This is a genomic window from Burkholderia sp. RF2-non_BP3 (assembly GCF_001522185.1).
GTDB lineage: Bacteria > Pseudomonadota > Gammaproteobacteria > Burkholderiales > Burkholderiaceae > Burkholderia > Burkholderia diffusa.
In genome coordinates, this window is the sequence record NZ_LOSU01000067.1 from 168651 (window position 1) to 209846 (window position 41196).

Here is a 41196-nt window from a genome sequence, read left to right on the forward strand (position 1 = left end):
CAGGTTGTTCATGCCCGGCACGACGTCGATCACGTCGGGCCACGCGCGCGCGACCTCGGCGACGGCCCAGACGCGGCGCTGGCAATCGAGCGTGGCGGGCGGCGGCACCTCGCAGACGAGGGCGGCGTCGCCGAGCGGATAAATGCGGGGTTGCGTCATCGGACTGGCACGGTTTGGACGACAATGTTAGCGCACATTGTCAATAAAATATCGACAACTTCCCAATAAGCGTTTTCGCCTAGCCCGTATGTCCGGGCTTCTGGCGTACACTCGGCACACCCTGTCATCCGGCTTGCGCCGCCTTTCCATGAAGCGTCCTGCGACCAAGATCGTGTCATCCGAACACCTCGTTTCCGATTCGAGCGCGGAGCTGTCGGAACTCGAATACGGGCTCATCATGGCCGGCAATGCGTTCAATCGCTGGATGGTGCGCTGCATGTCGGCCGCGGGCGCGAAGGACATGACGGCGGTCGAGGTGTCGCTGCTGCATCACGTCAGCCATCGCGAACGCAAGAAGAAGCTCGCCGACATCTGCTTCGTGCTCAATATCGAGGATACGCACGTCGCGACCTATGCGCTGAAAAAACTGATCGCGCGCGGCTATGTGAAGAGCGAGAAGAGCGGCAAGGAAGTGTTCTTCTTCGCGACCGACGCGGGCCGCGAGCTGTGCATGAAGTATCGGGAGGTGCGCGAGCATTGCCTGATCGAGACACTGAAGGACAGCGGCCTCACCAACGAGCAGATCGGCGACGCGGCGCAGCTGCTGCGCCACGCATCGGGCCTCTACGACACGGCCGCGCGCGCGGCGGCGTCGCTGTAAACGATTGCGGACGGGACGGTCGACGCGGTGACGCGCGGCATGCCGCAGACTTCGCGTCGCGCGCCCCGTCATCCGGCGGCCGGGTAAAGCGCGCCGTCGGTCACGATCCAGCGCATCGCGAGATCGTGCGCTTCGGCCGGCAGCGCGTCCACGCGGCACGCTTCATACGCGATGCCGACCGTCACCGGCAGCGTGTCGCCCGGCCACACCGCGAGCGTGCGGTCGTAATAGCCGCCGCCATAGCCGAGCCGGTAGCGCTGCAGATCGAATCCCACACACGGAATCAGCAACAGATCGGGCACGACGACGACCCCCGACGCCGGCTCCGGAATCCGGTGATGCCCTTCGCGCATCGGCGTGTGCGCATCCCACGCATGGAATGCGAGCGGCGTGTGCTTCTCGCCGATCACCGGCAGCGCGGCGCGGCGACCCGGGCCTGCCGCGGACCACGCGAGCACCGCGTCGCGTGCGTCGAATTCGCCCGGCAGCGGCCAGTAGAAGCCGACCGTGCGCGGCGCGAGCCGCTCGAGCAACAGGCGCAGCCGCGCGTCGAGCGCGGCGTTCGCGGCGGGCTGCGACGCGGCGTCGCGACGCGCGCCGGACAGCGTTTTGCGCAGTGCAACCTTCGGGTTCGGCACAGGGTTGCATGCTATGCTTTCGCTCACTTCGTGCTCCATTCAAAACGATGTCGAACAGCCTTTTCCGAGTATATCGCGCGGTCGCGCTCGCGCTTTCTGCCGCCGCGCTCGTCGCGGGCACGGCCGCGTGCGCCGCACCGAACGACGACACGCTCGCCGGGGACGACCAGATCTTCGTGCAGCTGCGCGAAGCCGCACGCCGCAACGACGCCGCGAAGGCCGCGCAGCTCGCGGCGATGATTCCGAACTATCCGGTCCCGTCCTACGTCGAGTATTTCCAGATCAAGCCGCAACTGTTCGATTCGACGGGCCGCGCACGTGTCGACGCACCCGACGCCCCCGTGCAGTCGTTCCTGCAGCGCTACGACGGTCAGGCGATCGCCGACCGCCTGCGCAACGACTACCTGCTCGTGCTCGGCGCGCGCCACGACTGGCGCAGCTTCGACGAGCAGTACAAGCGCTTCGTGCTCGACGACGACACGCAGGTCAAGTGCTACGCGCTCGAATCGCGCGCGGCGCGCGGCGAGAACGTCGCCGAGGCGGCGCGCGCGCTGCTCGTCGAGCCGAAATACTACGGCGACGCCTGTGTCGACCTGATTACGGCGCTCACCGTCAACCAGCAGTTCACGAGCGACGACGTGTGGCAGCAGGCACGCCTCGCTTACGAGCAGAACTACACGACGCTCGGCGGGAAGATCGTCGACGCGCTCGGCGCGCGGCCGGTCGGCTTCGATCAGGCGACCAGCGCGCCGCCGCTGTACCTCGCGCGCGGCGTCGGCCCCGACGCGGCATCGCACCAGCTCGCGCTGATCGCGCTCGGCCGCATGGCGCGCAACGACCCGGACGCCGCGGCGGGAATGCTGACGTCCATCGCCGGCTCGCTGACGAAGCAGGAGCAGGCGATCGCATGGGGCGCGATCGGCTACCAGGGGGCGATCAAGCGCTCGGCGCTCGCATCGGTCTGGTATGCGAAATCCGCGAACGCGCCGCTGTCGAACCCGGGTTACGAATGGCGCACGCGCGCCGCGTTGCTCGTCGGCAACTGGCCGATGGTGCGCTGGTCGATCGAACAGATGCCGCCGTCGCTGCGCAGCGATCCGGCGTGGATCTACTGGCATGCGCGCGCGCTCAAGCAAAGCGGCGACACGCTGCAGGCGAACCAGGAATTCGAGCAGGTCGCTGGCCAGTTCAACTTCTACGGGCAGCTCGCCGGCGAGGAGCTCGGCCAGCGCACGTCGGTCCCGCCGCGCACGAAGGTGAGCGACGCCGACGTCGACGCGATGAGCAAGATCCCGGGCTTCGCGCTCGCGCAACGCTTCTATGGGCTGAACCTGCGCCTCGAAGGCAACCGCGAATGGAACTGGCCGCTGCGCGGGATGACCGATCGCCAGCTGCTCGCGGCCGCCGAATACGGCAAGCGCATCGACCTGCTCGACCGCACGGTCAACACGGCCGACCGCACGAAGGCCGAGCACGACTTCACGCTGCGCTACCCGTCGCCGTATCGCGACATCGTCGAGCGCTACGCGCAGTCGACCGGCCTCGACATCGAATGGGCGTACGGGCTGATCCGCCAGGAATCGCGCTTCATCACGAACGCGCGTTCGTCGGTCGGCGCGGGCGGGCTGATGCAGCTGATGCCGGCCACCGCGCAGCTCGTCGCGAAGAAGCTCGGGATGGGCACGATCACGCGTGCGCAGATGCACGACATCAATACGAACATCCAGCTCGGCACCTGGTACCTGTCGGACATCTACAACACCTTCGACAGCTCGCCGGTGCTGGCGACGGCCGGCTACAACGCGGGCCCGGGCCGGCCGCGCCAGTGGCGCCAGGTGTTGACGCAGCCGGTCGAAGGCGCGATCTTCGCGGAGACGATTCCGTTCAACGAGACGCGCGACTACGTGAAGAACGTGCTGTCGAATACCGTCTACTACGCGGCGCTCTTCGAGGGCAAACCGCAGTCGTTGAAGAAACGCCTGGGCATGATCTCGCCCTGATCCGCAATCTTCATACTGCCGCGCGAGACGCGGCAGTGTGCAAGGGGCTGTTCACGCTGATACCGGGCTTGTTCCCCTGACTGGAAAAGTCATTTGTGGGGCTGGCCGCCAGTGCAAGCCCGTTATTGGCGTGAACAGCTCCTTGGAGGTCTTGAACATGGATCGCCAGACCGTCGCGCTGCTGGGCGGCACCGGCTTCATCGGCAGCCGGCTCGTCAATGCGCTGATCGACGCCGGCAAGCAGGTGCGGATCGCCACGCGGCGGCGCGAGCATGCACGCCACCTGCAGATGCTGCCGGTCGAGATCGTCGAGCTCGACGCGTTCGATCCGCGCACGCTGGCGCGGTTCGTCGCCGGCGCGCATGCGGCCGTCAACCTCATCGGCGTGCTGCACGGCGGCCGCGGCACGCCGTACGGGCCCGGGTTCGAGCGCGCGCACGTCGCGCTGCCGGCCGCGCTGGCCGCCGCGTGCGTCGAAGTCGGCGTGCGGCGCGTGCTGCACATGAGCGCGCTCGGCGCCGATTCGCACGGCCCGAGCATGTACCAGCGCTCGAAGGGCGACGGCGAGGCCGCGCTGCATGCGGTCGCGGCGACCGATTCGCTCGCGCTGACGATCTTCCGCCCGTCGGTCGTGTTCGGCCCCGGCGACGCGTTCCTGAACACGTTCGCGAACCTGCAGCGCACGCTGCCGGTGCTGCCGCTCGCGATGCCCGATGCGCGCTTCCAGCCGGTGTTCGTCGGCGACGTCGTGCGCGCGTTCGTCAACACGCTCGATCTCGCGGCCGCGCACGGCAAGACTTACGAACTCGGCGGTCCCACCGTCTACACGCTCGAGCAACTGGTGCGTTATTGCGGCACGCTGGTCGGCCGGCAGGCACGCATCGTGCGCCTGCCCGACGCGCTCGCGCGGCTGCAGGCGAGCGTGTTCGAATGCCTGCCCGGCGAGCCGGTGATCACGCGCGACAATCTCGCGTCGATGTCGGTGCCGAACGTGCTGTCCGGGCCGCTCGCGCCCGAACTCGGGATCTCGCCCGCGAGTCTCGAGAGCATCGCGCCCGCGTATCTCGGCCATGCCGCGCGGCGCTCCCGCTTCGACTGGTTCCGCTCGCGCCGCTAGGCGTCGCGGGCCGTCGCTTCCGTCATTCACTTTCGCGCTTTTCGGAACCCCGCCATGAAACTCGTCATTGGAGACAAGAATTACTCGTCGTGGTCGATGCGGCCGTGGCTGCTGCTCGCGCATTTCGGCATCCCGTTCGACGAGATCGCAATCGAGCTGCGCCGCGACGACACGGCCGCGCGCATCCGCGAGTATTCGCCGACCGGCAAGGTGCCGTGCCTGATCGACGACCATGGCGTCGCGATCTGGGATTCGCTCGCGATCGCCGAGACGCTCGCCGAGCGCTATCCGCAGTTCCCGATGTGGCCGGCCGATCCGCTCGATCGCGTGCATGCGCGCTGCATCTCGGCCGAGATGCACTCGGGCTTCGCCGCGCTGCGCACGCAGATGGGGATGAACGTGCGCGCGTCGATGCCGGGACGCGGCGCGACGCCCGATGCGCTCGCCGACGTCGCGCGCATCGACGCGCTGTGGAGCGCATGCATCGAGGCATCGGGCGGACCGTTCCTGTTCGGTGAATTCGGCATCGCCGATGCGATGTATGCGCCCGTCGTGATGCGTTTCAACACGTATGCGCCGGCGTTGTCGCCGGAGGCGGCCGGGTATGCCGCGCGCGTGACGGCGCTGCCGGCGGTGCAGCGCTGGATCGATGCCGCGCGCCGCGAAACCAACGTGATCGCCGAATACGAACCGACGCCATGAACATCTACGCAGTAGGCGGAGCGATCCGCGACGAATTGCTCGGCGTGCCGGTGCAGGACCGCGACTACGTGGTGGTGGGCGCGACGCCCGAGCAGATGGCCGCGCAGGGCTTCCGGCCGGTCGGCAAGGATTTCCCCGTGTTCCTGCATCCGGACACGCAGGAGGAATACGCGCTCGCGCGCACCGAACGCAAGACGGCGGCCGGCTATCACGGCTTCCAGTTCTACTACGCGCCGGACGTGACGCTCGACGAGGATCTCGCGCGGCGCGACCTGACGATCAACGCGATGGCGCGTGAAGTGAGCCCGGAGGGCGCGCTGATCGGCCCGGTGATCGATCCGTTCGACGGGCAGGCCGACCTGCGTGCACGTGTGTTCCGGCACGTGGGCGACGCGTTCGTCGAGGATCCGGTGCGGATCCTGCGGATCGCGCGCTTTGCGGCGCGCTTCGCGGATTTCACGGTCGCGGACGACACGCTCGCGCTGATGCGGCGGATGGTCGACGCGGGCGAAGCGGACGCACTGGTGCCCGAGCGCGTGTGGCAGGAGATCGCGCGCGGGCTGATGGAGGCGAAGCCGTCGCGGATGTTCGCGGTGCTGCGCGAGTGCGGCGCGCTCGCGCGCATCCTGCCCGAGGTCGACGCGCTGTGGGGCGTGCCGCAGCGCGCGGACTACCACCCGGAAGTCGACACGGGCGTGCACGTGATGATGGTCGTCGACTACGCGGCGAAGCAGGGCTACTCGCTGCCGGTGCGCTTCGCGGCGCTCACGCACGATCTCGGCAAGGCGACGACGCCCGCCGACGTGCTGCCGCGCCATGTCGGCCACGAAGGCCGCAGCGTCGATCTCATCAAGCCGCTGTGCGAGCGGCTGCGCGTGCCGAACGAGTGCCGCGATCTCGCGCTGGTGGTCGCGCGCGAGCACGGCAACCTGCATCGCGTGATGGAAATGGGCGCGGCCGCGCTGGTGCGGCTCTTCGAGCGCAGCGATGCGCTGCGCAAGCCCGCGCGCTTCGCCGAGATGCTGCAGGCGTGCGAATCGGATGCGCGCGGCCGGCTCGGGCTCGACACGCAGCCGTATCCGCAGGCCGAGCGGCTGCGCGTGGCGCTGGTGGCGGCGCGCAGCGTCGACGCGGGCGCGATCGCGCGCGGCGTCGCCAACGATGCGATGCAGATCAAGGACGCCGTGCATCGCGCGCGCATCGAGGCCGTCAAGCAGGCGCTGGCGATCGGGGAATAGTGCTGCGGAAGCGCCGGGTGGCGTGGTGCGCCGCCCGGCCGCCCGCCGTCATTTCTTCGTGCGGGCGGCGGCGCGGCGGGCCGGGGTGGCGGCAGCAGGACGTTTCGCGGCGGTCGCGCGTGGCTTCCCGGCTGCCGGCCTGACCATCGCGCGGGCAGGCGTGTCGGTGGGCGTGTCGGCGGGCATGTCGGCGGTCGCGGCCGCGAGCGAATCCGCATCGCGCTCGCGCTTCGGTGCGGGTTTGCGGCGGCTCACGCGCGGTTCGCCCGGCGCCGCGCCGGCATCGCGTGCGAGCAGTCTGATCTTCATCGCCTCGGATCCCAGCTCGGCACCGTCGTCGTCGAAGAGCGGCAGCGTGCCGACCGCGATCATTTCGGCGGGCCCGTCGCCCACGTTCGCGACGCGGTGGCGCTTCCGCGCGTCGAAGTGCAGCGAGTCGCCGGCAGACAGCGGGTAATCCTTCTTGCCGATCGTGTAGCAGAGCCGGCCGGTCAGCACGTAGACGAACTCGTCGCCGCCGTGCGCGACCCATTCCGAACGGTAGCCCTCCATCATCCGGACCTTGAGCGCGTTGATCTGACTGCCGTCGAAGGTGGTGGACAGCCGCTCGTACCACTGCGACGCGGCATCGACCGCGTACGGTTCGCGGCGCCCCGCGTGCGAGTCGGGCTGCGCCTGGCGCGGCTGGTCGATCAGCGTGCCGAGCGGCACGTTCAGCGCCTTCGCGACGTTGACGAGCGACGAGAGCGAGATGCCGGTGAGGTGGCGCTCGACCTGCGACAGGAACCCGACCGACAGGTTCGCTTCGGTCGCGACTTCCAGCAGCGTTTTCTTCGCTTCCCGGCGCAGGCGGCGAATGCGCTGGCCGATACGCATGATGTCTGAATCCATGAATCTCTTTCGTGGCAACGAGTCGCAAGGCGAGCGGAGGGGCTGTGCCGTCGCCGGGATGCGGCATTCCGCGAATCGCACGAAGCACGGCCGTCGGGACGACGATGCCGGCGCATTGTACCGCGCACGCCGGCGCCCGGCCGCCTCGCGCCAGGCGGGGCCGCGGGGGGCCGCGCCGCCGTCGCGCGCGGCGCCGGTAATTTTAGCCCTACGAAAATTTTGGCTTGACCTCGTTTTCAGCGTGCTCTAGATTCTGTCGCTCGCATCAAACAAAGTTAAGTGAGACGAAAATTTCCCCCGAAAATCCGTCGATGGAACGGCGCCGCGGCGCGGCTGCCCGCCGGGCCGCGCGTCGTCCCCGCACGGGCGGCGCGGCGCGCCAGGCACGCGCCGGCGCGTGACGCCGCCGGCGGACGACAACAATCAATAGCGGGTATCCGATGATCGATCGACTGAAATACAGCTTCTCCGGCCTTCCCTCGTACGACGCGTCCGTCGCCGACACGCAGGCCGGTCTGTCGCGACTGCTCGACGCCGCCCGGCTCGACGCGGTCGTGGTCACGTCGCAGGACGAGTACATCACCGAATACCTGCCGCGCAGCAACAACCCGCGCTACGCGCTGTCGGGCTTCGACGGCTCGGCCGGCTGCGGGATCTTCCTGAGCGCGGCGACCGCGCAGGCGCTCGGCGTGCCGCCGTTCGTGCTGTTCGTCGACGGCCGCTATCACCTGCAGGCCGAACAGCAGTGCGACCCGGCGCGCGTGCGCATCGAAAAGCTCGGGATGAACGTGACGATCTGGCAGGCGCTGGCCGACTGGCTGCTCGCGCACGCGAGCCGGCTCGCGCGGGTCGGCTACGACGCGCTGCGGATCAGCGTCGCGCAGCGCGACCGGCTGGTCGAGCGCACGCAGGCGGCGTCGCTCGACTGGACGAGCCTCGTCGAGCGCGAGATCGACCGCGCGATCGCGCTGCCGGGCTGGGTGGTCGAGCGGCCGATCTTCGAGCTGCCGGACGCGATGACCGGCGCGAGCGTCGCGCAGAACCTCGACGCGCTGAACCGGCGGCTCGCCGCGCACACCGGCGCGGCGCCCGGCAAGACCGCGTTCTTCACGTGCGCGTCCGACGATCTCGCGTACCTGCTGAACAGCCGCGGCTATCACATCCCGAACGCGTCGTCGCACCTGGGCTTCCTGTTCGCGGTCGGCGAGCAGGTCGCGCTGTTCCTGCCGGAAGGCTGCGACCGCTGCCCGGTCGAACTGGCGTCGTATCCGGCGCTGCACGTGATCCGGCGCGACTTCGCCGAACTCGAGCGCTTCCTCGCGCAATTCGCGGTCGACCACGCGTGTTACGGCTTCGAATCGGTCAACTGCGCGCTCGTCGAGTCGGTGCGCCGCGTGTGGCCGCATGCGCGCCACGCCGATTTCAACCCGGTGGAGGCGCTGCGGGCCGGCAAGACGCCGGCCGTGCTCGACCGGTTCCGCGACGCGTTCGCGCGCAGTTCGGCGGCGATCGCCGAAACGATGCGCTGGGCGAAGGTCGGCGAACCGGGGCGGCGCCATACCGAGTACGACCTGGCACGCACGATCAACGACGCGTACGGCGCCCGCTCGGCGGTCGCGCTGACGTTCCCGTCGATCGCGGCGAACGGCGCGAACAGCGCGTTCGCGCATTACACGGCGGCGAGCGCCGACGTCGAGCTGACCGAAGGCGAACTCGTGCTGCTCGACAGCGGGGCGTACTACGACGCCGGTTTCGCGACGGACTGCACGCGCGTCGTGCTGCGTCGCACGCGGCCGGAGACGGTCGCGCAGCCGTGGCAGCGCGAGATCTACACGGTCGCGCTGAAGGCGTGCATCAAGGGGCTCGTCACGCGCTTCCCGAAGACCGCGACGGGCGGCGACGTCGATGCGACGGTGCGCCAGGTGTGCCGCGACCACGGCTACGATTTCGGCCACGGCACCGGGCACGGCGTCGGGATCCACGTGCACGAGGGCGGCGTGCGGTTCGCGCCGGGCGCGAAGTACGGGCTGGTGCCGAACGCGGTGATTTCGGTCGAACCGGGCATCTACGTGCCGGGCAAGGGCGGCGTGCGGATCGAGAACATCGTGATCGTGCGCGCGGACGACGACGCGTCGGACACCGTGGCGTTCGAGAACATCGTCACGGTCGGCTACGACTGGGACCTGATCGACGTCGAATTGCTGAACGACGACGAGCGCGCGTACCTGCGCGACTACGAACGGCTTTGCGTGGAACGCGGCACGCAGGTCACCGCGTGTCCGCTGCTGTAAGACGGGGAAGGGGCGCGCGGCCGCGGCAGGGCCGCGCGATGCGCCGGCGTGATCGGTACGTCAGTGGAATCGGGGCAGTCGGTACAGTCGGGGCATCAACGCATCAACGCATCAGCGCCGACACACGCCCGTCCGGGCCATAGACGCCGGCCGGCGCGGGCGCCGAGCGCAGCACCGCGAGCGCGCGCTCGTTGTAGTCCATCCGGATCCGGATCAGCATCCCGTTGGTCGCATTGGCCTGGCGCGCGCGTTCGGCGGCCTGCAGCAGCAATTGCCAGCGGCCGGCGAGGCGGGCATCGCGCTCGGCGGCCTGGTCCATCCCTTTCTTGCCGGCCGGAAAGCCGAGCGCGGACAACTGCGTGTCGCGCGTGCGCTCGAGCTGCGCGAGCCGGTCGATCAACGCGCTTTTCTTCTCGACGATGCCGGGCAGCATTTCAAGCGGCTCCGGCGTCGTCAGTGCCTTTTCCTCGTAGGCGAGCAGGGACGCGAACGCTTCGACCGTCGCGTGTTCGTCGTTGACCGTGGCCAGCAGCTCTTCTCTCATCGCGTCATGCTCGTCGCGCCGGCACGCGTGTCCGCATGCCGGCAAACCAGGGGACCGGTCCGGGCGTGACGGGCCCCGGGCCGGCTCAGTTGCCCTGCGAGCGCTGCTGTTGCAGCAGGTCGCGGGCGGTATTCAGTACGCCGTCGGCGATCTTGTTCACGTCGATCGTCAACGTTCCGTTGTTCAGCGCGTCCTTGATCGACTGGACGAGGGCCGTGTCGATGTCGGCGCTGCCGGAGGCCGACAGCGAACGCAGCTGGCCGGACAGACCCGACAGGTTCACGGTCGTGTCGCCGCCGGTCGATCCTGCGTCGGCCGCCTGCGCGGACGACGACGAAGCCGCGCCGGATTGCGCGCGGGTCGCGCCGTTGCCGGTCGACGCGAGTGGGCTCGGGTTCGGAGTGGAATCGATCTTCACGATGGGTTTCCTGTACGGTATGACCCAGATAACGGCCGGGTCGGCCCGAACTTTAGCATCGTGAGCCCGACATTCTCCGAATAAACAATTCTTTGCAATCTTGCGGCGCGATCCGTCCCTATAGCGGAATTTCCACGGTCCCGGCGTCCTTGACGATCGCCGTGACGATCTGGCCCGCCGCCATCCTGACCCGCACCGACTGGCCCGGCGCCGCATTCGCGAGCGCGCTGCCCTCGGCCGAGATCGTGAAGCCGGGCCCGGCCGCGACGACCCGCACCGTCTGGCCGGCCGTCACCGACGCGGCGCTCTTCAGCATGTCCTGGCGCAGCGGCAGCCCGGCCGAGATCCGGGCCAGCGCGGTCGCGCCGACCGCCTGCGCGGGATCGGTGATCACCGCCAGCGGCAGCACCGTCAGGTCGCCGTCGCGCGCGACGAGGTCGGCCGCGGTGAGCGGCTCGCCGGGCGCGATCTGCCGCGCGGCGACGTAATAAGTCGCTTGCACGGCGACCTTCGCCTGTAGATAGACGGTCCACGGCCGCTCGCCGGCGCAGCGCACGCCGACCGTCGTGCGGCCCCACAGGCGCGCGCCGGTCGGCAGGAACGGCTCGAGCGTCGTGCACGCGGCGAGCCCGCGCGGGAACGCGGTCGCGACGGTCGCGGTGGTCTTGCCCGGCAGGCCCGCGATCTGCTGCTGCAGGAACGCGAGGGCCGTGCGCCGGATCGCGTCGGGGTCCTGCTGGCCGGCCGGCGTGGCCGGCTGGAGCGTGGCGGCGGCCTGGGCCGGGTTGGCGGCAGCGGCCGGCGCGCGCGGCGCCGGCGCGGCTGAAGCGGCCCGGGCCGCGGCCATGCGCGCGGCGATGGCCGGTCGCGCGGGATTTGCGGAATTCGCGGGATTCGATGCGGGCTCGGCCGTACCGGCGACGACGGTCGCGACGGCACCCGGATCGGCGGCGCGCCGTGCGCCATCGCCCGCGTTCGTGCGCGCGGCGGCGTAGACGGGGCGCGGCGCGGGTACTGGCACGGCGGCCGGCGGCGGGACGCTCGTCACGACCATCGAGCCGGCCGGCAGCGCCGCAGAGCCGGCCGAGGCCGCGCCGGTCACTCCGGTCACGCCGGCGCCACCACCCGCGCCAACGGCACCGCCCGCCATCGCCATGCCCGTACCCGAAGCCGTGCCCGCATTCCCGCCGAACTGCCCGCCGCTCGCCGCGTTCGCATGCGCGAGCGCGGTTTCGGCCGTCTCGCCGCGTCCGGGAATCACGATCATCCCGTCGTCCGCGTGCGCAAGCGGCACCGCGAGCCACAGCGCCGCGGCGAGCGCGAACGCCCGCGCCATGCGCGGGCCGCGTCCGTCGTTTCCGCGAAGTGCGCCTGTCATCGCCGTGTCCTCGAAGCCGTTGATCCGATTCGCATTCTAGGGAGCCCGGCCGTCGCGCAAACGATGAATAGAGGGGGCCTTTGCCGCGTTATTCGTCCGATTGCCGGTTGCGCCCGACGCCTACCATAGCTGTCATGGAAAAAAGCCCCTTGGGTCGCCATCCGGCGCAAGGGGGCGTGCAGCGCTTCATACGGAGAGACGCACACATGCTGGACAAACTCGATGCCGAATTCGCGTTCGGCCGACAGGCGCTCGACGTGCGCGCCTATCGGCAGGAGCTGCTGTCGTCGAACATCGCGAACGCCGACACGCCCGGCTACCAGGCCCGCGACGTCGACTTCGCGTCGACCCTCGCGCGCTCGCTGAAGCAGACCGGCGGCGGCCTCGCGCCGAGCAACGCCGCGCAGCTGCCGATGGCGCAGCCGGCCGGCGTGACGAGCGGGATGACGATGGTGTCGACGGCGCCCGGCCACATGGCCGGCACCGCGAAGCTGATTCCGACGGGCGGCCCGGCCGACGACTACGGTCGCGCGCAGTACCGGATGCCGCTGCAGCCGTCGCTCGACGGCAACACGGTCGATCTCGACGTCGAGCGCGTGCAGTTCGCGAACAACGCGCTGCACTACGAAACCGGGATGACCGTGATGACCCAGCAGATCAAGGCGATGATCGCCGCGATTTCGACGAACTCGTAAGCGCGCGCCGCTTCGCCCCGAACAAGGAGCCCCCATGCCCTCGTTGATGAACATCTTCGGCGTCGCCGGTTCGGCGCTGTCCGCGCAATCGCAGCGCCTGAACGTCACCGCGTCGAACCTCGCGAACGCCGACAGCGCGACCGGCCCCGACGGCAAGCCGTACAAGGCCAAGCAGGTCGTGTTCGCGACCGACCCGATCGGCGGCGCGCGCACCGCGTCCGGCCAGGGCGTCGGCGGCGTGCGCGTGACCAGGGTGGTCGACGATCCGTCGCCGATGAAGTCGACCTACGACCCGGCGAACCCGGCCGCCGACGCGAACGGCTACGTGCAGATGCCGAACGTCGATCCGGTGCAGGAGATGGTGAACATGATCTCGGCGTCGCGCTCGTACCAGGCCAACGTCGAGACGCTGAACACCGCGAAGACGCTGATGCTCAAGACGCTGACGATCGGCACGTAAGCCGCGCGCCGAGCGTCCTTCCCCACCGAGACCCAGACCCGACAGTTCCGACACAAGGCCACCCAGGATGACTTCCACCAGCACGACGATCGGCAGCAACGGCACCAACGTGTCGACCCTGCCGACCGACACGATGAACACCAACAACGTGTCGACGAACGGCACGTCGGCGAGCGACCTGCAGGCGACGTTCCTGAAGCTGCTCGTCACGCAGCTGCAGAACCAGGATCCGACGAGCCCGGTCGACAGCTCGCAGATGACGTCGCAGCTCGCGCAGATCAACACGGTGAGCGGCATCGCGCAGCTGAACACGTCGCTCACGTCGCTGTCGACGCAGCTCGCGGCCGGCCAGCAGACGCAGGCCGCGCTGCTGATCGGCACGAACGTGCTCGCGCCGGGCAACGGCGTCGCGGTGAAGAGCGGCGCGGCGTCGCCGTTCGGCGTGTCGCTCGCGAACGACGTGTCGAACCTGACGATCACCGTGAAGAACAGCTCGGGCGTCGTCGTCAACACGATCAACGCAGGCAAGCAGTCGGCCGGCACGGTGCCGTTCAACTGGACGCCGACCGATGCGGCCGGCAACGCGCTGCCGGACGGCAAGTACACCGTGAGCGCGCAGTACACGGGCTCGGACGGCAAGACGTATGCGCCGACCGTGCTCGCGGCCGCGCAGGTGCAGAGCGTCATCAAGCAGGCCGACGGCACGGCGGGGCTCGTGCTGTCGAACGGCACGACGGTGGGCTTGACCCAGGTCGCGTCGATCTTCCCGAACACCGCGTCGTCGTCGTCCGGCGGCACGACCACCACCAACTGATCCAGATTTCTCGAAAACGGAGACCGAAATGGGTTATCAACAGGGTCTGAGCGGCCTCGCCGGCGCATCGAACGCGCTCGACGTGATCGGCAACAACATCGCGAACGCGAACACGGTCGGCTTCAAGTCGAGCACCGCGCAGTTCTCCGACATGTACGCGAACTCGGTCGCGACGTCGGTCAACACGCAAATCGGGATCGGTACGACGCTCGCCTCGGTGCAGCAGCAGTTCGGCCAGGGCACGATCAACACGACGAACTCGTCGCTCGACGTCGCGATCAACGGCAACGGCTTCTTCCAGATGTCGAACAACGGCGTGACGACGTACTCGCGCGACGGCACGTTCCAGCGCGACAAGAACGGCTTCATCGTCGATTCGCAAGGCCGTAACCTGATGGGTTACGCGGCCAACACGGGCGGCGTGGTCAACACCGCGCAGACCGTGCCGCTGCAGGCGCCGACCAGCAACATCGCGCCGACCGCGACGACCAAGATCGCCGGCCAGTTCAACCTGAACTCGCAGGACACGGTGCCGACCAAGACGCCGTTCAGCGCGACCGACACCACGACGTACAACTACTCGACGTCGATCCAGGTGTACGACTCGCTCGGCGGCTCGCAGGCGGTCAACATGTATTTCGTGAAGTCGGCGGCCGGCACGTGGGAAGCCTACGCAGGCGTGCAGGGCGGCACCACGACGGACCTCGGCACGGTCACGTTCAACTCGTCCGGCGCGATCCAGAGCACGACGACGGGCACGCCGGCCGCGCCGACCGCATCGCTCGGCCAGTTCCAGTTCACCGTCCCGAACACCGACGGCTCGGCGACGCCGCAGCAGCTCACGCTCGACCTGACCGGCACCACGCAGTACGGCGGCAAGGACGGCGTGAACAACCTCGCGCAGGACGGCTATGCGAGCGGCACGCTGACGACCTTCTCGATCGGCGCCGACGGCAAGCTGACCGGCAACTACTCGAACGGCCAGACGTCGGTGCTCGGCCAGATCGTGCTCGCGAACTTCAACAACCCGAACGGGCTCGTCAACCTCGGCGGCAACCAGTACGCCGAATCGTCCGCGTCGGGCGTGCCGCAGATTTCGTCGCCGGGCAGCACGAACCACGGTTCGCTGCAGGGCAGCGCGCTCGAGAACTCGAACGTCGATCTCACGTCGCAGCTCGTCAACCTGATCACCGCGCAGCGCAACTACCAGGCGAACGCGCAGACGATCAAGACGCAGCAGACCGTCGACCAGACGCTCATCAACCTGTAATGCGCGGATAACCGGCAGCCATGGACCGACTGATCTACACGGCGATGACGGGCGCGTCGCAGTCGCTCGACCAGCAGGCGATCGTCGCGAACAACCTCGCGAACGCGTCGACGACGGGCTTTCGCGCACAGCTCGCGACCTATCGCGCGGTGCCGATGAATTTCGGCGACGGCAGCAACATCGACCCGACGACGACGCGCACCTACGTGCTCGCGTCGACGCCCGGCGCGGATTACGCACCGGGCCCGATCACGCGCACCGGCAACCCGCTGGACGTCGCCGTGCAGGGCGCCGGCTGGCTGTCGGTGCAGGCCGCCGACGGCAGCGAGGCCTACACGCGTGCGGGCAACCTGCACGTCGATGAAAACGGCCAGCTCGTCAACGCGAGCAACCTGCCGGTGATCGGCAACGGCGGCCCGATCTCGGTGCCGCCGAACGCGGAAGTGACGATCGGCAAGGACGGCACGGTGTCGGCGCTGATGCCGGGCGATCCGCCGACGGCGGTCGCGATCGTCGACCAGATGAAGCTCGTGAACCCGGACCCCGCCACGCTCACGCGCGGCAACGACGGGCTGTTCCGCACCGCCGACGGCAATCCGGCCGACACCGACCCGAACGTGGTCGTCACGCCGAATTCGCTCGAAGGCAGCAACGTGAACCCGGTGACCGCGATGGTCGCGATGATCGACAACGCACGGGCGTTCCAGCTGCAGTCCAAGCTGATCCAGACGGCCGACCAGAACGAGCAGTCGGCGAACCAGCTGCTCAACTTCAGCTGAGCGGCACGGCCCTCGCTACCAGGAGAAGATTCAACATGAACCGATCGCTCTACATCGCCGCCACCGGCATGAATGCGCAGCAGGCGCAGATGGACGTGATCTCGAACAACCTCGCGAACACCAGCACCAACGGCTTCAAGGCGTCGCGCGCGGTGTTCGAGGATCTGCTGTACCAGACCATCCGCCAGCCGGGCGCGAACTCGACGCAGCAGACCGAACTGCCGTCGGGCCTGCAGCTCGGCACCGGCGTGCAGCAGGTCGCGACCGAGCGCCTGTACACGCAGGGCGGCCTCACGCAGACCGGCAACTCGAAGGACGTCGCGATCAACGGCGCGGGCTTCTTCCAGGTGCTGATGCCGGACGGCACGAACGCATACACGCGCGACGGCTCGTTCCAGACCAACGCGCAGGGCCAGCTCGTCACGTCGAGCGGCTACCAGATCCTGCCGGCGATCACCGTGCCGCAGAACGCGCAGTCGCTGACGATCGGCAAGGACGGCGTCGTGTCGGTCACGCAGCCGGGCTCGAGCAACGCGGTGCAGATCGGCTCGCTGCAGATCGCGACCTTCATCAACCCGGCCGGTCTCGAGGCGAAGGGCGAGAACCTGTTCGCCGAGACCACGTCGTCGGGCGCGCCGAACGTGTCGCAACCGGGCCTGAACGGCGCGGGCGTGCTCAACCAGGGCTATGTCGAGGCGTCGAACGTGAACGTCGTGCAGGAGCTCGTCAACATGATTCAGACGCAGCGCGCGTACGAGATCAACAGCAAGGCCGTGACGACGTCCGACCAGATGCTGCAGACCGTCACGCAGATGAAGAGCTAACCGGAAAGTCCCGTCGTCGCCATGAAGCAGGTTCGCCTCCTCCCGTCAGCCTCCGTCCGCGCCGCGTGCGCGGTCGCGGTGGCCGCGCTCGCCGGTTGCGCGCAGATTCCGCGCGACCCGATCATCCAGCAGCCGATGACGGCGCAGCCGCCGGCGCCGATGGCGATGCAGGCGCCCGGCTCGATCTACAACCCGGGCTACGCGGGCCGGCCGCTGTTCGAGGATCAGCGGCCGCGCAACGTCGGCGACATCCTGACGATCGTGATCGCGGAGAACATCAACGCGACCAAGTCGTCGGGCGCGAACACCAACCGCGCGGGCGACACCAGCTTCAACGTGCCGACGGCCGGCTTCCTCGGCGGGCTGTTCGCGAAGGCGAACCTGTCGGCGGCCGGCAACAACAAGTTCGCGGCGACCGGCGGCGCCAGCGCGGCGAACACGTTCAACGGCACGATCACGGTGACCGTCACCAACGTGCTGCCGAACGGCAATCTCGTCGTCAGCGGCGAGAAGCAGATGCTGATCAACCAGGGCAACGAGTTCGTGCGCTTCTCCGGGGTGGTCAACCCGAACACGATCTCGGGTGCGAACTCGGTCTACTCGACGCAGGTGGCCGACGCGCGGATCGAATACTCGGCGAAGGGCTACATCAACGAAGCCGAGACGATGGGCTGGCTGCAGCGCTTCTTCCTCAACATCGCACCGTGGTGACGACGATGCAGCAGCCTCTTTTCCACCGCTTCTCGTCGCGCGCGTCCCGTATGTCGCGCGTGCCCGCCGTCGCGCGGCTCGCCGCCGCGTTCGTGCTGGCCGCATGCGCGCTCGGCGCGGCGCCCGCGCACGCGGAGCGCCTGAAGGACCTCGCGCAGATCCAGGGCGTGCGCGACAACCCGCTGATCGGCTATGGCCTCGTCGTCGGTCTCGACGGCACGGGCGACCAGACGATGCAGACGCCGTTCACGACGCAGACGCTCGCGAACATGCTCGCGAACCTCGGCATCTCGATCAACAACGGCTCGGCGAACGGCGGCACGTCGTCGCTGAACAACATGCAGCTGAAGAACGTCGCGGCCGTGATGGTCACTGCGACGCTGCCGCCGTTCGCGCGGCCGGGCGAGGCGCTCGACGTGACGGTTTCGTCGCTCGGCAACGCGAAGAGCCTGCGCGGCGGCACGCTGCTGCTCACGCCGCTGAAGGGCGCCGACGGCCAGGTGTACGCGCTCGCGCAGGGCAACATGGCGGTCGGCGGCGCGGGGGCGAGCGCGAACGGCAGCCGCGTGCAGGTGAACCAGCTCGCGGCCGGCCGGATCGTCGGCGGCGCGATCGTCGAGCGCTCGGTGCCGAACGCGATCGCGCAGATGAACGGCGTGCTGCAGCTGCAGCTGAACGACATGGACTACGGCACCGCGCAGCGGATCGTGTCCGCGGTCAATTCGAGCTTCGGCCCGGGCACCGCGACGGCGCTCGACGGCCGCACGATCCAGCTCGCCGCGCCGGCGGATTCCGCGCAGCAGGTCGCGTTCATGGCGCGCCTGCAGAACCTCGACGTGAGCCCGGACAAGGCCGCCGCGAAGGTGATCCTGAACGCGCGCACCGGCTCGATCGTGATGAACCAGATGGTCACGCTGCAAAGCTGCGCGGTCGCGCACGGCAACCTGTCGGTGGTCGTCAACACGCAGCCCGTGGTGTCGCAGCCGGGGCCGTTCTCGAACGGGCAGACGGTGGTCGCGCAGCAATCGCAGATCCAGCTGAAGCAGGACAACGGCGCGCTGAAGATGGTGACGGCCGGCGCGAATCTCGCCGACGTCGTGAAGGCGCTGAACACGCTCGGCGCGACGCCGGCGGACCTGATGTCGATCCTGCAGGCGATGAAGGCGGCCGGCGCGCTGCGCGCCGATCTGGAGATCATCTAAATGGCAGCTACTCTCCCGAACGCGAACGACCTGACGCAGCGCTTCGCCCTCGACGTGCAGGGTTTCGACGCGCTGCGCGCGCAGGCGAAGCAGTCGCCGCAGGCCGGCGCGAAGGCGGTCGCGGGCCAGTTCGACGCGATGTTCACGCAGATGATGCTCAAGAGCATGCGCGACGCGTCGCCCGACGGCGGGCTGCTCGATTCGCACACGTCGAAGATGTACACGTCGATGCTCGACCAGCAGCTCGCGCAGCAGATGTCGAAGCGCGGGATCGGCGTGGCCGACGCGCTGATGAAGCAGCTGCTGCGCAACGCGGGGCAGGGCACGGGCGGCGACACGGCGGCCGACGCCGGCGCGGCCGGGCTCGGCGCGGTGGGCCTGGGTGCGGCCGGTTCGGGCACGTCGGGCAACGAAGGCAGCCTCGCCGCGATGAACGCGATGGCGCGGGCCTACGCGAACGCGGCGAACAACGGCGGCCTCGCCGGCGCGCGCGGCTACACGGCCGGCAGCGCGCTGACGCCGCCGCTGAAGGGCGCGAGCGGCGCGCAGGACGCCGACGCGTTCGTCGACCGGCTCGCCGCCCCGGCGCAGGCGGCGAGCGCGACCACCGGCATCCCGGCGCGCTTCATCGTGGGCCAGGCCGCGCTCGAATCGGGCTGGGGCAAGCGCGAGATCCGCGCGAGCGACGGCTCGACGAGCTACAACGTGTTCGGCATCAAGGCGAACAAGGGCTGGACGGGCCGCACGGTGTCGGCGCTGACGACCGAATACGTGAACGGCGCGCCGCGCCGCGTCGTCGCGAAGTTCCGCGCGTACGATTCGTACGAGCACGCGATGACCGATTATGCGAACCTGCTGAAGAACAACCCGCGCTACGCGGGCGTGCTGAGCGCGAGCCGCAGCGTCGAGGGCTTCGCGCACGGGCTGCAGAAGGCCGGCTACGCGACCGACCCGAACTACGCGAAGAAGCTGATCTCGATCATGCAGCAGATCGGCTGACGGGGCAGGGGCCGGAACGGCCCCGCCTGCCGGCCCATTCTTGCAGTCTTACGGACCGCGCCCGGCACCCCGCCGCGCGCGGTTTCAACGTTTGCGCGAAAAAAACCGCCAATTCGATCTAAACTTTCGGTGAGCACTGCCGCTAAGTGTGTGAGACCTGCAACCGGGCCATGTTCTGGCCCGGTTTTACTGCGCACCGGTCGCCCGGGCGCCCATGAAAAGAAAACCGGCTAGCCATGAATATCGAAACGTCGACCGATCCGAGCCTGGATGCGGGCCATTCCGGGCCCGACTATGCCCGCCGCAATCCGCTGGAGATCGGTGTGCAGCTGCGCAACCTCGTGAACCGCGGCGACTTCCTGACCGTCCAGTATCCGGGCGGCCAGCTCGTCACGCGCCTGCTCGAGGTCGACGTCGGCGCGCGCACGTTCACGTTCGACTGGGGCGCGCTGTCCGAGCAGAACGCCGGCATCCTCGGCGCGTCGCATTGCACGTTCGCGGCGGCGCCCGAAGGCGTGCGCGTCGAATTCACCACGAGCACGCCGCGCGAGACGCGCTACGAGGGGCTGCCCGCGTTCGTCGCCGATTTTCCCGACGTGCTGATGTGCATCCAGCGCCGCGAGTATTTCCGCGTCGATGCGCCGATCGTCGATCCGTTCCTGTGCCGCGGCAAGCTGCCGGACGGCGAGAGCTTCGTGTTCGAGGTGCATAACCTGTCGCTCGGCGGCGTCGGGCTGCGCACGGCCGACGAGCGCGTCGAGGCGCTCGAGGTCGGCACGCTGCTGCCGGAGGTCGAACTCGAGCTGACCGGCCACGGCAAGCTGTCGCTCGACCTGCGGCTCGTGTCGCAGCGTTCGACCCAGATGCCGAACGGTTCGCGGCGCTTCCAGCTCGGTTTTCGCTTCATGTCGCTGCCGGGCAGCGCGGAGAACACGCTGCAGCGCCTGATCACGCAGCTCGAGATGAAGCGCCGCTCGCTCGCGCGGGCCTGACATAATCCCTCTCGCGGCCCCGCCCGGGGCCGCTTTCGCACCGGCGCCGGCGGCGTTCGCCCGGCGGCTCGACACACGACGCGCACGCGCGCGTCGCACGCGTATTTTTCCCTCAATTTTTCCGATCCGCGGCCGTTATATCGGGAGTCACGCAACCCGGCGGCCGCAGCGCGGCCGGCTCATCAGGATCGCGCATGTCCAACACACTCATGAACCTCGGCGTCAGCGGCCTCAATGCCGCGCTCTGGGGCCTCACGACGACCGGTCAGAACATCAGCAACGCCGCCACGCCCGGCTATTCGGTCGAACGCCCGGTCTATGCCGAGGCGAGCGGCCAGTACACGTCGAGCGGCTACATGCCGCAGGGCGTGAACACCGTCACGGTGCAGCGGCAGTACAGCCAGTACCTGAGCGACCAGCTGAACAGCGCGCAGTCGCAGGGCGGCGCGCTGTCGACGTGGTATTCGCTCGTCGCGCAGCTGAACAATTACGTCGGCAGCCCGACGGCCGGGATCTCGACCGCGATCACCGGCTATTTCACCGGCTTGCAGAACGTGGCGAACAGCGCGGCCGATCCGTCGGTGCGGCAGACCGCGATCAGCAACGCGCAGATTCTCGCGAACCAGCTCAACGCGGCCGGCCAGCAGTACGACGCGCTGCGCCAGAGCGTGAATACGCAGCTCACCAGCACGGTGTCGCAGATCAACACGTACACCGCGCAGATCGCGAAGCTGAACCAGCAAATCTCGTCGGCAAGCAGCCAGGGGCAGCCGCCGAACCAGCTGATGGACCAGCGCGACCTCGCGGTGTCGAACCTGTCGAGCCTCGCAGGCGTGCAGGTGGTGCGCAACGACAGCGGCTACAGCGTGTTCCTCGCGGGCGGCCAGCCGCTCGTCCTCGCCGACAAGAGCTATCAGCTCGCGGCCGTCACGTCGCCGTCCGATCCGAGCGAGCTGACCGTCGTGTCGCAGGGCATCGCCGGCGCGAACCCGCCAGGCCCGAACCAGGCGCTGCCGGATGCGTCGCTGTCGGGCGGCACGCTCGGTGGCCTGCTCGCGTTCCGCAGCCAGACGCTCAACCCCGCGCAGGCGCAACTCGGCGCGGTCGCGGCCAGCTTCGCCGCGCAGGTCAACGGGCAGAACGCGCTCGGCATCGATCTGTCCGGCAAGCCGGGCGGCAACCTGTTCACGGTGGCGGCCCCGGCCGTCTATTCGAATCAGGGCAACACCGGCAACGCATCGCTGTCCGTCTCGTTCGCCAATGCGTCGCAGCCGACGACGAGCGACTACACGCTGTCATACGACGGCACGAACTACACGCTGACCGACCGCGCGAGCGGCGCGGTGGTCGACCAGAAGGCGGGGCCGATGCCGCTTTCGCTCGGCGGGCTGAACTTCTCGTTCTCGTCCGGCGCGATGAATGCCGGCGACCAGTTCACCGTGCTGCCGACGCGCGGCGCGCTGACGGGCTTCGGCCTCGCGACGACGAGCGGCTCGGCGATCGCGGCCGCGTCGCCGGCCATCACGTCTGCGTCGAGCACCAACATCGGCACCGGCAAGATCGCGCTGAGCGGGGTGAGCGCAGGCTACCAGGTGCCGTCGACCAAGCTGACCTACGACGCGGCGACGAAGTCGCTGTCGGGCTTCCCGGTCGGCACCACGGTGACGATCCCGGGCACGCCGCCGACGTCGGTGACGATCGCGAGTCCGACCGACCCCGTGCCGTACGACCCGTCGACCGGTGCGGCGATGACGATGTCCGGCGCGGCCGCCGGGGCGATGAACGGCGTGACCGTCACGCTGTCGGGCACGCCGTCGGACGGCGATTCGTTCACGATCGGACCGTACGCGGGCGGCACGAGCGACGGCAGCAACGCGCTCGCGCTGTCGAAGCTCGTCAACGCGAAGACGCTCGGCGGCGGCACGACGACGCTCACGGGCGCCTATGCGAACTACGTGAACAACATCGGCAACGCCGCGAGCCAGCTCAAGTCGTCGAGCACCGCACAGACGGCGCTGGTCGGCCAGATCACGTCCGCGCAGCAGTCGGTGTCGGGCGTGAACCAGAACGAGGAAGCCGCGAACCTGATGCAGTACCAGCAGCTCTACCAGGCGAACGCGAAAGTGATCCAGACGGCGTCTTCGCTGTTCCAGACCGTGCTGGGCCTGTTCAGCTGACCGGATTCGAGAGGATAGAAACGATGCGGATTTCCACGACCCAGTTCTACCAGCTGAACGTCGGCCAGATGAACGATCAGCAGGCCCAGCTCGCGCAGCTCTACCAGCAGATCTCGAGCGGCGTGAGCCTCACGACGCCGGCCGACAACCCGGTGGGCGCGGCGCAGGCCGTGCAGTTGTCGATGACGTCGGCCACGCTGTCGCAGTACGCGGCGAACCAGAGCACGGCACTCGCGTCGCTGCAGGCCGAGGACCAGACGCTGCAGAACGTCGGCACCGTGCTCGGCAGCGTCCAGTCGGTGATCGTGCGCGCCGGCGACGGTTCGCTCGCCGACAGCGACCGCGCGGCGCTCGCGACGCAGCTCGAGGGCTATCGCGACCAGTTGATGTCGCTCGCGAACGCGACGGACGGCGCGGGCAACTACCTGTTCGCCGGGTTCAAGAATGCGGCGGCGCCGTTCACGAAGAACGCGGCCGGCGGCATCAGCTACGTCGGCGATACGGGTACGCGCACGGTACAGATCGACGATTCGCGCAGCGTGCCGCAGGGCGACTCGGGCCTCGCGGTGTTCATGTCGGTGCAGGCGCTGGGCAGCTCGCCGGTCCAGGCGGCCGGCGCGAGCAACACCGGCACGGCCACCATCGGCAACGTCACGGTGACGGACCCGGCGGCCGCGACGAACGGCCATCAGTTCACGATCACCTTCGGCGGCACGGCGGCCGCGCCGACCTACACGGTGACCGACAATACGGCGTCGCCGCCGACGACCACGCCCGCGCAGGCCTACACGTCGGGCACCGCGATCGCGCTCGGCAGCGGGATGAAGGTGGCCGTGTCGGGCACGCCGGCGGTCAACGACACCTTTTCGGTCACGCCCGCGCCGCAGGCAAGCGGGGTCGACGTGTTCTCGACGCTCGATTCGATGATCACGGCGTTGAAGACGCCCGTCACCGGCAACCAGACGGCGAGCGCCGCGCTGTCGAACGCGATGGGCACGGCCGCGACGAAGATCAACAACACGATGCGCAACGTCACGACGGTGCTGGCGTCGGTCGGCGGCCGCGAGCAGGAAGTCAAGGCGATGCAGGTCGTCAACCAGACCGCGGCGCTGCAGACGACCAGCAACCTGTCGGACCTGACCAGCACCAACATGGTGACGACGATCAGCCAGTACCTGCAGGTGCAGAACGCGTTGAGCGGCGCGCAGAAGGCGTACGCGCAGCTGCAGAACATGTCGCTGTTCCAGTACATCAATCCGTGATCCCCGCGGCATCCGCCACGATGTGAGCGCCCGCTTACGTCGTGGCGGGCGCAGGCCGGCCGCCGTCGGCCTGCATCGACGCGATCGTGCCGTCCGGCACCCCGCCCGGCGGGCACGACCGCCGCGCCGCGCCACCGCCGCGCCGGCGGTTCGCGCTTGCCAGCCCCATTTCCGCTCCGTAAACTCGCGCCAGATTCCAGACCGGCGCACCGTCCGCAGCCGGCGTTCGACAGGAGCCCTTTTCCCCATGTCCGATTCCTACTTCCCGCGCTGGCGGGTGCAACCGACCGGCGCCGCCTCGCGCGTGGTCGGCCCCGACGAACGCCTCGCGTGGCCGCAGATGGTCGCGATGGGCGTGCAGCACGTCGTCGCGATGTTCGGCTCGACCGTGCTCGCGCCGCTGCTGATGGGCTTCGACCCGAACCTGTGCATCTTCATGTCGGGCATCGGCACGCTGCTGTTCTTCGTGCTGGTCGGCGGCCGCGTGCCGAGCTACCTCGGTTCGAGCTTCGCTTTCATCGGCCTCGTGATCGCGGTGACGGGCTACGGCGGCAGCGGCCCGAACCCGAACATCCCCGTCGCGCTCGGCGGGATCGTCGCGTGCGGCGTCGTGTACGTCGCGCTCGGCGCGCTGGTGCAGGCGATCGGCACGCGCTGGATCGAGACGCTGATGCCGCCCGTCGTCACCGGCGCGGTGGTCGCGGTGATCGGGCTGAACCTGGCGCCGATCGCGGTCAAGGGCGTGTCGGCATCGACCTTCGACTCGGTGATGGCGCTCGTCACGGTGCTGTGCGTCGGCGGCGTCGCGGTGTTCGCGCGCGGGATGATGCAGCGTCTGCTGATCCTCGTCGGGCTGGTGATCGCGTACGTGATCTACGCGATCGCGACCAACGGGATGGGCCTCGGCAAGCCGGTCGATTTCTCGATCGTCGCGCATGCCGCGTGGTTCGGGGTGCCGAGCTTCCGTGCGCCGGTCTTCGATCCGCACGCGATGCTGATGCTCGCGCCGATCGCTGTGATCCTGGTCGCGGAGAACCTCGGCCACATCAAGGCGGTGAGCGCGATGACGGGCACCAACCTCGACCGCTACGTCGGTCGCGCGTTCATCGGCGACGGGCTCGCGACGATCGTGTCGGGCAGCGTCGGCGGCACGGGCGTGACCACCTACGCGGAGAACATCGGCGTGATGGCCGTCACGCGGATCTATTCGACGCTGGTGTTCGCGATCGCCGCGCTGATCGCGATCGGGCTGGGCTTCTCGCCGAAGTTCGGCGCGGTGATCCAGACGATTCCGGGCCCGGTGCTCGGCGGCGTGTCGATCGTCGTGTTCGGGCTGATCGCGGTGACGGGCGCGCGGATCTGGGTCGTCAACAAGGTCGACTTCTCCGACAACCGCAACCTGATCGTCGCGGCCGTCACGCTGGTGCTCGGCGCCGGCGACTTCTCGCTGAAGTTCGGCGGCTTCGGGCTCGGCGGGATCGGCACGGCGACGTTCGGCGCGATCATCCTGTACGCGATCCTGCGCAAGGAAAAGGAACCGGGCCCGGTGGTCTGACCTTGGCAGCGGGCGGTGCAATGCCGCCCGCCGGCACGTCGTTACGCGCCGATATTCGACTGCGCCTGCAGCCACGCGCAGAACTGCGCGACGAGCGCATCGCCGGCCGGCGCGCCCGGCGCGATCCACCAGTAGCTGCGCGTCGCGATGCGCGGCCCGGGCAGCGGCATCACGAGGCGGCCGCTCGCGAGCTCGTCGTCGATCAGCGGCAGCGGGCCGAGCGCGACGCCCAGCCCGTCGACGGCCGCCTGCAGCGCCAGGTAGAAGTGATCGAACGACTGGCGCTTGCGCCCCTTCATCGTCACGCCGGCCGCCGCGAACCAGTCGCGCCAGCCTTCCGGCCGCGTATCCGAATGCAGCAGCACGTGCCGCGCGAGATCGTCCGCTCGGGCGATCGGCGCGCGCTTGAGCAGCGCGGGGCTGCAAACCGGAATCACGCTTTCGTCGAGGAAGTGGCCGCTCGTGCAGTTCGGCCAGGGGCCGGGGCCGCGGCGGATCGCGACGTCGAAACCGTCGAGCATGTCGAGCGGCGCATTCGACGTGGACAGCTTCAGCTCGACGTTCGGCACGTCGCGCTGGAACCGCGACAGGCGCGGCAGCAGCCATTTCATCGCGAAGGTCGGCAGCGCATTGATGCGCAGCACGCGCGCGGCACCGGTGTTGCGCAGCTGCTCGGTGGCGAGCGCGATGCTGTCGAACGCGGCACGGACGGTATCCAGATAGCGGCGGCCTTCGTCGGTGAGCTTCACGCGCTTGCCGTAGCGGTGGAACACCGGCTTGCCGAGCCACGCCTCGAACCCGGCGATCTGCCGGCTGATGGCACCGTGAGTCACATGCAGCTCGTCGCCGGCGGCGCTGAAGCTTTCGTGTCGTGCCGCTGCTTCAAAGGCCCGAAGCGCGGAAAAGGGCGGGAGGTCGCGTGCCATGCTTGTGATTCTAGATCACAAGGGCGCGTCGATAAAATCGTTTTGCCGGGGTGCGGAACGGCGGTAATCTCGGGACACCGTTTGATGAGGACCCCCATGCAATCCGTTTCTCCGCCGCCCGCCGCGTCGCCGCGCCGGATCGGCCTCGCCGAGCTGTTCACCGGCTTCCTGTCGCTCGGCCTGATGTCGTTCGGCGGCGCGCTGCCATTCGCGCGGCGCACGATCGTCGAGGAGCGCAAATGGCTCACCGCCGACGAATTCACCGATCTGCTCGGGCTGTGCCAGTTCCTGCCGGGCGGCAACGTGATCAACCTGTCGGTCGCCGTCGGCATGCGCTTTCGCGGCGTCGCGGGCGCGTTCGCCGGCATTCTCGGGCTGATCGCGGGCCCGACGCTCGTGGTCGTCGCGCTCGGCGTGCTGTATGCGAAGACGCAGGGCGATCCGCGCGTGCAGCACCTGTTCGGCGGGCTCGCCGCCGCGGCCGCGGGCCTGCTCGTCGCGATGGCCGTGAAGGTCGTGAAACCGCTGCTGCACGCGCCGCGCACCGCGGCCGGCATCGCGGCGCTCGCGTTCGTCGCGATCGCGGTGCTGCGCATTCCGCTCCTGACCACGATGCTGGTGCTGACGCCCCTGAGCATCTGGCTCGCGTCGCGGCGCCGCGATGCGCCAGCACCGCAGCACGCCGCCGCGCGCGACGGAGGCCGGTCATGAACGACACGCTGATCGCGATCGCGACGATCTTCAGCCAGCTTTCGCTGCTCGCATTCGGCGGCGGCAACACGATCCTGCCGGAGATGCAGCGGGAGGTCGTCGACGTGCACCACTGGATGAGCGCGCACGAATTCACCGCGCTGTTCGCGCTCGCGCAGGCCGCGCCGGGGCCGAACATGATGATCGTGTCGCTGGTCGGCTGGCACGTGGCCGGCTGGGCCGGGCTGCTGGTCGCGTCGATCGCGAAGTTCGGGCCGTCGTCGCTCGTCACGGTGCTGGCGCTGCACGCGTGGGAGCGCTTTCGCGACCGGCCGTGGCGCCGCTACGTGCAGCAGGGGCTGATGCCGGTCACGGCCGGGCTCGTCGCGGCCAGCGCGGTGCTGATCTCGGAAGCGTCGAACCGCACCGCGATCCAGTGGGGCATCACCGCCGCATGCGCGGTGCTCGCGTGGCGCACGCGCATCCATCCGCTATGGCTGCTCGCGGCCGGTGCGCTGATCGGGCTCACCGGCATCGGCCAGTGAGCGAAGGACAAGCCGTCTCCCGTCCCGCATACTGGCGCGAATATTCACGGGAGGATCGATGGATCTCGACGGCGCCAGCCGCAATCTCACTGTCGCCGCGTTGCTCACGCTGTCCGGCGGCTACCTCGACGCGTACACGTACGTCGGTCACGGCCACGTGTTCGCGAACACGATGACCGGCAACGTCGCGCTGCTCGGTATCAATCTGTCGGCCGGCGAATGGGCGGCCGCGCTGCATCACGTGCCGCCGCTCGGCGGCTTCGTGGTCGCGGTATTCGTCGCGCACCTGCTCGGTCTCGCCGCGCGGCGCGGCTGGATGCGCCACACCGCGTTCGCGAGCCTGATCGTCGAGATCGCGTTTCTCGGCATTGCCGCGAGCGGGCTCGTCGGCGCGTCGAGCGCGTGGCTGATTCCCGGCATCTCGTTCGTTGCGACGCTGCAGACGCTGTCGTTCACCCATCTCGAGGAACTGTCGTACACGTCGGTGATGACGACCGGCAACCTGCGGCGCGCCGCGCAGAAGCTGTTCGTCGGGCTGATTCCGCGCTACGACGCGGGCGCGCTGCACGACTCGGCGCTGCTTGCGACGATCAGCTTCTGCTTCCTGGCCGGCGCGGTGGTCGGCGGCTTCGCGACGCGGCTCGTGCCGGACGTCGCGCTGTGGGGCGCGGTGCTGCTGCTGGCGGGCGCGTTCGCGGAGATCGTGCGGCGGGCGCGGCGGGCGGGCGGCGGGAGCGATCGTGGCGATGCGGCGGCCGGCAACGGCAGCAGCGGCGCCAACCCCGACGGCGGGACGTCGCAGCCTGCCTGACGTGTGCAGGGCCGCCACCATGCGGCCTGCCGATGCGCCGCGTGACCGAATCACCGGTGCATCGCGTCACCGGCCTGCGACACGACCCGAACGCCAGCCGGCTGCCCCGGCCGATCCTTACGGCATCCGCCCTCGTTTCGCCATCGCCGCACCCCGCGTCCGTCACGCGTGCGGCAAGCCTGGTGCGGGACCGTTGTTGTTCCAGGGCGACAATCGCGCGTTACCGCGCATTTCAATTTCTTTCAGGGCGCGCACTGGTCTTATGATTCAGCCCACATCGCGCGCGCCATGAACGTGCGCGATCGCCACCCGGCTGCGCACGCGGCCGGCCATGAATGGAGACACCTACAAATAGGAAAGCTCATGAAGCAGACCACCCGACTCGCAGCCATCGCAGGGGGCGCGGCACTGGCCTTCGCCAGCCAGTACGCAGCAGCACAAAGCTCGGTCACGCTCTGGGGCGTCGCCGACGTCAGCGTCCGCTACCTGACCAACGCAAACGCCAAGAACGACGGCCTGCTGTCGATGACCAACGGCGCGATCACCAACAGCCGCTTCGGCATCTACGGCACAGAAGACCTCGGCGGCGGCCTGAAGGCACTGTTCAAGCTCGAAAGCGGCGTGAACCTGCAGAACGGCGCATTCGCCGACAGCGGCCGCCTGTTCAACCGCGCGGCATACGTCGGCCTGGACAGCCCGTACGGCACGGTGACCCTCGGCCGCCAGAAGACGCCGCTGTTCGACCTGCTGTCGGACACCTACGATCCGCTGACGGTCGGCAACTACTTCGAAAATGCATGGCTGCCGGTCGCACTCGGCGGCGGCCTGTATGCGGACAACCAGATCAAGTACACGGGCACGTTCGCGGGCCTGACCGCGAAGGCGATGTACTCGACGGGCACGAACTACGAATCGACCGGCGCGGGCGGCTTCTCGGGCCAGATCCCGGGTTCGCTCGGCAAGGGCAATGCATGGGGCGTGTCGCTGTCGTACGTGATGGGCCCGCTCAGCATCGCGGCCGGCGCGCAGCAGAACAGCGACAACTCCGCACGCAAGCAGACGATCTACCACGCGAACGTCGTGTACGCGTTCAGCAAGGCGAAGGTCTATGCGGGCTACCTGCGCTCGAAGGACGACACCGGTTTCGTCGACAGCCTGCTCGCGCAGCAGTCGATTCCGGTCGCGAAGGGCACGGGCCGGATCGACGACGGTCCGTTCGCCGGCGTGAGCTGGCAGGTCAGCACGCCGCTGACGCTGACCGGCGCGTTCTACTACGACCACATGCGCAACGCGATGACCACGAACGGCACGCTCGCGAGCGGCAACCGCTACGCGATCGTCGGCATCGCCGAATACGCGCTCAGCAAGCGCACGGAAGTCTACGGCACCATCGACTTCAACAAGACGAACGGCGCGGCGAACGTCGAGCTGCCGGGTCGCAGCAACCAGACCGGCATCGCGATCGGCCTGCGCAATATCTTCTGACGAAAATCGGAACGCACGCGCCGGCTCACGCTCGGCGCGCATCGAAGAGGCTCCCGCGGGAGCCTCTTTTTTTTCGTCACGCGACCTTCATGCACGCGGACGACCATTCAGCGATTGCTCCATCGGGCGCGGCCTGCCCGTAAGGATTCCGTCGGCATTCCAGAACATACTTTGACAGTGCGCGCGAAGCGATTCCGCTACGCTGCGTGCAGGGTCCGCCGTGTGCCGCGACGCACGCGCGGGCGTCGTTCCGGCGCGCGTTTCGCGTGCGGCCGGCCTGGTGCGTAACTTGTGTATCCGGTGATGACAAACACGGTCTGCCGGTTTTTTTTCGTGGGACGATGCGCTCACGATTTTCTTGAAAGGGGATGACGATGGGTATCCTGAACACCGTGGGTGAAATCGCTGGCGCCGTGGCAGCCGTCGAGGCGGCCGAGAAGGTCGATCCGGATGCGGGCCTGCTGACCAAGGCGGCGGCGGCCGTCGCCGGCTTCAAGGGCGCCGAGGCGATCGAAGGCATGCTCGAGAAGAAGGAAGAGCAGCCGCAGCAGGCAGACGATACGCAGGCGACGGACGGCAGCGACACGTCGCAGGCCTGAGCATGGCGGCCGGTCCCGCCGCGGGTGCGCCGTTCGCGCGCCCGGACGGACCGGTGCCGCGCGGCCGGCAGGCCGGGCATGTGGTCGATCGGTGACGCATGGCACACCCGGCAGCTGGTTTGACCGGCGAGAGGCGACGTCTCTCGCCGTTTTTTATATGGCGCGCGTCGTCCTGCGCCGCCACGTTCCGCACGAATTCCCGAATCTTGCTATCGTGCCGTCATCCGAACTGCGATGAGGGCTTGCGATGGATTTCGACTACGACCTGTTCGTCATCGGGGCCGGCTCCGGCGGCGTGAGGCTCGCCCGGATGTCGGCGTCATACGGCGCGCGCGTCGGCATAGCGGAAGAAGAGCAGATCGGCGGCACCTGCGTGCTGCGCGGCTGCATTCCGAAGAAGCTGCTCGTCTACGCATCGCATTATCCGCACGAGCTCGAGGACGCGAAGGGCTTCGGCTGGACCTTCGGCGCCGGCACGCTCGACTGGCCCGCGCTGATCGCCGCGAAGGATCGCGAGATCAACCGGCTCAGCGACATCTACATCAACTTGCTGAGGCAATCCGGCGTCGCGATGCACGCGGGGCGCGCGACCCTCGTCGACGCGCATACGGTCGCGATCGGCGATCGCACGATCCGCGCGCGCCACATCGCGATCGCGACCGGCTCGCGCCCGTCGCTGCCGCCGCGGCCCGGCATCGAGCATGCGATCACGTCGCGCGAGGCGCTGTCGCTCGCGACGCTGCCCGCACGCATCGCGGTGGTCGGCGGCGGCTATATCGCGGTCGAGTTCGCGGGCATCTTCAACGGCGTCGGCAGCCAGGTCGATCTCTTCTATCGCGGCGAGAAGATCCTGCGCGGCTTCGACGACGACGTGCGTCAATTCCTGACCGACGAAATGACCAAGCAAGGCGTCGCGATCCATGCGCGCGCCGTGGTCGAATCGATCGCGCGCGCGGACGACGGCACGCTCTCCGTGCGTGTCGGCGACGCACAGCACGGCCCGTACGACGCGGTGCTCTATGCGACCGGCCGCGTGCCGAACGTCGACGGGCTCGGGCTCGAACGGGCGGGCGTCATGCTCGACGCGCGCGGCGCGATCGCCGTCGATGCGTATTCGGCGACGTCGGTGCCGTCGATCCATGCGATCGGCGACGTCACGTCGCGGCCGCAGCTCACCCCGGTGGCGACCCGCGACGGCGGGCTGCTCGCGCGGACGCTGTTCGGCGGCGCGCGCGTCGCGGTCGATCACGATTATGTGCCGTCGGCCGTGTTCAGCCAGCCCGAGATCGCGACGGTCGGCCTGACCGAGGCCGATGCGCGTCGCCTGCACGACGAGATCGACATCTACCGCACGTCGTTCAAGGCGCTGCGCCACACGCTGTCCGGCCGCGACGAGCGTACGCTGATGAAGCTCGTGGTCGCGCGCGACAGCCAGCGCGTGATCGGTGCGCACATGGTCGGCCGCGACGCGGGCGAGATCATCCAGGGCATCGCGATCGCGATCCGCGCGGGCGCGACGAAGGCGCAGTTCGACGACACGATCGGCATTCACCCGACCGCGGCCGAGGAATTCGTGACGATGCGGCAGAAGGTGGCCGACTGACCGCAACCGGCGCGCCGGCTCGCGGGCCGGCGCGGGCGCCCCGCGTGCTCCGCCGGCGTGCGACGCGCCACGGATCCGCGACGATCCGTAAAGAACGTCAATTCTTCTCAAGAAATCCCGTCTCGATAATCAGGCTTGGTATCATCGGCCAAAATCATATTCGGGGCCGATCATGCGCGATCAACAGCGCAGTAGACAGAATCACGGGGTAGCCGGCGCAAGCGGGGTGGTCGATCCATGCGCCGCGCGTCCGCATCTTGCCGCAGCACGTCCGTTGCGCGCACCTTCCCTTCGCATGCCGCCATCTCCATCTTCATCTTCATCGCCACCCGGGCGATGAAGTCGCGCACGCCGATGCGTGCCCCAACCGTTTCGATCACCGCATCGACCGCCGGCCCGTCAACGAGCCGGCACGCCCGTTCCGGGCAATCTTTTCACGCAAGGAGACCAGCAGTGAACATTCAGACACGACGCACCGTTCTCGTGGCGGCGGCGCTCGTCGCGGCGCTGTCCGGCTGCGCGACCGAATCGTCGCGCACGCTCGACGTGCCGGCCGTGAGCAGCGCGCAGAAGCCGTATGCGGGCAAGCCCGTCGCGATCGCGGTCGGCAAGTTCGACAACCGCTCGAGCTACATGCGCGGCATCTTCTCGGACGGCATCGACCGCCTCGGCGGACAGGCGAAGACGATCCTCGTCACGCGCCTGCAGCAGAGCCGCCGCTTCAACGTGCTCGATCGCGAGAACCTCGACGAGATCAAGCAGGAAGCCGGTTTCATGAAGAAGGCGCAGGCCGTGAAGGGCGCGAACTACGTCGTGACCGGCGACGTGACCGAGTTCGGCCGCAAGGACGTCGGCGATCACCAGCTGTTCGGCATCCTCGGCCGCGGCAAGACGCAGGTCGCGTATGCGAAGGTCAACCTGAACATCGTCGACACGACGACGTCGGAAGTCGTCGCGTCGAGCCAGGGCGCGGGCGAGTTCAGCCTGTCGAACCGGGAAGTGATCGGCTTCGGCGGCACGGCCGGTTACGACTCGACGCTCAACGGCAAGGTGCTGGACCTTGCGATCCAGGAAGCCGTGAATCATCTCGTCGACCAGGTCGACGCCGGCACGCTGAAGGCGCCGCAATAAGCGTCCCAGCCATTGCAGCAGCGCGCGCCGGGGCCGGCGCCGCGCTGGACCGATCGACAACGACATCAAAAGAGAACAGACCATGAAACGGGGTAACTGGCTGCCGGCAACGGCCGCCGCCTTGCTGCTCGCAGGCTGCGCGAGCTCCACGCCGCCGCTTTATCAGTGGAACGGCTATCAGCCGCAGGTGTACGAATACTTCAAGGGGCAGAAGTCGCCGCAGGAGCAGATCGACGCGCTCGAAAAGGCGCTGCAGGAGATTCGCGCGAAGGGCAAGATGCCGCCGCCGGGCTTCCATGCGCATCTGGGGATGCTGTACGCGAGCGTCGGCAACGAGCAGCAGGCCGAGCAGGAACTGCAGGCCGAGAAGCAGTCGTTCCCGGAATCGTCGACCTTCATGGATTTTCTGATGAAGAAAAAGACCGACGCGTCGAAGGCAGCGGTTCAGAAGCCGGCCGCCCAGGCGATCGCCGGCCAGAAGGATACCGCCTCGACCACCGCCAAACCGTAACGCGCCCGCCATGTTCAAGACACTCTCATTCAAGCTGATGTCCGTGCTGTCGATCGTCGCGCTGCTGAGCGCGTGCGCGCAGCCGGTGAAACGACCCGACTACACGGCGTTCAAGAAGAGCCAGCCGCGCTCGATCCTCGTCCTGCCGCCCATCAACGAAACGTCCGACGTGGCGGCGACCTACGGGATGCTGTCGCAGATGACGCTGCCGCTCGCCGAATCCGGCTACTACGTGGTGCCGGTCGCCGTGATGGACGAGACGTTCAAGCAGAACGGCCTGACCAACGCGGCCGAGATCCAGCAGACGCCGCCCGCGAAGCTGCGCGAGATCTTCGGTGCGGATGCCGCGCTGTATTCGAAGGTGTCGCAGTACGGCACCGTCTACCGGATCCTTGCGAGCGCAACGGTCGTGTCGGCCTCGGCGAAGCTCGTCGACCTGCGTACCGGCGACGTGCTGTGGCAGGGCCGGGCGAGCGCGAGCAGCGACGAAGGCGGCAACAACGGCGGCGGCGGCCTGATCGGCATGCTGGTGGTGGCGGCGGTCAAGCAGATCGCGAACACGCTGATGGACCAGAGCCATGACGTCGCCGCGTTCACCAGCACGCGGCTGCTGTCGGCCGGTCCGCCCAACGGGCTGCTGTACGGTCCGCATTCGCCGAAGTTCGGAACGGACTGACCGGCGCATGTCGTACGCGGCGCGCGGGCGCGGTATGTGCCCGACGCACCGATGTCATGCGATTCGATTGCACGGCCGCGCATGTTGCGCGGCCGTTTTTCGTTTCGCTCCGATGCGGCCCGCTCAATGCATGCCGAACGCGTCGAGCAGCCGGTACCAGCTCATCGCGAGCACCAGCGCCGGCGTGCGCAGCGCCGCGCCGCCGGGGAAGTCGCGATGCCGGATCTTGCCGAACAGGTCGAAGCGGCTCGCCTGGCCGTCGATCGCCTCGGCGATCAGCTTGCCCGCGAGCGCGGTCGTGTTCACGCCGTGCCCCGAAAAGCCCTGCGCGAAATACATCGTCGGCGCGACGCGCCCGAAGTGCGGCGCGCGGTTCATCGTGATGTCGACGAAGCCGCCCCATGCGTAGTCGACCTTGACGTCCGCGAGTTGCGGGAACGTCTTCAGCATGTCCGCGCGCATCGCCGCCGCGAGATCGCGCGGCTCCCGGGTCGAATAGCTGACCTTGCCGCCCCACACGAGCCGCGTGTCGGGCGCCGGCCGGAAATAGTCGAGCACGAAGCGGCTGTCGCAGATCGCCGCGCGCGCGGGCATCAGCGCGGCGGCGCGCGCTTCGCCGAGCGGCTCGGTGGCGATCACGTAGGTGCCGACCGGCATGATCTTCTTCGACAGCGCGGGCGCGAGCGTGCCGACGTACGTATTGCACGCGAGCACGACGAAGCGCGCGCGCACCTGCCCCTGGCCGGTTTCGACGAGGTGGCCGCCCGACACGTCGCGCACGCGCGTCACGCAACTGTCCTCGTGGATCCGCACGCCGGCGTCGGTGGCCGCACGCGCGAGCCCGAGCGTGTAGTTCAGCGGATGCAGGTGGCCGCTGTCGGGGTCGTACAGGCCGCCGCGATAGCGCGCCGACTGCACGTAGTCGCCGAGCTCGTCCGCTTCGACGAAATGGAAGCGGTCGTAGCCGAAGCGTTTCGCGGCCTCGTCGCGCCAGCGCTTCAGCGCATCGGCGTCGCGCTCGGTGTTCGCGGCGGTCAGGTAGCCGGGCATGAGCGCGCAGTCGATGTCGTGCCGCGCGATGCGCGACTTCACGAGCGACAGCGTTTCGAGCCCCATGTCCCAGATCCGCTTCACGTCGCCTTCCGGCATGAAGTTGCCGAACGTGTCGATGCCGCATGCGAAGCCGCCGATCAGCTGGCCGCCGTTGCGCCCGCTCGCCGCCCATCCGACCCGCGACGCTTCGAGCACGGTCACCGAATGGCCGCGCTCGGCGAGGTTGAGCGCGGCGGACAAACCGGTGAGGCCCGCGCCGATCACGCACACGTCGGCGTCGGTCGCGCCGGCGAGCGGTGCATGGCGGGTCGTATCGTTGGCGGTCGCCGCGTAATACGACGCGACGTGCGGCTGGTTGGCGAATGTCTGCATGATCAGGAAAGCGAATGAAGGGGACTCAGAACAGCTCGCGCACGCGGTGATACAGCATCCCGAGTTCGAGCGCGGGCTGCCGCCACGCGTCGCCGCCGGGAAAGCGCCGGTGGCGCAGCTGCGCGAACAGGTCGAACGCGCGGGTGTCGCCCGCGATCGCGCCGGCGATCGCGCGTCCGGCGATGCCGGTCAGCGCGACGCCGTGCCCGCTGAAGCCCTGGACGTAGAAGAAGTTCGGATCGAGCGCGCCGAAGTCCGGCGCGCGGTTGCGCGTGACGTCGACGAAGCCGCCCCACGCGTGGTCGACGCGCACGTCGGCGAGCTGCGGAAACACGCCGACCATGCGCCGACGGATCGTTTCGGCGAGCGTATCGGGCGACGCGCCCGCGGAGTTCGCGCGGCCGCCGAACAGCATGCGATGGTCGGCGGACAGCCGGAAATAGTCGAGGAAGAAGTTGTTGTCGCACACGGCTTCGCGCTGCGCGATCAGCGCGTCGGCGCGCGCGCGGCCGAGCGGCTCGGTCGCGATGATGTACGACGCGATCGGCGCGATGCGCGCGGCGGTGGCGGCCGGCAGGATGCCGCCGGGGCCCGCGTTGCAGCACGACACGACGAAGCGGCAGCGCACTTCGCCCGACGGCGTGCGCACGACCGGCCGCGCGCCGCGCACGACGTCGAGGGCGGGCGTGTGCGCATGGAGCGCGACGCCTTCGCGGCGCGCGGCGTCGGCGAGACCGAGGCAATACTTGAGCGGATGCAGGTGGCCCGACAGCGGATCGTAGACGCCAGCCAGATAGCGGGACGATGCGATGCGCGCACGGATCGCACCGGTGTCGAGCCATGACAGCGACGGATGGCCCCAGCGCGACGTCGCGGCATCCATCCACGCGCGCAGGTCCGCGATGCGGCGCGGTTTCGTCGCGACCGTCAGGTAGCCGCGCGTGAAGTCGCAGTCGATGCCGTGGCGCGCGATGCGTTCGGCGATCAGCGCGACGCCGTCGAGCGACAGCGACCACGCGGCACGCGCGCCGGCGGCGCCGAGCTGCCGCTCGATCACCTCGTCTTTCGCGAAGCCCGTGATCGCCTGGCCGCCGTTGCGGCCGGACGCGCCCCAGCCGGGCCGGTGCGCATCGATCACGGCGACCGACAGCCCGCGCGCGCGGCAATCGAGCGCCGTCGACAAGCCCGCGAAGCCCGCGCCGATCACGCACACGTCGACGTCGATCGCGTCTTCCAACACGGGATCGTCGACCGCGGGGCGCGCGGCGGTCGCTTCGTAGTACGAGTCGCGCGCGAGCGCGTCGGCGCGGGCGGTGAAAGACTGCGTCATCAAACCGACTCCCTCGAGGACGGCCGGCGCCGGTGCGCGACGCACCGCGATCCGGCCGGGTGAAACGATGCGGGACGCCATGCACGCGGCACGGCGTCCCGCGTGGCCCGCATCAGAACGAATAGATGAACTGCGTCGCGAGCAGGTCGTTGGACTTGCCGTACGAACCGTCGTTGCGCAGGAACACCTTGTTGTTCGCCCAGTCGTGCCGGTATTCGACCTTCACGGTGATCTGCTGGGTCGGGTAGAACAGCAGGTCGAGCGCGACGTCCTGGCGCACCGCGCCCTTGCACTCGAAGCCCAGGCCGCCGCCGGCCTTCGACATCGCGAGGCAGTCCGCGTCGACGCCGAAGCCGTTGTTCGGATCCATCCCGTTGCCGTTCAGCGCGATGCCGCCACCGCCGCCGCCGTTCTTCGTGTTGGCGAGCAGGTCGTAGCGCAGCGTCACGCCCATGCGGCCGACCACCGGCGCGTTGAACTTGCGGTGCGCGAGCAGCGACAGACCGTACCACTGCGCGAGCCCGCCGTTGAACGCCGCATGCTGCTGCCGGCCGTAGTCGATTTCGGCGTTGTACTGAACATCGGCGAGCGTGTAGGTCGCGTCGAGTTCGCCGAAGAAGAACGAACCATAGGCGCTCGGCGCCGCGCCGCCCGGGCCGTAGTGCACGACGCCCTGATCGTCGATCGCGCTCGCCAGCGTCTGCCGCCCGATGTTGAACGATCCACCGATATCGAGCGCGCTCGACCACGTGTAGTCCGCGCGCGCGGTGAAGGTCGGCACCTTGTTGCTCGTGCTGATCGGGTCGCCGAGCGCATTGGTGCCCGTCTGCGTGACCGAGCCGTACGTGCGGTACTGCTCATTGCCGAGGAAGAACTTCCACGCCCAGTTGCCCTTCGTGTAGTTCGCGCCGACGCCGACGTAGCTGCCCGGATCCGAGAAATCGTACAGCAGGTTGTGCGTGAGCGTGAGCATCTGGTTCGACTGCTGCACCTCGTAGCCGCCGAAGCTCGGGATCAAACCGGCGACGAGCGTCGTCGACGCGGTGATCGGCACGTTGACGACCGCCGTGTTCAGCAGGTTGTCGGTGATCGAGCCGCGCGAGTTCTGCAGCAGCGTGATGCCGTTGCCGCGGTTCGGCATCAGCGTGATCTCCGCCGACGGCGCCATCGGGCCGACGCCGAAGGTCTTCTTGATGTCGAGGTAGAGATCGCCGAACGTGCTGTTGAAGTAGTTGTACGCGTTCTCGTGGTTCGCGAACAGGAACGACGACGTGCCGGCCGCGCGGTTGTAGATGTAGGTCGGGTCGATGTAGCCGGTGACCGACAGGCCCGCGAGCGGCCCGGTGTTGGCCGCGTCCGTCAGCGAGTCGACCTTCAGTTGCTGGTTCGCGATCTGCTGCTTCATTTCGCTGACTTCGTCGTTGGTCAGCGTGGCTTGAGCCTTGCCGTAGTCCGGCGAGGACGGATCGGCGGCCACCATCGCCGGCTTGGCGGAGGCCGTCGCGCCGGCCTGCGCGACAGATGCGCCGCCCGGCTTCGCGGCGAGCTGCGCCTGCATGGCCTTCATCTGTTTCTGCAGCGCGGCGACCTGTGCCTGCAGTGCCTTGATTTCGGCGGAGGTCGAGTCGGCCAGCGCGATGCCCGGCAACGCGCCGGCCACCAGCAGGCAGATCAGTTTCTTCTTCATTGCGGATTCTCCTTGTCGTGGGCCTGTCAATGTGTGATCGGTTCGCGCGCCGCATCGTGCGGCGCGCGGGTCTTGTTATCGATGGAAAGGGAAGAGGGAAGTCAGGCCGCCGCGAACGCCGCCTTCAAGTCGGCCACCCGGCGCCGCTCGCGCGCGATCATCATCTGGTTCACGACGATCACGCCGATCGTCACCGCCGTGATGAACAGCGTCGCCAATGCGTTCATTTCGGGGTTCAGCCCGAGCCGCACGCGCGAGAACACCACCAGCGGCAGCGTCGTCGAGCCCGGCCCCGACAGAAACGCCGACAGCACCAGATCGTCGATCGACAGCGTGAACGACAACAGCCAGCCCGACAGCAGCGCCTGCGAGATCAGCGGCAGCGTCACCACGAAGAACACCTTCAGCGGCGTCGCGCCCAGGTCGAGCGCGGCTTCCTCCAGCGACTTGTTCATCTCCTTGACGCGCGACTGCACGATGATCGCCACGTACGACACGCAGAGCATCACGTGGCCGATCCAGATCGTCACCATCCCGCGACCCTTCGGCCAGCCGAACATCTGCTCCAGCGCCACGAACAGCAGCAGCAGCGAGATCCCCTGGATCACCTCCGGAATCACCAGCGGCGCGTTGATCATCCCCGTGTACAGCGTGAAGCCCTTGAAGCGGCCGAAGCGCGCGAGCACGAAGCCCGCCCACGTGCCGATCACGACCGACGCGGTGGCCGTCAACAGGCCGATCTTCAGCGACAGCCACGCGGCCGTGAGCAGCTCGTCGTCCTGCCACAGCGCCGCGTACCACTTCAGCGAGAAGCCCGACCACACCGTCACCAGCTTCGACTCGTTGAACGAGTACACGACCAGGCTGATGATCGGGATGTACAGGAACAGGAAGCCGAAGGCGAGAACGCCCGTCGACAGCGGTTTGCTCGGCTTGATCATTTCGCTTCCTCCAGTTCCTTGACCTGGTAGTACTGGAACAGCGCCATCGGCACCAGCAACAGCAGCACCATCGCGACCGTCACCGCGGACGCCATCGGCCAGTCCATGTTGTTGAAGAACTCGTCCCACATCACGCGGCCGATCATCAACGTGTCGGCGCCGCCGAGCAGCTCCGGAATCACGTACTCGCCGACCGCCGGAATGAACACCAGCAGGCTGCCGGCGATGATCCCGTTCTTCGACAGCGGCAGCGTGATGCGCGTGAACGCGACCCACGGCTTGGCGCCCAGGTCGTACGCGGCCTCGAGCAGCGTGAGATCCATCTTCACGAGGTGCGCATACAGCGGCATCACCATGAACGGCAGGTACGAATAGACCATCCCGATGTAGACGCCCGCATCGCTGTGGTAGAGGCGCAGCGGCGTGTGGATGATGCCCAGTGCGATCAGCGTGTGATTCAGGAGGCCGTCATCCTTCAGGATGCCGATCCATGCGTACACGCGAATCAGGAACGACGTCCAGAACGGCAGCATCACGGCCATCATCAGCACGTTGCGCCGGCCCGGTTCCGAGCGCGCGATGTAGTACGCCATCGGGTAACCGATCAGCAGACACAGCACCGTCGACACGGCGGCCATCTTCAGCGAGCTGAGGTAGGTCGCGATGTACAGGTCGTCCTGCAGCAGGAACGCGTAGTGCGACAGCTGCAGCGCGAAGTGCACGACGCCGTCCTTGATCTCGACCAGCGACGTGTACGGCGGGATGCCCATCACCTGGTCGGCGAAGCTGATCTTGAACACCAGCACGAACGGCAGCGCAAAGAAGATCGTGAGCCACAGGAACGGCACGCCGATCGCGATGCCGCGGCCCGACGGCAGGAAGCGCGACAGCGCGGCGAAGCGGCCGCGGCGTTTGGCGGCATGTGTGGCAGCGGTGGCGCCGGGCTGGACCGGCGCGGACGGCGTGGAAGCGGAAGTTCTCATCATGTCGCCCTCACTGCGTCAGCACGACGCCGCTGGCCGGCGACCACGACACGAACACGTCGTCGTTCCACGCCGG

The 41196-nt window shown here is 68.5% G+C and carries 41 protein-coding genes (1 of these 41 cut by a window edge); 28 read left to right on the forward strand and 13 right to left on the reverse strand.

Annotation, left to right across the window (positions count from 1 at the left end; all coding sequences use genetic code 11):
• Positions 1 to 159 carry the beginning of a 5-oxoprolinase subunit PxpB gene (gene pxpB, locus WS45_RS30490; protein ID WP_059703183.1) on the reverse strand. Its footprint begins 498 nt before the window's first position, so only the first 159 of its 657 coding nucleotides appear in the window; its start codon is at positions 157 to 159; its stop codon lies beyond the left edge, outside the window.
• Positions 160 to 307: 148 nt separating this feature from the next.
• Here pxpB and WS45_RS30495 point away from each other — a divergent pair, with 148 nt between their 5' ends.
• The gene (locus tag WS45_RS30495) at positions 308 to 820 is read left to right on the forward strand and encodes a winged helix DNA-binding protein (RefSeq protein ID WP_059535061.1); all 513 of its coding nucleotides are present in this window, start codon (positions 308 to 310) and stop codon (positions 818 to 820) included.
• Between the two features lie 68 nt (positions 821 to 888).
• Here the strand turns inward: WS45_RS30495 and WS45_RS30500 are convergent, their stop codons facing one another.
• A complete protein-coding gene (locus tag WS45_RS30500; RefSeq protein ID WP_059691957.1) occupies positions 889 to 1497 on the reverse strand; it encodes a 5-formyltetrahydrofolate cyclo-ligase in 609 nt (202 codons plus the stop codon).
• 8 nt (positions 1498 to 1505) lie between these two features.
• Between WS45_RS30500 and WS45_RS30505 the strand changes: the two genes are divergently transcribed.
• The 4 genes from WS45_RS30505 (at position 1506) to WS45_RS30520 (ending at position 6515) form a co-directional block, all read left to right on the forward strand.
• Positions 1506 to 3458, forward strand: a complete 1953-nt coding sequence (locus WS45_RS30505) for a lytic transglycosylase domain-containing protein (protein ID WP_059703185.1) — start codon at positions 1506 to 1508, stop codon at positions 3456 to 3458.
• 157 nt (positions 3459 to 3615) lie between these two features.
• Positions 3616 to 4575, forward strand: coding sequence for a complex I NDUFA9 subunit family protein (locus WS45_RS30510; protein WP_059703187.1), 960 nt, complete (start codon positions 3616 to 3618; stop codon positions 4573 to 4575).
• A 54-nt stretch (positions 4576 to 4629) separates the two neighbouring features.
• A complete protein-coding gene (locus WS45_RS30515) occupies positions 4630 to 5277 on the forward strand; it encodes a glutathione S-transferase family protein (RefSeq protein ID WP_059535069.1) in 648 nt (215 codons plus the stop codon).
• Positions 5274 to 6515, forward strand: coding sequence for a multifunctional CCA addition/repair protein (locus tag WS45_RS30520; protein ID WP_059703189.1), 1242 nt, complete (start codon positions 5274 to 5276; stop codon positions 6513 to 6515). Before WS45_RS30515 ends, WS45_RS30520 begins: the two co-directional genes overlap by 4 nt.
• Positions 6516 to 6563: 48 nt before the next feature.
• On the opposite strand, the gene WS45_RS30525 is transcribed toward WS45_RS30520, so the two are convergent.
• On the reverse strand, positions 6564 to 7406 hold the full coding sequence (locus WS45_RS30525) for a helix-turn-helix domain-containing protein (protein WP_059703191.1): 843 nt from the start codon (positions 7404 to 7406) through the stop codon (positions 6564 to 6566).
• A 440-nt stretch (positions 7407 to 7846) separates the two neighbouring features.
• Between WS45_RS30525 and WS45_RS30530 the strand changes: the two genes are divergently transcribed.
• Positions 7847 to 9697: a M24 family metallopeptidase gene (locus tag WS45_RS30530; protein ID WP_059703193.1), complete on the forward strand. Its 1851-nt coding sequence runs from the start codon at positions 7847 to 7849 to the stop codon at positions 9695 to 9697.
• Between the two features lie 103 nt (positions 9698 to 9800).
• On the opposite strand, the gene WS45_RS30535 is transcribed toward WS45_RS30530, so the two are convergent.
• The 3 genes from WS45_RS30535 to flgA all read right to left on the reverse strand — a co-directional run bounded on the left by WS45_RS30535 (position 9801) and on the right by flgA (position 12037).
• Positions 9801 to 10241 carry a flagella synthesis protein FlgN gene (locus WS45_RS30535; protein ID WP_039317824.1) on the reverse strand — a complete coding sequence of 147 codons (441 nt, stop codon included), beginning with the start codon at positions 10239 to 10241 and terminating at the stop codon, positions 9801 to 9803.
• 85 nt (positions 10242 to 10326) lie between these two features.
• Complete coding sequence (flgM, locus tag WS45_RS30540; protein ID WP_059448495.1) at positions 10327 to 10659, reverse strand: flagellar biosynthesis anti-sigma factor FlgM; 333 nt, start codon at positions 10657 to 10659, stop codon at positions 10327 to 10329.
• Between the two features lie 118 nt (positions 10660 to 10777).
• Positions 10778 to 12037: a flagellar basal body P-ring formation chaperone FlgA gene (gene flgA / locus WS45_RS30545; protein ID WP_059703196.1), complete on the reverse strand. Its 1260-nt coding sequence runs from the start codon at positions 12035 to 12037 to the stop codon at positions 10778 to 10780.
• A gap of 206 nt (positions 12038 to 12243) precedes the next feature.
• Here flgA and flgB point away from each other — a divergent pair, with 206 nt between their 5' ends.
• The 13 genes from flgB (at position 12244) to WS45_RS30610 (ending at position 25777) form a co-directional block, all read left to right on the forward strand.
• Positions 12244 to 12732 carry a flagellar basal body rod protein FlgB gene (gene flgB, locus WS45_RS30550; RefSeq protein ID WP_059448497.1) on the forward strand — a complete coding sequence of 163 codons (489 nt, stop codon included), beginning with the start codon at positions 12244 to 12246 and terminating at the stop codon, positions 12730 to 12732.
• Between the two features lie 34 nt (positions 12733 to 12766).
• Positions 12767 to 13192: a flagellar basal body rod protein FlgC gene (gene flgC, locus WS45_RS30555; protein WP_059535085.1), complete on the forward strand. Its 426-nt coding sequence runs from the start codon at positions 12767 to 12769 to the stop codon at positions 13190 to 13192.
• Between the two features lie 67 nt (positions 13193 to 13259).
• Positions 13260 to 14006 carry a flagellar hook assembly protein FlgD gene (locus WS45_RS30560; RefSeq protein ID WP_059535087.1) on the forward strand — a complete coding sequence of 249 codons (747 nt, stop codon included), beginning with the start codon at positions 13260 to 13262 and terminating at the stop codon, positions 14004 to 14006.
• A gap of 28 nt (positions 14007 to 14034) precedes the next feature.
• Positions 14035 to 15276 (forward strand): flagellar hook protein FlgE, encoded by a 1242-nt coding sequence (gene flgE / locus WS45_RS30565; RefSeq protein ID WP_059703198.1) that lies wholly within the window; start codon positions 14035 to 14037, stop codon positions 15274 to 15276.
• A gap of 20 nt (positions 15277 to 15296) precedes the next feature.
• Positions 15297 to 16055 (forward strand): flagellar basal-body rod protein FlgF, encoded by a 759-nt coding sequence (gene flgF / locus WS45_RS30570; RefSeq protein ID WP_059691964.1) that lies wholly within the window; start codon positions 15297 to 15299, stop codon positions 16053 to 16055.
• 35 nt (positions 16056 to 16090) lie between these two features.
• Positions 16091 to 16879: a flagellar basal-body rod protein FlgG gene (gene flgG, locus WS45_RS30575; protein ID WP_014895799.1), complete on the forward strand. Its 789-nt coding sequence runs from the start codon at positions 16091 to 16093 to the stop codon at positions 16877 to 16879.
• A gap of 21 nt (positions 16880 to 16900) precedes the next feature.
• Entirely contained in the window at positions 16901 to 17590 is a 690-nt protein-coding gene (gene flgH / locus WS45_RS30580; RefSeq protein WP_059535093.1) for a flagellar basal body L-ring protein FlgH, read from the forward strand.
• Between the two features lie 5 nt (positions 17591 to 17595).
• Positions 17596 to 18792, forward strand: a complete 1197-nt coding sequence (locus tag WS45_RS30585) for a flagellar basal body P-ring protein FlgI (protein ID WP_059703220.1) — start codon at positions 17596 to 17598, stop codon at positions 18790 to 18792.
• The gene (gene flgJ, locus WS45_RS30590) at positions 18793 to 19791 is read left to right on the forward strand and encodes a flagellar assembly peptidoglycan hydrolase FlgJ (RefSeq protein ID WP_059535095.1); all 999 of its coding nucleotides are present in this window, start codon (positions 18793 to 18795) and stop codon (positions 19789 to 19791) included.
• Between the two features lie 236 nt (positions 19792 to 20027).
• Positions 20028 to 20783 carry a flagellar brake protein gene (locus WS45_RS30595; protein WP_059535097.1) on the forward strand — a complete coding sequence of 252 codons (756 nt, stop codon included), beginning with the start codon at positions 20028 to 20030 and terminating at the stop codon, positions 20781 to 20783.
• Positions 20784 to 20977: 194 nt separating this feature from the next.
• On the forward strand, positions 20978 to 22960 hold the full coding sequence (gene flgK, locus WS45_RS30600; RefSeq protein WP_059703200.1) for a flagellar hook-associated protein FlgK: 1983 nt from the start codon (positions 20978 to 20980) through the stop codon (positions 22958 to 22960).
• 23 nt (positions 22961 to 22983) lie between these two features.
• Entirely contained in the window at positions 22984 to 24222 is a 1239-nt protein-coding gene (gene flgL, locus WS45_RS30605) for a flagellar hook-associated protein FlgL (RefSeq protein ID WP_059703202.1), read from the forward strand.
• 247 nt (positions 24223 to 24469) lie between these two features.
• Positions 24470 to 25777 carry a solute carrier family 23 protein gene (locus tag WS45_RS30610; RefSeq protein WP_059691967.1) on the forward strand — a complete coding sequence of 436 codons (1308 nt, stop codon included), beginning with the start codon at positions 24470 to 24472 and terminating at the stop codon, positions 25775 to 25777.
• Positions 25778 to 25818: 41 nt separating this feature from the next.
• Here the strand turns inward: WS45_RS30610 and WS45_RS30615 are convergent, their stop codons facing one another.
• Positions 25819 to 26703: a transcriptional regulator GcvA gene (locus tag WS45_RS30615; RefSeq protein ID WP_059535104.1), complete on the reverse strand. Its 885-nt coding sequence runs from the start codon at positions 26701 to 26703 to the stop codon at positions 25819 to 25821.
• A gap of 96 nt (positions 26704 to 26799) precedes the next feature.
• Between WS45_RS30615 and WS45_RS30620 the strand changes: the two genes are divergently transcribed.
• From WS45_RS30620 to gor, 6 genes are all read left to right on the forward strand, one after another.
• Positions 26800 to 27414 (forward strand): chromate transporter, encoded by a 615-nt coding sequence (locus tag WS45_RS30620; RefSeq protein WP_059703204.1) that lies wholly within the window; start codon positions 26800 to 26802, stop codon positions 27412 to 27414.
• Positions 27411 to 27938, forward strand: coding sequence for a chromate transporter (locus tag WS45_RS30625; protein ID WP_059703206.1), 528 nt, complete (start codon positions 27411 to 27413; stop codon positions 27936 to 27938). The genes WS45_RS30620 and WS45_RS30625 overlap by 4 nt, the downstream gene beginning before the upstream one ends.
• A 58-nt stretch (positions 27939 to 27996) precedes the next feature.
• Complete coding sequence (locus WS45_RS30630; RefSeq protein WP_059535108.1) at positions 27997 to 28749, forward strand: YoaK family protein; 753 nt, start codon at positions 27997 to 27999, stop codon at positions 28747 to 28749.
• A gap of 363 nt (positions 28750 to 29112) precedes the next feature.
• The gene (locus tag WS45_RS30635; RefSeq protein WP_059535109.1) at positions 29113 to 30234 is read left to right on the forward strand and encodes a porin; all 1122 of its coding nucleotides are present in this window, start codon (positions 29113 to 29115) and stop codon (positions 30232 to 30234) included.
• A gap of 374 nt (positions 30235 to 30608) precedes the next feature.
• Entirely contained in the window at positions 30609 to 30833 is a 225-nt protein-coding gene (locus tag WS45_RS30640) for a hypothetical protein (RefSeq protein ID WP_014895816.1), read from the forward strand.
• Positions 30834 to 31080: 247 nt separating this feature from the next.
• Complete coding sequence (gene gor, locus WS45_RS30645) at positions 31081 to 32436, forward strand: glutathione-disulfide reductase (RefSeq protein WP_059535112.1); 1356 nt, start codon at positions 31081 to 31083, stop codon at positions 32434 to 32436.
• 170 nt (positions 32437 to 32606) lie between these two features.
• On the opposite strand, the gene WS45_RS30650 is transcribed toward gor, so the two are convergent.
• Positions 32607 to 32816: a hypothetical protein gene (locus WS45_RS30650; protein ID WP_156437349.1), complete on the reverse strand. Its 210-nt coding sequence runs from the start codon at positions 32814 to 32816 to the stop codon at positions 32607 to 32609.
• 79 nt (positions 32817 to 32895) lie between these two features.
• On the opposite strand from WS45_RS30650, the gene WS45_RS30655 reads away from it, so the two are divergent.
• From WS45_RS30655 to WS45_RS30665, 3 genes are all read left to right on the forward strand, one after another.
• Positions 32896 to 33567 (forward strand): CsgG/HfaB family protein, encoded by a 672-nt coding sequence (locus WS45_RS30655; RefSeq protein WP_185500359.1) that lies wholly within the window; start codon positions 32896 to 32898, stop codon positions 33565 to 33567.
• Positions 33568 to 33649: 82 nt separating this feature from the next.
• A complete protein-coding gene (locus WS45_RS30660) occupies positions 33650 to 34078 on the forward strand; it encodes a DUF4810 domain-containing protein (protein ID WP_059535114.1) in 429 nt (142 codons plus the stop codon).
• A gap of 10 nt (positions 34079 to 34088) precedes the next feature.
• Complete coding sequence (locus tag WS45_RS30665; protein ID WP_059535116.1) at positions 34089 to 34754, forward strand: DUF799 domain-containing protein; 666 nt, start codon at positions 34089 to 34091, stop codon at positions 34752 to 34754.
• Positions 34755 to 34877: 123 nt separating this feature from the next.
• Here the strand turns inward: WS45_RS30665 and WS45_RS30670 are convergent, their stop codons facing one another.
• The 5 genes from WS45_RS30670 to WS45_RS30690 form a co-directional block, all read right to left on the reverse strand.
• Positions 34878 to 36179: an NAD(P)/FAD-dependent oxidoreductase gene (locus WS45_RS30670; RefSeq protein WP_059691972.1), complete on the reverse strand. Its 1302-nt coding sequence runs from the start codon at positions 36177 to 36179 to the stop codon at positions 34878 to 34880.
• Positions 36180 to 36204: 25 nt separating this feature from the next.
• Positions 36205 to 37509 carry an NAD(P)/FAD-dependent oxidoreductase gene (locus tag WS45_RS30675; protein WP_059703222.1) on the reverse strand — a complete coding sequence of 435 codons (1305 nt, stop codon included), beginning with the start codon at positions 37507 to 37509 and terminating at the stop codon, positions 36205 to 36207.
• Between the two features lie 112 nt (positions 37510 to 37621).
• A complete protein-coding gene (locus WS45_RS30680) occupies positions 37622 to 39196 on the reverse strand; it encodes a DUF3138 family protein (RefSeq protein WP_059703210.1) in 1575 nt (524 codons plus the stop codon).
• Positions 39197 to 39297: 101 nt separating this feature from the next.
• Complete coding sequence (locus tag WS45_RS30685) at positions 39298 to 40137, reverse strand: ABC transporter permease subunit (protein WP_059535122.1); 840 nt, start codon at positions 40135 to 40137, stop codon at positions 39298 to 39300.
• Positions 40134 to 41120, reverse strand: coding sequence for an ABC transporter permease subunit (locus WS45_RS30690; protein ID WP_059691981.1), 987 nt, complete (start codon positions 41118 to 41120; stop codon positions 40134 to 40136). The genes WS45_RS30685 and WS45_RS30690 overlap by 4 nt, the downstream gene beginning before the upstream one ends.
• Positions 41121 to 41196: the final 76 nt, after the last annotated feature.

Excerpts from the sequence above, each read along its gene's own strand:
- WS45_RS30530 (WP_059703193.1), top strand. The coding sequence starts at position 7,847 with ATGATCGATCGACTGAAATACAGCTTCTCCGGCCTTCCCTCGTACGAC.
- WS45_RS30520 (WP_059703189.1), top strand. The coding sequence starts at position 5,274 with ATGAACATCTACGCAGTAGGCGGAGCGATCCGCGACGAATTGCTCGGC.
- WS45_RS30675 (WP_059703222.1), bottom strand. The coding sequence starts at position 37,509 with ATGACGCAGTCTTTCACCGCCCGCGCCGACGCGCTCGCGCGCGACTCG.
- WS45_RS30640 (WP_014895816.1), top strand. The coding sequence starts at position 30,609 with ATGGGTATCCTGAACACCGTGGGTGAAATCGCTGGCGCCGTGGCAGCC.
- WS45_RS30670 (WP_059691972.1), bottom strand. The coding sequence starts at position 36,179 with ATGCAGACATTCGCCAACCAGCCGCACGTCGCGTCGTATTACGCGGCG.
- WS45_RS30665 (WP_059535116.1), top strand. The coding sequence starts at position 34,089 with ATGTTCAAGACACTCTCATTCAAGCTGATGTCCGTGCTGTCGATCGTC.
- WS45_RS30585 (WP_059703220.1), top strand. The coding sequence starts at position 17,596 with ATGCAGCAGCCTCTTTTCCACCGCTTCTCGTCGCGCGCGTCCCGTATG.
- WS45_RS30510 (WP_059703187.1), top strand. The coding sequence starts at position 3,616 with ATGGATCGCCAGACCGTCGCGCTGCTGGGCGGCACCGGCTTCATCGGC.
- flgF (WP_059691964.1), top strand. The coding sequence starts at position 15,297 with ATGGACCGACTGATCTACACGGCGATGACGGGCGCGTCGCAGTCGCTC.
- WS45_RS30610 (WP_059691967.1), top strand. The coding sequence starts at position 24,470 with ATGTCCGATTCCTACTTCCCGCGCTGGCGGGTGCAACCGACCGGCGCC.
- gor (WP_059535112.1), top strand. The coding sequence starts at position 31,081 with ATGGATTTCGACTACGACCTGTTCGTCATCGGGGCCGGCTCCGGCGGC.
- WS45_RS30595 (WP_059535097.1), top strand. The coding sequence starts at position 20,028 with ATGAATATCGAAACGTCGACCGATCCGAGCCTGGATGCGGGCCATTCC.
- WS45_RS30615 (WP_059535104.1), bottom strand. The coding sequence starts at position 26,703 with ATGGCACGCGACCTCCCGCCCTTTTCCGCGCTTCGGGCCTTTGAAGCA.
- WS45_RS30690 (WP_059691981.1), bottom strand. The coding sequence starts at position 41,120 with ATGAGAACTTCCGCTTCCACGCCGTCCGCGCCGGTCCAGCCCGGCGCC.
- WS45_RS30625 (WP_059703206.1), top strand. The coding sequence starts at position 27,411 with ATGAACGACACGCTGATCGCGATCGCGACGATCTTCAGCCAGCTTTCG.
- WS45_RS30680 (WP_059703210.1), bottom strand. The coding sequence starts at position 39,196 with ATGAAGAAGAAACTGATCTGCCTGCTGGTGGCCGGCGCGTTGCCGGGC.
- WS45_RS30560 (WP_059535087.1), top strand. The coding sequence starts at position 13,260 with ATGACTTCCACCAGCACGACGATCGGCAGCAACGGCACCAACGTGTCG.
- flgH (WP_059535093.1), top strand. The coding sequence starts at position 16,901 with ATGAAGCAGGTTCGCCTCCTCCCGTCAGCCTCCGTCCGCGCCGCGTGC.
- flgA (WP_059703196.1), bottom strand. The coding sequence starts at position 12,037 with ATGACAGGCGCACTTCGCGGAAACGACGGACGCGGCCCGCGCATGGCG.
- WS45_RS30535 (WP_039317824.1), bottom strand. The coding sequence starts at position 10,241 with ATGAGAGAAGAGCTGCTGGCCACGGTCAACGACGAACACGCGACGGTC.
- WS45_RS30525 (WP_059703191.1), bottom strand. The coding sequence starts at position 7,406 with ATGGATTCAGACATCATGCGTATCGGCCAGCGCATTCGCCGCCTGCGC.
- flgE (WP_059703198.1), top strand. The coding sequence starts at position 14,035 with ATGGGTTATCAACAGGGTCTGAGCGGCCTCGCCGGCGCATCGAACGCG.
- WS45_RS30685 (WP_059535122.1), bottom strand. The coding sequence starts at position 40,137 with ATGATCAAGCCGAGCAAACCGCTGTCGACGGGCGTTCTCGCCTTCGGC.
- flgB (WP_059448497.1), top strand. The coding sequence starts at position 12,244 with ATGCTGGACAAACTCGATGCCGAATTCGCGTTCGGCCGACAGGCGCTC.
- flgL (WP_059703202.1), top strand. The coding sequence starts at position 22,984 with ATGCGGATTTCCACGACCCAGTTCTACCAGCTGAACGTCGGCCAGATG.
- WS45_RS30515 (WP_059535069.1), top strand. The coding sequence starts at position 4,630 with ATGAAACTCGTCATTGGAGACAAGAATTACTCGTCGTGGTCGATGCGG.
- WS45_RS30500 (WP_059691957.1), bottom strand. The coding sequence starts at position 1,497 with ATGGAGCACGAAGTGAGCGAAAGCATAGCATGCAACCCTGTGCCGAAC.
- flgG (WP_014895799.1), top strand. The coding sequence starts at position 16,091 with ATGAACCGATCGCTCTACATCGCCGCCACCGGCATGAATGCGCAGCAG.
- WS45_RS30505 (WP_059703185.1), top strand. The coding sequence starts at position 1,506 with ATGTCGAACAGCCTTTTCCGAGTATATCGCGCGGTCGCGCTCGCGCTT.
- WS45_RS30630 (WP_059535108.1), top strand. The coding sequence starts at position 27,997 with ATGGATCTCGACGGCGCCAGCCGCAATCTCACTGTCGCCGCGTTGCTC.
- WS45_RS30495 (WP_059535061.1), top strand. The coding sequence starts at position 308 with ATGAAGCGTCCTGCGACCAAGATCGTGTCATCCGAACACCTCGTTTCC.
- flgJ (WP_059535095.1), top strand. The coding sequence starts at position 18,793 with ATGGCAGCTACTCTCCCGAACGCGAACGACCTGACGCAGCGCTTCGCC.
- WS45_RS30620 (WP_059703204.1), top strand. The coding sequence starts at position 26,800 with ATGCAATCCGTTTCTCCGCCGCCCGCCGCGTCGCCGCGCCGGATCGGC.
- WS45_RS30635 (WP_059535109.1), top strand. The coding sequence starts at position 29,113 with ATGAAGCAGACCACCCGACTCGCAGCCATCGCAGGGGGCGCGGCACTG.
- flgC (WP_059535085.1), top strand. The coding sequence starts at position 12,767 with ATGCCCTCGTTGATGAACATCTTCGGCGTCGCCGGTTCGGCGCTGTCC.
- WS45_RS30660 (WP_059535114.1), top strand. The coding sequence starts at position 33,650 with ATGAAACGGGGTAACTGGCTGCCGGCAACGGCCGCCGCCTTGCTGCTC.
- flgK (WP_059703200.1), top strand. The coding sequence starts at position 20,978 with ATGTCCAACACACTCATGAACCTCGGCGTCAGCGGCCTCAATGCCGCG.